Here is a 57,671-nt window from a genome sequence, read left to right on the forward strand (position 1 = left end):
ATGTCAAAGCGATGAGCACCGAGCCGACGCCGATCGCTGACGTCATTCGCGCCAACGCCGATTGGATGATTCATTTTCACGCGAATGACCCCAATTTGCTCGGTCCCGGGATGGGCGATGTCGATTTTCAACCGATCTTCGCGGCACTCGACGACGTTCACTACGATGGTTGGGTCAGTGTGGAAGTATTTGATTACTCCCCCGGCATCGAGCGATTGGTCCTCGAAAGCATGAGCAACATGCTCAACGCTCAAAAACAAGGTTGACTTGGGAGACAAAACAAAACTAACGTCCGGGTGTTAGTTTCCCAACCTTGTATTCGCTCTGCATGACGCAATCGCTTTCACCGGGTCGTGAGTCCGATCGTGAACCCATTTCGATGGGTAACGGCGGTTGTTCTGCGCCATCCACTATTCCAACCGCGTGGGAAAAAGTCTTTCAGAAACCAGTGTTACTCGCTGTTTTTGCTGGCATTTTTGCCATTACGACCTCGGCCGGTTGTACCTCACCTCGCTACTTGTCAAACCGCTCGGTTCGCGAAAACCCACTCAACAGGACGCTGAAATTAGTCGGCGTCAAAGGTCCGCAGGTTAGCCAGCGGACTTGGAATACGCTCACTCGCTTTGGTCTCGACAATCAGTATTCCTCGGATCACCACAAGTGTTTTACCCAAATTCGCCAAACCATCAATTCGAACCCTGATCCAGAACTCGTTTACGCTCTTAGCGAACTTTCTTACGTCGAGGGCAAGAAATCGGAGCGAACGGGGGACCTGCTCAATGCGTTAAGCCATTACGGGGTTGCGCTAACCAATAGCTATGACTATTTGTTTAGCGAAGATCTGAACATGACTCGCAATGCCTTTGATCCGCAATTCCGTGCCGCCTCCGATTTGTACAACGAATCATTGGAAGACACTCTGCGAATCCTTTGCAGCGAACATCACATTGAACCCGGCAGAACCTATACGATCAAAACACCGGATCGTGAATTCATTGTCCGCACGGAAATGCACGGTAAATGGAAACCCGAAGAGTTCGACCGCTATGAATTTGTGAGCGATTACGACATCGAAACCCTGCACAATCGCCACACCACCTACGGCCTCGGTGTACCGCTGATCGCCGTACGAAAGTCCGCATTGAATAAAGACCCTCGCGAGCGGTTTTATCCGGATGGACTTAGCTACGCGGTTTCAGCAATGATGCGATGTGCGCCGAACCATAAACAGGGCCGTGCCGGCGAATCCCCCACGTGTGTGCTGGAATTTTTTGATCCTCTACAAGCCAACCAAGTTGAGATTGCCAATCAGTGGGTACCACTTGAAACCGACTTGACCACGCCATTAGCGTTCTTTCTCGATAGCCCTGAATTCCGTAAACGTAACCAAGCAACCGAAGGGTTGCTCGATCCAGATGAATCGCAACAGCGGCGCGGAATCTACATGCTTGAACCCTATGATCCCGACCGGATACCGGTTTTGATGGTCCACGGTCTTTGGTCAAGCCCGCTAACATGGATGGACATGTTCAACGATTTGCGTAGTTTTCCTGAAATTCGCGAGCGTTATCAGTTTTGGTTCTACCTCTATCCGTCTGGACAGCCGTTCTGGATCAGCGCCGCACAATTACGTAGCGATTTATTGGCAACTCGCAATGCGTTTGATGCGGGACACCGCGATCGCGCAATCGATCAAATGGTTTTAGTCGGCCACAGTATGGGTGGATTGGTCAGCCGATTGCAGACCATGGAAAGCGGTGATGATTTCTGGAAAATCGTCAGCGATAAACCTGCTGAAAAGCTTCGTGGCGCCGACCAAGACCGTGTCAAACTGGTTAGCACTCTGTACTTCAAGCCGAACCAATCCATTCGCCGCGTGATCACAATCGGGACACCTCATCGAGGCAGCGACTTTGCGAATGATTACACGCGTTGGCTAGCACGCAAATTCATCAAACTACCGCAGCTATTCGTTTCAACCGGAAAACGATTAGCCCGCGAAAACCCCAATTTCTTTCGTGATACGAAATTGTTAACGACGGCAAACGCGATCGACTCGCTCGCCCCTAAATCGCCAATTTTTCCCGTGATGCTTCGTGCCAAGCATTCACCGGACATCAAATTTCATAATATCGTCGGGGTCGTGGACAAACGAGGAATCTTTTCGGCCAGCACCCGCCGAGGAGACGGTATCGTCGAATTCGAGAGCGCCCACATGGACGACGTCGAAAGTGAACTAATCGTGGATTCAGAGCATACGACGATGCATATGACAGGAAAAGCAATCTTTGAAGTTCGCCGCGTATTGCTCGAACATCTACAGCAAATCGATTCCGAAGACCGGGTTGCAATTCGCCCAATCCAAATTAGCGACCAGCACTAGCGAAGGAATCCAGCTAGCGGGGCACCAGCCTGCGGCTTCGCTGAATCGTTGACACGGATGCGGGCACTGTACAAGTGAGGCGAAGTGAGATTGTTCAATCGGTTTACTCCTTCAACTACTTTGCTTTTCTTGACCGACCGAGATGGCATCGCCACGGGATGAGCGAACGCTCCTTCACGATCGCTAATCTGGCTAAGCTCTGACTCGGAATCGCGATCGTCTTCTCGGCTCGCTGGATCAAGGCTCGCGGGATCAAGGCTCGCGGGATCAAGGCTCGCGGGATCAATCGCTTCGAGTTCGGCACGTAGAACGCGGATATCGCGTGGTGCATCGATCCCCAATCGCACTTTGCCCCCTTCGACGCGAATCAACGTGATCGTGATGTTGTCGCCGATTTGAATCTTTTCGTTAAGCTTGCGTGACAATACCAACATGGCAGGCTCCTTTGCCTAAAAACGTGTTCTTTGAAGAGTTAGATTAGCGTCAGCGTGAAAGGTTCGTTATTTCTCGCTTGTAAAACGGTGTTAACGCAAAGGGCGTGCCAAAGAAGCCCACCCTCGCAGCGAAAGACGCCGTAAGTCATTCACACTAAAGCACTTGCATTTGCCCAGGACTCTTTTATCGCAGTTCGGATTCACGCGAAAACGGAAACAATTACAAACCGTGTGTAGTTTTGGGAAAGGCTTACGCACTGCTCTGGTAGCGATTTGCGCGACGAATCGTTCTGCAAAATGAGTCGAAAAGCGTGATCGTCGGGGCCTCCTTCGGTCAACACGATTTCGATCTTGAGTCAAATTCGAGGTTTCCCTAAACTTCCCGAGATAAACCATGCTTGTGGAAGCGAAAACGAATGGGATTCGTTATTTTCGCGAGCGAATTGACCCAATGATCGGTTCAAAGGAGTGAACAGGGATGCTTTTCCAACCCAATCGATTCACGCAGTGGATGACCTCGCTGCTTCGTTTTGGCCTTTACGTGTGCGTGATGCTGAGTGTTTGTGTAGCCGAATCGGCTAGACCGCTCACCGCTCAAGACAACGCAAACGATGTGGTAGCGGTCGTCAACGCGGACCCAATCACTCGCAAAACACTCTCCGAGGAATCACTTCGCCGCTACGGCGAGGATGTCTTGGAAAACATGGTCAATCGCCACTTAATTCTCCAAGCCTGTAAGCTTCAGGGCATCGAAGTCACTTCCGCAGAAGTCCGCGAAGAGATCGCTCGCGTGGCCCAAAAATTCGGCCTCACGATGCCCGCCTACCTGCAATTGTTACAAGAAGAACGTGACATTGCACCGGATCAATACAGTCGCGAGATCATTTGGCCGATGCTGGCGCTTCGCCGGCTCGTGGCCGCCAAAGTGTTGGTGTCCGAAAATGAGTTCAACCAAGCCTTCATCGCCCAATTCGGTGAAGCCGTCAAATGCCGCTTGATCATGATGGCAAGCCGTGCGGACGCCGACTCACTGCATCTACAAGCCACTCAGAATCCCGCTAGCTTCGCTCAATTGGCTAAACAGTACAGCGAAGACGAGGCAAGCGCAAGCGTTGGAGGATTGATCCCGCCGATCCGCCGTTACAGTGGCGATTCTCGGATTGAAGAAGCCGCTTTCGCGTTACAAGACAACGAAATATCGCCCGTGATGCAACTTGGCGACCAGTGGATTTTCATGCAGGCCGTTCGCCGTATCGGAGCATCCACGCCCAGCCCACAAGCAATGCCGAGTATCCGCGAGCAAATCACTGACCGTATTCGCGACCAAAAAATGCGTGGTGCGGCAACGGAATTGTTCGCACAATTGCAAACGGAAGCTCAAGTCGTCACCGTCTTGGGCGACGCCGAAAAAATGCAGCAACACCCAGGCGTTGCTGCCATTGTCAATGGACAACAAGTTTCGATCGCATCGGTCTCAGCCGAATGTGTCAAACGTCATGGCGAGGAAGTACTCGAAGGCGAAATCAACCGTAAACTTCTTACCCAAGCACTTCGCAAAGCAAACAAAAAAGTATCCGATCCCGACCTACAAAAGGAAGTTGAACGAGCGGCTATCAGTTTTGGGTATATCCGTAGTGATGGAAAACCTGACGTAAACACTTGGATGGAATCCATTTTGTCCGATGGAAAGACCACCGAAGAGTTATACATTCGTGACGCGGTATGGCCGAGTGTAGCCGTGAAGAAGCTCGTCGAAGAGTCCGTGACCTTAACCGAACAAGACATTCAACAAGGTTACGAATCCGCATTTGGCCCCCGGGTGGAAGTCTTAGCCGTGGTCCTCTCAGACCAACGGACGGCTCAGAAAGTCTGGGAAATGGCTCGAGACAACCCGACCGACCAATTCTTTGGTCAATTGGCTGAACAATACAGTGTTGAACCTGTTTCGGCCAGCAATATGGGCAAAGTGCCACCGATCCGAAAACACAGCGGCCAATTGGCGATCGAGCGTGAAGCGTTCGAGATGAAACCAGGCGACTTGAGCGGCATTGTCGTCACAGGCGACAAGTACATCGTGCTGCGATGCCAAGGCTACACCGAACCGGTTGTAACAGACATAGCCGCGGTAAGAACAGAATTGATTCGAGATTTGACCGAGACGAAAACAAATTTAGCCATGAATGCAAAATTCGAAGAGCTGAAGTCGTCAGCGGAAATTGACAACTTTTTTGTAGCCGCCAAGGAATTGCCACACGTTGCCAGGGCATCCGAACCGCGAGCGAAGTAGTCGCAAAAAAAACAACGTCGCTATCTAAAATATAGGATAAATTTTCACATTGTTTCGGTCGAAACAATGGTATGGTTTTCTTCGACCCTAACACAAACACGGCCCGCCGTTACTTTGTACTTAGGGAAGATACCGATCCACAGCGATCTTTGTGTTCCGATTTTCAAGCACACAAATTTGCTGCCATGATCGGAATAATCCTGAGAACGAGCAGCGAGGTGCGACAGTTCGTACTTTCATACGCAAATTCACATCAAAAACCAAGCGAAATTGGCGAATAGTTTTAGTACTCATTTCGGTGCACGTTGTAGACGTGTGGGCAACATAACACTGCTTCTTCCAGCAGGGATAAAAACATGCTTAACCTCCTTACTTACACCGTCCAATCGGTACACGGTTTACAGGATACTTTCCAGGTAAGTCCGAATGGAACGATTGACACTCATCAACTTTGTGCCGTTACCCCTCAGCACAAAAAAGTAGCTGAGCCGGTTGCAAAACATGACGAGAAAAAGTCAAAGGCGACCCCAAACCAAGTTCGCTAATTCGACCTGCTCGATAGTTTTTCTTGCTCAATAGAACGCCTGAACCAAGCGTTTGAATCTATTTTTCCATGGCCGCGCGGGTTTGCCATGGCCACTCGCTGCTGCGGCCAAATTCTGCGCCCCCCCACTGCGGATCTCTCACCAGCGACCCGTCCTCTGAATGCTCTTTGTGTGCCCCGAGCATTTTCAAATCATCATCAGTCAGGACAATGCCTAGCGATGCCATGCCACGTGCTGGTTAATAAGCCAAGCCGCCCAAGTAGACCGGCGACTTTTTCCATTCTCGCATCGACGCGGCAATGAACGCATTTCACGGTCCAGTTTCCATTGGATTAAGAGAGAAACACAACACGTTCTGGTCGCCGCGAATGAGCATCTTGTCGCCGACCACAATCGGTGCCGCCCAGCAGGGATAGCTTAACGCCACCGTTCCACCATCATCACCGGAAAAATCCCATTCGGAAATGACATTCAACTTCGTTGGGTCTGCTCGGATCACTTGCATGCCGCCCGATTCGTCGAGCACCAATAATGCCTCACCAACTCGCGTTACCGAGCTTCGCGATCGTCGTTCATCAACCCACATCACTTCGCCCGTCGACCACTCGACACACCGAAAATCACTGTCGACTGCATTTCGGCCACTACACCCATACAAATACCCATTCACCAACACCGGCGTCGACCAATGGACTCGCATCGCCTGTTTGCGTCGATTCTTCGCCGGGTCCTTCCAGAGCGCGTCGGCCTTATCCGGCGATGCTTTCAACAGCACACTTCCAACTTGATAGCACTCGCTAACAAACACCTCGTCACCAAACACCACAGGCATCATCGCATTGACGCTCTCCACAATCCCCGCACGGTGATCATATTTCCAAGCAACTTTGCCAACTCTGGCATCGATGCAAACTAATCCACTTCGAGCAAACGCTAAGACAAAGGTCTTACCATCGATCACGACCGTCCGAGGACTGCTGTAACTTGCCAGATCATTCCCCGATTTCCATCGTTCTTCGCCCGTCTTCTTATCAAATGCCACCAATAATGATCCGTTGGGATCCACTCGATCGAGTTGCCCAGGCGGAAGCGTCTGGGATTCCGCTGGGCTGCCGCCAACCATCACGATCACCCAATCGCCAAGCAGCAGCGGTGACGATCCCACCCCAAAGAAATTCTGGATGACACCATATTTTTTCTTGGTATTGACGACCCAACGCGTTTGTAACGTGCGACGATCGCGACAAACCAATTCGCCCGAGACGCCAAGTGTGAAAACGTAATCCTCATCAAGTGTCGGCGTCGCACGGGGGCCAACTTCATAGCCATACATGTCGCGATAGGAAAGCACGCGAGATTCGTCAGCTTTGACCGATCCGGTTTGCAAGTCGATGCACCGCAATCGCGACAAGGTGGCCGAGGCATTTTGGATCGCATCGGCCTGATAGTATTCGTTGCCCCAAACGGCCCCCAATCCATAGCCATCGCCGACTGGCAACGACCACAGCAAGGATGGCTGCTGGGTCCAGTTAAAGTCCCACTCCGTTACGGCAACTCCGTCCGCGTTGTTTCCCAACAAGCGTGTCCAAGAAGCCGGCTCGTCCGCCATCACCGCGACAGACACTATCGTCACGAACGTATAAACGAGCGAGCGTGTTAGAGACCCAAAAACCATTTTGCGATACCAAGCCATAGGGGAACCAAGAGGATACCGGCCATGGATGTCGACAACACAACCCGTAGCGCGGTCGATGTATCTCGCTCGTAAAGCCGAACAATCACAATGGGAAAGACCGCTGCCGGCATAGCGGCCTCTAACATTACGACCAATTTTAAATCAGGGGTCATTAGTGGGCTACACATCCCTAGCAGCGTGGCGACACCAAGCATCAAAACCGGCAGCAGAATTTGGCGAATGCCAATCGCAGCAGCCACCACAAGCCCAGAGTCTTTCCAATGTGTTTCGCGAAGGTAATCGACAATGATCGCGCCGCTGAGCATCAACCCCATCGGTATCGAACAAGCGCCCAACATCGAAATCGCTGAATGAAACGAAGCGGGGATCATTTGGTCGACGCCACACCAACGAATCAGCGAGGTGGTGACGACTGCAATTACCGGTGGAGTCAACACAGCACGCTGCCACGACGTCGCACCACCTATCACTGCAATGCCCACACTCCAAAGTGCCATATCGACGCCAACGTTATGTAGAATCAATTCAACGACGGCGTCGGGATAGAATCGCACCGCCAACGGAAGGGGGATGTAACCGTAGTTGCAAATCCCTGCGCAAAGAGCAAACGTTCGCTGTTTTGCGTCGGTATCCAGTCCCACGTATCGACCAAAACGCTTTGCCAAAGCCCACACGATCAAGAACGACACTGCGGTAAAACTAAATCCGAACACCGGGGGAAACCACAGCGTCGAGAATTGCTGCATTTGCTCACCATGCAAAATCCGGTCAGCGAACAGCGAAGGCAGCAGAACTTTCGCCGTCAGTTTAGCGAGCGAAACGTCGGCTTCGCTGTTAAGCACTCCTAGCTGGCGACACATTGCACCGATCCCAATGACAAGAAATACGCCAAGGACACTTGCAATGATGGGCCAAAGATCGGTGAGCATGGTGAGAAACGGATAGCGAATCGTTTGGAAATGACAATCAACCCTAAGTAGACTGCGAAATCGGCAATTCGACTACCGGTGGGCAAACGATATGCGAAACGACTACATTGACAAAATACCTGTTAGACCGAAAGCCACCTCTGGGCAAAACAATCAACACGCTCCCTGACACATCGACTTTGTCATCCGACGCAGCACCGACGCGATGTTTCCGCTGTTTTCGTCCGGGTGACCAATGTTTTTGCGAATGGATCCCCAAAATAGACAATCGGACTGACGTGTTGATTCTGCAGCACCGACGCGAACGATTTCATCCCTTCAATACCGCCAGAATTGTCAACCAAGCCTTGTCTCGATGCAAGCTAATTTGCGAACACAATATCGACTTGGCGACGCGTCTAGAAAAAATGGCATTCTCTGAACGAGTCGGAATCTTGTACCCCGGCGAGCAGGCGAAGTTAATGACAGAGCTTTCGCCTGAGGAGCACCCCGATCAACTGATCATTCTCGATGGGACTTGGCATCACGCCAAAACCTTAATGCGTGATATTCCACGACTGCAAATGTTGCCACGCTATCGCTTAGCTCCGGCGAAACCAGGCCAGTATCGGATTCGGCGCGAACCCAATGCGCACGCCCTTTCGACGCTCGAAGCGACGGTGGCGGCATTGAAATCGCTCGAAGGCGACACAGAACACCTCGACACATTGTTAGCAGCCTTTGCAAAAATGGTCGATCGACAATTTGCCTATGCGCCGACGAATTGGCGAAGCAACGCACGTCGCCGCGCAGGTGGATCAAATGTGCCACGAGTGCTACGTGACGATGCGACAAGCATCGTGATCGCATACGGCGAACAACAACGTGGCGACAAAGTTCGTGGCCGAGCACGCCGCGCTCAGAAACCATTGCCAGTATTTTGGACCGCAAAGCGACTCGGCACCGCGGATTGGTTTCAAGCGACGATCCAGTCTGAATCGCTCGCCGATAAAGACTTTCGAACTCGCTTGAAGCTGAAAGATGAACATCTTGAACAAACTATTTCACCTGAGTCCTTCCGAGAAGCATGGCAAGCGTTCCTGCGACCGAGTGACTGTGTGGTCGTCTATCATCCTAGCACCGCGAAGTTGCTCCACAACGCCGATGCCGATTTTGCTCCTTGCTTGACATTGAAGTCTGTGAACACTCTCGCGCATCCCAAGGGTGGCTCGCTTGACGCACTCATTGCCGCGAACGAATTGGCAACATTTCCCCGCGATGGCACAAGGGCTTCCCTGCGATTGGCAAACCTAGAAGCGTTCGTCGAGTTCCTGCGATGCATCTAGTCCGGTTGACCAATGCGAATTCCAATCGACCCCATTTATTAGCCGAATGATTGTTTTCACGTAACGCATTTGGATCGAGCGTAGGTTCGCTCAATGCATCGACCACTTACCTTTCAGGCATCAAAATCAATATGTGGTGGTGGCTCTTGTGGCGCACTGAGCGGCACTTTTGGCTCCGCCTCGTTCTCTTGTTTTTCATCGCGTTCTTTCGATTGTTCGAAAGTGTCGTACATCTGCCGACCGTCACCTCCGCGATCACCGGTTTGCTCGCCCGCTTCAACCGCATTTGATTCGGCGGCTTTGCCTGCGGGTTTTTCACCAATCGCTTGTTTGCTAAGTGCGTCAGCTGCCTGCGAATCGGCATCGCCACCTCGCGCCGCAGCACGTGAAATTCCCGCGATCGAAGCTGCCGCGGCACTGGGGTTGATATTCATCGACATTCTCCTTCGGTAGTGTGTCGACCGGTTTGTCTATCAATTAAACCAACTTCGGGGACCTCTTGCTTGGTTTTCTATCGGTGCGGGCTGAGGGGTCATCGTCGGGAAAAGCCTCTCAAGCGTCTCGCCAACCCCTTCGAATGCCCGTCGCTCGATTGCCGGTGAGGTAACCGGGCCTTTAACGTCAATCGTCCATAATGTATAGCGGTCGCCACGAAGCGGTCGGACCACTTGCGTAAAGACATTTTGGGGACTGACACGTGTATTGAAGGTCAAATCTAAATCGCGGCGTCCATCGAGGGTTCCCGTTCCTTGCAGTGCCACCCAGTCACCCCATAAACGCAGATCATTGAAGGTGATCAAATCACCAAACATCGTAAAATCAACCGAAGCGTCCGTAAACGCGACATCTTCACTCGGTTTGATCCGCAATTGATTCAGAACTTGCATGATCAATGGCAATTGATAGACGTTCGCTCCGGTGACTTCCGCATTGCCACTTCCTTTTAGAAAATCCATCGTCCCTAGGCTGCCCGAAAATCGGGCTTTTCCACTGAGTGCACCTGTCAGATCGTTATCCGAGTGCCCAAGGTCCGCAAGAAGGACAGGAACCGACGCATCAAGAACAGTGAAGTCAGCATCAAACGCACCGGTCGAAAGTAACAAATTGCCTCGCATTTCGATCGCTCCATCAAACACGCGACCTTGCATCGAACTTTGCTCGGGCTGCGGAACTTCCCCCGTTTCAGCTGTCAACGTGATTGCTTTTGGGTCCGCTGCCACACCGAAGTTCAGCCGCTCGTCGATGATCGTGAATGGACCTCGTATCTCTGTGATTTGCAAATCATTGACGTGCATCGAATCAATCTCGACATTCCCCGTCGCTCGGATACCCTCTTCATCGCGACTGCCCAATACTTTGATTTCACCTCGCATCGAGTGAACCGGTCCCACATCGGCGATCCGGTTTCCTTCGAGTTGCAGAGCAACATCCCAACGAAAACGGGGTTCGGGATGATACACGTCTGGCAAAGTCAACACCGTCTCGCCACGAAGACTCACCGGACCACGAAGTTGCAGTCGACGCATCGCCTCGCGCATCGAACCGGGAAGCGCCGAAATCAATTCAGCATCGGGATTGAGCCGACTTCCCTCTTTCAAATTCAAAGTCAACTCCCATCTTCCATTGGGCCGTTCAATACAAAAGCCATCGGCGGCTAATCGTGATGCAGCGTGTTGACCTTGAATGGAATCAATTTGAACCGTTTTTCCATCATAGTGAACCGTGCCACCGGCAATGTCGATTCGGTACGGAAGCGAGCAGGGCCGCAGACTGAGGGTCCGGTTGCTGACGCCATTGGAATTGAATTGACGCGCGGTCAAGTCGATTTGAAGCGGATCACCACGATTTTGCTGAGTGAGCGAAACGTCGGCTTCATCAAGAATGCCACCCGGAGCGACGGAGTCCCAAATGTGTTGCGCTGATTGTGGCAGTGACGAACGAAGCGAATCATCCATCGGGATCGTCGATGCTCGAAACCTCAGCGACAATTGGGCTGGCACTTCAATACGGCCACCTGAGCTTGCAATTCGGAAAAGATTTGGCTCGGCGGATGGTTGGGGAATTTGATACGTGCCGCTGCATAGCACCACCCCAGAATTCGCACTCATCCCGCGAAAGTCGACCAATCGAACGGAGTCATCACTGATCTGAATGTTACCTTCGACATTGTAAAGCGGATAGGCAAACTTCTCATAGCGCAAATGGCCGTCGATAATTCGCAAGTCGAGCTCGCGAGTCGTTTGGCCCGCGGCGTTGGTTCCAAACATGGCACTGGCTAAATGCACCGATCCTCGAGGGCGAAGCGTCCGCACAAACGACTCAAGTTTCGATTGAGTCTCGCCACGATGTGTCAGTGCCTTGATCAACGTCGCGTCAATCGCCACGGGACCGTCCGCGGCGACAACAAAAGTCTTTTCGTTGGTAACTCCAGGGCGTATCGGCAAACGAAATCCGCATTGCACTCGGTGTGAATCAATGCGTCCAGTAATCGTATCGCTCGACGCAATGCCATCACGGACGTGAATCACGCCCACGACATCGCGGACCGGATAGGGAAATTTAATATATTCTACATCGACGCCTCGGCACGATACGTCGGCATTGGCATCCCAAACACCATCATGACATTTGACGATTCCGTTGACGTCAATGTGACCGCGAGGGCGTAGCTTGTTAAACGCTTCGCTTAACTTGGGCGTAAGCATCGTCGCAAACGACTCGTCAAGTAGAAACCCTTCCGTAGCAACATTCAGGTTGACTTCCATCGGCAATTGGTCGCCGACTAAAACACCATCGGCGCGAACGATCGATTCACCAAAGTTGGCCTGTGAAGCTTCGACTTTGACCACACCTGGCTCGACGGTTACAACACCCTGCACCTGCGTGACAGGTTTGGAGAGCCGGTGGTGCGAAAACGTTCCTTCATGAATCGTCGATCGTACGCGGTAATTGGGAGTTTGGCCGGGAACAAGCAACATAGACGCCGTTACATCGCAAACACAATCTAATCCGCCTGCTTCAAGCAGTGATTCACGGAAACTGGCCGGCAATGCATCGAGTAGTCCGCGGTGAATATGAAGTCCGCGAATCGTGCTACGAATATCGCTGGCACCATTAACCGATTCAATTTTTGCAGCAAATGAACTTGCAAAATCAGCGACGCCGTTCAGGGAGATCGTGCGATTGGTCGACCCATCAAGCTGGGACAAATTCTCGATTCTAAACTCAGCTAATTCCGCCGCTAGCACTCGGCGTGTTCCCTGAGCATCGAACAAGTTCACTTTTGCTCGGCATGCATCCATTCGAGGACTCTCAGGCCCAAACTTTGGCAGCGGCATCAACTTGGCAAGCGAGGGTGTTCCATCCGCAGCAAGCGTCACGTTGGTCTCGATACCCGATAGCGCGACGCGAGTGGTTGTCAGCGGCACTTCCTTGTCGAGCAACTTCTCTGGATGCACGTTCGCAAAAACAATTATTTGTTCAATGCGAATCATCTCTTGGAGCGTTTTTGTGACCGCACGCCGGTCGGCGATCCGCAGCCCTTCGAATATGATGCCCACCTCTGGGTCAAAGCGACCGCGTCGGATCGAAATATCAAGATCCGTTAAACCTTGGGCGGCATAGTGCGCTTTTAGTTTCGACAAAAAGTGACGACGAGCTTGTTCGCCAATGGTATCGGGCGCCAGCATCCTGAACACCATAATCCCTGCGACCACAATCAGCGCAGCCCAAAACCATCGAGAGAGTGTCCTACTCGTTTTTTCGTGATTCGGCGCAGCAGTTGTCTGGGACAATCGCCAATCCAAGCTACGTACTTGCGGGCATCCATGCTCACTTCGAAAATGGGCTACCGAAGTAGCGAATTCTCGATGCAAAACGACTCTGGGATAGTAGCCGGCAAATCAACCTCCAATCCAGCCCAAAAAGGACCAGAATTGGTAGATCCATGGGGATTGCCACGGAGTATTGAGTGCCGTGGAGACCGAAAACACACTAAACGCTAGCAATGCGATGAATATCCCTCGTCTTCGCCAGGTTTGTGCCATATGGTCCACCACCGGAGCAATCGAGGCGATCCACAACGGCGTGAACCACAAAACCCAACGAAAACAGCAACTAACGCCGCCATAATTGCGGTCGATTGTCGGCCTTGCCAAGTAGAACAGCAAGCAAACGACGCTAGCAATTATCACCGCCATACTGTATCGACGGTAGTCGTGCGGTCCGTGGAAGAGCCCCATGTAGAGCGCCCCTGGGACCAAAAACCACATCGGAGTTAGTGAAAAAATTCCGTAGGATCCGATCAACATGTTGAAAAGGTAGACAAGCCGGGACGGTTCGCCAACATCAACACCCCGCCGTCGCCCCTCTTTCCAGTAGCTTCCGGGGTACTCATACCAATCGTCCCAGTAAGAAAGAGACCATCGACCCGAGTCGTTTCGGATCAAGGCAAACAATTGGTCGTCGGATGATCGCACTAGCCAGCGACTGGGTTCGTCAGATTCTTCGAGCTCCAATTTCGAGCCGCCGGAAATAATCTTGTTGGACATCAACACATCCGCAATCGCTTCGATCGCGGGAAGCTCGGGCATCGTGCCAAGTTCTTCAATTGCCGCCCCGACGCCACGGTGAGCGTAAGCGGGTCGCAAACTTTTGTGCGCGATCCAATTTGTTCCGAAAAAGGCAATCACTACGATCGCCGCACCGCCAATGAACGGCAACACAGACCGTTTATCAATCCACCTGAACAAGAAGAACCAAAAAACACACATTGAGAGGGCAGGTAACTCGTTGGCTGCGGTGAAAGCTGCCGCAAAACCAGCGATCCCGTACCAATGCTTTGGAACAAACACCGAAACATCACCCACATGCTCGTCATTCTTCTCCGATGCGAACATATAAATCCAAACCACCAGCGACGTGAAGGCGGCGGCCACGAGATGATTGTTCAGTGTCATCGCGAACGGAAAAAGCATCGTTCCGAATATCACTCCCAACGACAAACAATGCCGCGACCAATTGCTCCGAGTCAATCGCTCTATGTTGGCGATCGAAGTAGCAAAGAAAAGCGCCAAAATGGGAATATTAAAGAAAAACAGAATCAACCGCGTCGCATAAATCGGCTGCTTCGTCAGCGTCAAGCCAGTACAAAAATAGACCCCTTTGGCAACTCCGGCGACAACGGTTGCCAGTAATGGAGGCTTGCTACTGTAGTAATGTAATTTGCCATCGTTACCACGATGACGCACCATGTCGATCGAGTACCAAGGTCGTCGATTCTCTTTCGCACCCCGGATTTCAATTAGCTCGTCAATTTCATAGCTACCGTCCTCGACAAGGGACGCAACGGTAGCCCATCGACTGCGATCGTTCGCACTCAAAAATGCAGTATCTCCCTCTCGGCTCGTTACGACCGCTATGCGCCCCGCGGCCATGGCAAGGCCAACCAGGATCAGGACGAGATAGCGACCGTACCGCCGATCTCGTGCTTGTTCGTCCCTGTGCATCATTCGCTAATTCTCCACCTGCCCACTTCGGTGCGATGCGTCGGTTGCGAGCGGATCATTCTCATCGCCCGACAAGAGTCCACTTTGAAACCCATTTCCGACACGTTCTGCGATGCTGTAGGGCTGCTCTCGTTCGCGTGACTGCGAAACCATCAATTCGGCTAACAAACCTGTGACCAAAAACTGTGATCCTAGGAGGATTGCCAAAATGCAATAAAAGAAAATCGCCGTTCGATGCAAATGTAAATCTTCCATCGATTCGGATAACCGCGTGATGCCCCACATCACCGACAAATAAAACATACCGATCCCGCCCATTGCGAAACAGACCAAACCTGCGCCGCCAATGAAATGGAGCGGACGACCTGAAAACGCCGTCAGGAAATAAATCGTCATCAGGTCCAAAAAACCTTTGATCAAACGCGATACGCCGTACTTGGATCGACCAAACGCACGAGCATGATGCTCCACTTCGATCTCGCCAACCCGCCATCCTTTGCTCGCAGCCAACACAGGCACAAACCGATGTAACTCGCCATACAACTTGACTTCATCAAAAATGCCACGCCGGTACGCTTTGAACCCACAATTGTGATCATGGAGATTCACGCCAGTCAATTTACTTACCGTCCAATTGAATACACGACTGGGTAATACCTTGTGCCAAGGGTCATGGCGAACCTTCTTCCACCCGCTTACCACGTCAAAACCTGCATCCATTTTTTCTAAAAAGCGGGGGATTTCTTTGGGATCATCCTGCAAATCGGCGTCCATCGTGATCACAATATCGCCTGTGGCCACATCGAAGCCAGCTGATAGAGCCGCGGCTTTGCCAAAGTTCCTTCGCAATTTGACCGCGACGCAGTGGTCCGGATGCTCGCTCGCCAAGTCCCGCATAATCTGCCACGATGAATCCGTCGAACCATCATCAACAAACACAATTTGATGAGAGAGATTTTCGGCGATACAGACCTTCTCGATTTCTTGATATAACCGAGCAAGCGAGTCGCTTTCGTCCATTGCAGGTATGACGAAGGAAACAGCAGGAGGGATTGAGTCAGCCAAGGGAACGACTCCTATGCGTGAATGCGTTGCTACTACAAGGTCGCAAGGACGATTCGCTCGCGAAATTCGGGGAGGCCCTAGGGTAATCGATTTTCTCTTTTTTTCTACACACAGAGCATTTCGCAATCGCAATTGCGTGTCTTTGCCGCTCCAAATTGGCGACACAATCGTCATAACCGTAACTCGTTACCCATCGCCCGACGCGCATCAGCCGCCCGACTCGCATCAGCCGCCCGACTCGCATCAGCCGCCCGACTCGCATCAGCCGCCCGACTCGCATCAGACTGTCGACGCGCATCAGACTGTGCCGGGCCTGCAAAAGATGACGCCCATCACAGGCGTCGCTGCGGGGTTGATTCGCCCAAGGCGACGTTAGCATTACGCGTGAATCTTTACGCGTAAACCGCAGAACGATCCGCAACAAACCGCCGGTTTACATACCACCAAGCCACCGCAGCCATCAGGCACTCGACGACGATAAACACCAACCTTGCCATGATCGCGGACAATAACGCTTGCGTGGGCCCGATGGCGAACCCCAGAATCGTCGCCAACACCAGTTCGCGGACTCCTGCACCACCGGGAATCAGCGATGCAAACCCAATCACCATCGCTAATGAAATCGCAGCGGTCGCGACCGCCCAAAGCATTGTACCAGAGACGGCACTGAAAACACCCAAGCTCGATGATGGAATGGACGCGATAATCATCGCGAAAGAGCTACCGATCAGAAGCCATGACAAAATCGACCACAACCATCCAACCCCACAGGCACGCCATGCATTGTCCGACAAACGTGAATCTCGACCAAGCAGCCGTGTAGTAACTTGACGTAGCACCGGAGGCAAGGTTGGCAGGCTGGCGCCGATTGCACCAAGAATTGCAGCCACCATCATCCATGGGGGAACGGGCAAGAAACAAATGATGACTCCCGCAACCGCAGCACCCACCGCCATCATCATAAAGGTTTCCAAAAAAACGCTGATCGTGGCTGGCACCGCTGGAACCTCAGCACGCGATAGCACGCCGGCTCGGACCACAACAACCATTGCTTTCCCTGGCACATATTTCCCAACATGGCCGAGTGTTTGTGCGGCAATAACCAAAGATTTGTTCGGGACAAACCCAAGCACCTCGAGCCAACCACCTAACACCATCGCACTTGGCAATAAACCAAGCCCATACAACAGGCCTGCAATCGCGATTCGCGTCCACTGAATGTTGGAAAGACGGGGAACACTACCACGAAGCGATTCTCGCTTCGCAATCATCCCTGGCAACTTCGATGGTTCCTTCGCATCTTGGATTTGCAAATCCAAGCGGAGGATTTCCGCACTGATCTTCGCTGTCTCGTCCTGCCAACTTTGGATCGCCGAACGGGTGGCAAGCGAAAGCCCGATGACCACAACGACGGCAATTACCGCTTTGACGAAGGTTTTGCCCAAACGCCCTTTCGACGAGGGCGGTTCATTGACCACAACGGCTTCCTTTGAACCGTTGGCTTGCTCCTGATCCTTCACGCGACCCTTACAGACCTCGTTCTTTCGCAAACGAGTAGTTTCGGTAGTCGATCAAGTCCTCGACTTCCTCGTGAAGTTCGAGCTTTCCATTCTCGTTCGCGGTCAAGATCAAGCCAGGTTCTTTCATCGTGTCGTCGTCCGAAATCCCCATTTGTTGGCCACCGCTAATTCCAATAACGGCCGATTTGCTTTGCACCTTGGCCTCAGGAAGCGATCGGACCTGCAGTTTCATCGGGTCAATCACATCAGCTTTCTCTGCTTTTCCGCTCAGCACCGAACCTTCGGTCACCGAAATCCTTAAAGGCACACGTGCTTGCACTCGAGGGTCAAAAGTCGAAACAACGACCTTCGCCGAAGCGGGTTTCTTTTCGTAAGGAACTTTGCGGTTTTGAAAATTAAAGACGGTTGTCGACGCCCCTTCGACAGGCCCTGCCAACATATCGTTTCCGAGCGGCAGCATGACGACACCACTCGGCGAACTCCAATCGGTCCAACGTTCAAACTGACGAATCTTCGACGGATCAAACTTCTCTTTCTTCGCTCGCTTTTCAATAAATTGTTTTTCCGCGTCCGCAATCAATGCGCTAACCCGTTTGTGAACGTCGCGCGCCATCGAACTGGTTTTCGGTTGCAGCGCCGGGTTGGAGGGGAAGTTTGGATCGTTTACCGAAATGCGAACGCGGTAGACGTATCTGTGCCCTATCTTCGGCGAGTTCGGGTCTCCTTCAAATGCGAAATCGTAGAATCGGACCAACTTGTATTCCACCGGGTTAGCCTCGACGCCAGTAAAACCGTAGGGAGAATAGCCCCCCGACCCCATGCCGCCATAACCCATATCCATGCCACCGGATCCCATGCCACCGGATCCCATGCCACCGGATCCCATGCCACCGGATCCCATGCCACCGCCATATCCCATACCCATGTCCATGCTGTCGGATCCCATGCCACCGCCATACCCCATGTCCATGCTGCCGGGTCCCATACCAGACCCCATGCCCATACCAGACCCCATGCCCATACCGGTTCGGTCACTTGTCTTGAAGTTGAAATCGGGCCCTTCGACTTTCACATCACCAAAACTGTCCCCGCCTCCGGTCAAAATTTTGCTCGGATCGATCATTTCGATATCGATTCCTCGATCCAGCATTGCGAGTTCTTGACGCGACAGCGTCGGGATTCTCGGATGAAGTGAAAAACTCGAGTATTCGTCCATTAGAACGGGCGGAATCCATGTTGTGATTAATTCATCACGATAATCCGCAGGAACCAACTCGGGCGCGGTGCCAGCCCAAATGATTGCAGCCAACTTTGTGTGCCAAGCGCGGTCTTTTCGGGTAACCCAATCTTTTTCGGTCAACTGATCGACCGATTTCTTGGTAACGTCGGCTCGCTGAACCTGGAAATTCCAATACTTCGGAGTATCGCGAACTCCTGGCTGATAGGTCGACGATTCTTCTTCAAGCGCGCTTTGGAAAGATTTATAGATCCGTTTATGTGGCAGTACCGCAGTCCCCGATACAAAACGAGCGATTGTCGGGATTGGTAGCTGAGTTTGTTTGCTACTGAAATCGGTCAAGGTCGGAGGCGCTGTGTAAAGTGACCGGCTTGCTTCCGAAGTGACCGTTCGCACTGGTCCCATCGCAGTTTCGGGACCCATCATACCCGGCATTCCCCCCCCCATCATGTCGTCCATCATGCCTCCTCCGTAGTCCATCATGGAGTCACCCATCATTTCCATCATTTTTTCTTGCTCACGCTGTCGCTTACGTGCCGCAGGAGATCGATCCTCCTCCTTCTCAAGCTTCTCCGCCGCTTCGAGTTCTTGGAGTGCATACTCTCCGTCAACCGAGCGAATTGCGATCGCACGGACCACCCCTTTGACAATCAGATCTTCGGGCGGATACAAGACAGGGTCATTTCGCTTAAACGACAAATTGATCGGCAAACGTTCCCATGGTTCATTGAGGGCGTAAACCTCGGATTCGACCGGTTTGAGCGCCGCGTTGGTCCGCTCCATAATGTCAATCTTATCAGCCTGCCGTATAGGAATAATATCGGCATTGTGGTCGATATCGACATCTTGCTTCACGCGCGTCGCCGACTCGCTCAATTTAACCGGGTCCTTTTCGAACGACGGAATATTGATCGCTTTGTAGACGAGAAACCCCGAACAGGCAACGAACCCGCCCAATGCCATTTTCTCGACATTCTGAATGAACCAGTCTTTAATTTGTTGTGCGTCCATCACGGGTACTCGCAAGCGACAGGAAACGTGAATTGAATTTGGAAAGAGAGAACGATAGAAAAGGTTTACGAAATCGATTCTACCTAAGGCACTGCTGGACTAGGTTGAATTGACTCCCCAATGTCCGCCCCAACGGGGGCAGGCGGTGTGGGAACTGCGGGTTGCGGATCACCTGGATTTGCCGGTGGTACGACCGCCGCTGCAGGAGACGCGGGCGCTGCTGCCCCCGGAACATCAGCTGCCCCCGGAACATCAGTCGCCGTTGGAACATCAGTTGCCGTTGGAACATCAGTTGCCGTTGGAGCCTCGGGGGCAATTGGAGTTTGGTCAGCCGGTACAGGCGTTGCCGGTGTCGGCAAATCACTCGATTCCGGTCTTTCTTTCCCTAAATCAAGTCCTTCGACCGTCGTATCTTCGTTCACCTGCTCAAGCCCCAGGCTCTTTCGACTTGGCGGATTGTAAATGTTGATCAATCCGTAGACTTCAACATCCATATCATAAGGTCGTTCTGCGGGAGGCTTGACCATCGACATGCCACCCATGCCGCCCATCCCCATGCCGTCCATACCATACTCCATGGATGGGTCTCCTCCCATCTCCATGCCCATGTCCATCCCCATGCCACCGGATCCCATGCCGCCGCCGTATCCCCCCATGCCGCCAGATCCCATGCCGCCACCTCTCGATTGTGCGCTGGAGGTACCTTTGGGTAACACGCGGACTTGGCGAACCTCAACCATCAATGCGGCGCTTCCGCAGGCAGCCAACAAATGGGGGATCGATCGTTGATCCATGGTGACAGCGATACAGACCGGTACTTTTTTGGCCACTGCCAAGTTTACATCTGAGGGCAGTTCGCTCGTTAAAGCGGTTCGCAATTCGGCGCCAGTGATCGGTTCATACAACGGACTGACATAGCGACTGTCGGCTGGATCAGGCAACTCCATCATTCCGTCCATGCCCATCCCCATGCCCATGTCCATCCCCATGTCCATCCCCATGTCCATCCCCATGTCCATGCCCATATCCATCCCCATATCCATCCCCATCATGCCGCCCATATTCTGCATCATGACGGTTCCGACGATACCTGCACTGGGATTGACCGACCGGCCAATTTGGACGGTTTTGATTTCCTTGATTTTGGCCTCGAACGGCTCGGTGGCGTCGACATTGACAGTATCAACGATTTGCAACAGCTGTTTCAATATCCACAGGTTCTCTTGCGAGTAATAAACTTCCAGCGTTGACGGACGTCGCCCTCGCCACGGGAACAGATCCGACAACAATTGTTGTTGGCTGGCGCTACTCCATTCCACCAATGGCTTGTCTTCTCGACCGGAAATCACGTTACCCGATATTTCGATCTCCGTTTTCGTTCGTGATGTTGGATCGAACGCGGCAACCCATTCGGCGCGAGCATACTTAGCGATGTCAGGAAGCACGCCGCCGATGTACGTTGCATACCGCGACAATAAATACGGCTCAACCTTTTGTTCATCGAGTTCGGGATAGTCGACGTAACGCTCGATCGGAGTCAAATCTCTAAACTCGCGGTTGAATTCGTCTTTTAAATTCGCAGGCCAAGTAAGCAATCCGCGTTGGCGTTCGTACATTTCGTTCCACGCCTCGAGGACCTCTTGTTCACGTTCTTCGATAATCGCTGCCATCGCATCATGGCTGGTCGGATTCGGGTGCGTTGACAATTCACTCTGTAAAGTCGAAACGGCACTAAACGCGCTGTTGATTTTCTGCTCTTGACTATCACGCTCGCTGGCCAAGGCCGACGTGGCAAACCACCAGACGCCCAACGAGGCAAGAAGGGAGAAGCCGACGCCAATCCAAAATCCATAGCGAAGCACTACGGCGAGCTGTTCTTTAAGTTGATTCATAATCGAGATTCTCGAAAGGCTTCAGAGCAGAAAAGGAGATCAAAAAGAGGTTGGTTGAGGCTAACTTGGTACATTACTCGGCATTCATTGCAACCGAATCACCTGCCATTGCGGCTGCTTGTTCGGCGGCCTCGGCGGCCGCTTTTTCCGCTGCCGCTTTTGCCTCCATCCGTTCGGTAGTCAATTTCGGTCGCCATAACACTTGGTAGGTAAATTCCAGCTTTGACGCTTCAAGGGTCGGAGGCTCATTAATCAATTCCTCCAATTCTTCTTCGGTTTGGCCAACGGGAATTTGGCCCATTTGAATCGCTTGGTTGGCCAACATAATCGCCTCGGGATCGTACTTGGGATTCGGAATCGCAACCGGCAACGGAGTCGCATCTTTGAGAAGAATCGGATAGGACAAACCGAACTCTTGGGGCGTAAAATTGACCAAATTACCTTTGTCATCAGGCAATACAATTGGCTTGAGCAAGAAGTTGGTCGTCAAGGTATTTCGAATATGGTTATTACCTTCTTTACCCATCTCTTCGGGGCTGTTGAAATAGTGATAACCTTGAATTTCAATCACCCAACCCGCTTCCGATGGTCCAACCAAAGCAGCTAATTTTTCGAGCGCAACGTTACCCGTCGGTTCGCCTAATTCGCCGTCGGCGGACGATGAACTCACCGCGCCCTCTGCGGCCGCTTCAAGCCCATCGATATCATCGGGGATCGGACGACCAGTAATCTTGGTCCAGTTCAACATTTCTTCTTTGAAACGGTCAGCGACGGGTTCGGTCCACCACAACGTAAGATCTTCCATGAACTTCGTTTCCACCTTCGTCACATGGATATCGATTCGTTTCTCGTAAGGCAGCTCCTTGGCATCCGGAATCTTGCCATCGGGGAATTCCATTCGCGGAATCGCACCGTTCATCGCCTGCAACAACTCCATCCATTTCAATCGTTTTTCTGCGTTGCCGGAGACCTCTTTGCCAAGTTCGTTTAAGAAGGTCAACTTGGTCATTTGCAGATCGTCTTCGGACTTCTGCGAGCTCGAATAGGACGACATCTGAGTGACGGCGGCTTGCGGACCATCCCAAATGTCGGGATGGGTCACCGCCCAGCTTCGTTCGGTAAAGACATAGTGGCCAATCAATCCGAGCAATAGCACCGCGACCGCTGCCAACGTCCAAGGTTTCTTGGCCCGAATCATCCGCTCGGTCAGAATTTCTTGGGGAACTAGCGACGCGTGAATTGGCGCACGGCCCAAACCCTGCAAACAAAGCCCGTAACAAACACCAAACGTCGGAGCATTGTCACGGAATGTCGGGATCGACAACACGTCATCGCCGCTGAGACGGTTGAAACGATCGAGTGTGCTGACTTCGAAACCAAGATTCTTACCCAAATAGGCAGCCAAGCCAGGCATTTTAACCGTGTTACCCGAGATCAACATTTCAGAGATGTCGGCTTGCTTATCGATACTTCGGAAAAAACCGATCGATCGCTGGACTTCGGTCACCAGATCATTAAAGACCGGACGCATCGTTTGGAAGACCAACTTTGGATCGACCGCCTCGCGTGCGTTTCGCTTTAAGTGCTCCGCCTTGGCGAAAGTCAACTTCAAGTCCTTGGTCAATTGACGCGTGAAGTGATTACCCCCAATCGGCATACTTCGTTGCCAGATTCGAAATCCATTGGTGATAATCAAGTCGCTCGAATCGGTGCCAATCGACAAAAGTACACTTGAGCTAGGTGGATTATCGGGGTCGAACGTCTCACTATCGAGTCGTTCGTGAAGCCGGTCATAGGCGACCATATTATAGAGAGCCAGCGGGGCGAGTTGGATCTCATCCACTTCGATATCTGCATCGACGAACGGCAGCATTTGCCGATAAACCTGCTCGCGTTTCATTGCGAACAAACCGACTTCGCTTTCCAATGCATAACCTTCTTCGATCATGCTGCCCGGCATCATTTGGTGGTCCCAAACGACATCAGCCAAATCAAACGGGATTTGTTGCCTCGCCTCGTAGCGAACAATGTCCGCAATCTTCTTCACTTCCACTGGTGGCGGCTTGAAAAACTTCGCCAAACCGCTCTGCCCTGGAACACTGATGACGACGTGATCATTAAATTGATCGTTTCGCTGCATCAATTGCTCAAGCGCGTCGGCGACCAATTCCTCCGGAACGGCTTCGGGTTGGCTCAATATTTTCGGATATTCAATAAAGTCGAACGCGTCCGCGACGACCTCGCCATCGACGATCGAACAATGCAGCGCTTTGAGCGCCGATTGCCCAATTTCAATTCCCCATACACCTGAAGCTGAAGCCATCTGTTTATTACTCGTCAGTGTGAAAAGACCCTTGACCGCTACTTTAAGGCATTCCAAGCCCCAATCCTACCGGCAGAACTATTGTAAGCCGATTTGCCAAAAATTATATGAGATTCTGGGTTTAGAAAACTGTTTGACCATGGATTCTGCCTGATCAACCGTCAAAACCGCAGATTGAGCCTCCATCTCGGGAACGCTTCGCCTACGACGACGTGAGGAAATGGGCTAGGACAAAAATGAAAAGAACGTTTAGGAATCTGACCGACTGCCAACTCGTTGAGAAAAGAAAAATGCGGTAAAACAAGAGCTAAATCGGGCGTCCCTATTCTAACGTTTGCTCGCACCCTTCGTCAAATTTTTTTCTCACCACCCTCACCTCTCAATTCCCACTATGCCATCCTACGACGAGTGCTGCGTCCTTCTTCCCTGCTCGACTCTCGAAGACTTTCCCTCCGATGCCTCCGAAGAGGATGCGCGCAGTTTATTGGCAGCATGGACTGTCCTTTGGCACCCCAAACTGATCTCCGAGAACGAGCAAATTCCGACTTGGTACCGCGCCGATGGACCTCCGGACACCACGACTGGCAATCGTGTGATTGTCGTTCCCCGATCGAGCGTCTCAATGCTACCGGACGGATTCGAACAAAAATGTCGAGATAATGATTCCATCAAATGGATCGACGGAGCCAATCGAAACGAGATGCTCGGCAAGCTTAGCGACCTTTTGCCACAATCGTTCCAACCCCTACAAGCATCCCATCGCACCGCCTCGGTCGAAGATTTCTTCGCCCTCGGTTATGCCTTTTTACAGGTTCAGGTGATGACGCGGCGACTCCGTTACACCAGCAACCTCGATGAAATCTATTTCGAAAAGTGTGTTGTTTCCGCTGCCAACGGCTTTATCCAAGGGGATCCCGAAGCGACCGTCACGTCGTTGCATGATGCCTTCGATTGCTTGGCCCAGGAACGTGATCACTACTTTACGTCCGATCCGCACCTGATCGACCTGACGCTGCTTTCTGATTCCACGCTGGAAAAATTCTTTGGTTCTCTGCCAAATTCAAATGAGACGGCTCCGAACGGCTCCGACGCCCCGAGTCCCACGAGTGACCGCGAACAAGAGGGTGTGCTTCCAACGCCAACCAATGTGTTGGTCGATCAACCAATCGCAAAGTCGATTCAAAATCTTGGCAGTGAAAAAGTGACTCTGCTCCGCAATCTCATCGAGAACCAATCACTCGGATGGGCTGGCGGCGGTCCCTCGGGCGATGTTTCGTTGTCAACCGAAACCTATACGGGAGCCGAAAACCAAATCACCCAAGCATTCGGCGAAACGAGCGACATCGTCGGCATCCGCCCACCGGTTTACGCCCGTTACTCTGGTTCAACTCCTTCGGACATGACCAAAGTCATCGCGTCATTGGGAGTCGCAGGGATGATCTCTGTTGACTTCGCCAACGGCACTGGATTTAGCGATGAAGCGAAAGTGGTTCAAAAAGGCGGCAGCGTTGAACTGCATACGCTTTCGGCCAAACCCATCGACGCAGCGAGTGAAATTCCCTTTTTGGCGATCGGTGCCAAGCTTGGTGAAGCGATCGATAGTGGCGAGATTGCGGTCGCACTTATGGTTCATTGGCCCTCGCTAGAAGGGGACACCTATCGACTCCTTCGGACCGCTGCATCATGGAGCCTCGTGCTAGGCCGCTGCTGGACAATGGAAGAGTTCTTTCGCACCGGCGAACAACCCTATCACCACAATTCCTCAATCAACACCGCCGGTCGCGCCGACCTGGAATTGACGCAGCGTGTCGAACGAGGAGAACCAGACCCGCTATCCCGTTTAGCCAGACAGACAAAGCAGTCGATCGACCAACAGAACCAAGCTATGTTGGCGGCGATGCTTGAGATTGCAACGGGGAAAAAACTTCCAGCAGGTGAATCCGTCGAGGACGCCGAGCGATTGAGCCAACTCGCGCGAGCGATCGGGCTCGTCCCTTCGTCCGACAAATCGAATATGTGCATTCTGAATCCGAACGCTTGTCCGATTCGAACGCAAATCGAAATTCTTGGTGACCCCCATCGCGACAAACAGGTCTACGCATCGAGCGGCAGCGGAAAACAATCGATCGTCACAGTCGATGTGTCCGCGTTTGGATTTTCAGTCATTCGAAACGAAGCGATTGGCCAATCCACGGGCCGTACGATAGGCCAACGGATTCGCGATGTTGCGTCGGGGACCGGATGGTTCTCAAGCACCAAACCGATCGTCGTTAACGACAGCTTACTCAACGCATTCATGGAAGTAGCCATCGATCCGGAATCCGGTGGCATCAAAGGGGTCTACAGCGGTTCGACTCGCGGCAACCGATTTTCACTGCGTCTTGTTTCCGTCGGAAACGCCGCCAACGTCAGCAAGATGAAAGTGAAGAATAAAGACGGCGAAAAGAAGCCGATCATGAAAGCGGATAAAATAAAAACCGTAACTTCGCGACTGGATATCGGTGTGATCGAATCGACCGGATCGATCGTGGATGGCGATGGTGAAAAAATCGCAAAGTTCGAGTTGACCTACACACTCCGCCGCGGCGAGCGGATGCTTAGCGTTGCTGCAAAGCTAGACACGCGAGCCAGCTTTGGTGACGACCCTTGGCGAAATTATTTTGCACTCCGTTGCGCCGTCGCAACCGATGCGGTAATCCCAAAGCTAATCGTTCGGGACAAGATCCACAAAGCGAACTCGCGTCGATTGGTCGCGCCGCTGGGGATTCTTCTCGATGAATCGGATCGGCAAACCTTGATTGCGTCATCCGGAATGGCCTACCATCGACGAGTCGAAGATCGTTTTTTCGATACGCTGCTATGTGCCAAAGGTGAATCGAAACAAGACTTCACGATCCATTACGGATTCGAAGTGGCCGACCCCGTTTCCACCGCCCGAAGTGTGATGGCGGATCCCCTGACCATGGCAGTCGAACCGGTCGATGTCGACGCCTCGCGAGGATGGCTAATTCACGCCTCACCCAAAGAAGTTTTTGTGGCGGATATGAAAACGGTGACGGATAACCAAGGACAGCTATTGGCGATTGTGCGATTGATCCAAACTCGGTCACGCGGATGCAACGCGGCGCTGCAATTTTGCCGAGGGGTTGCCCAGGCAGCACGATTGACTCGCGGCAGCCATTTGCCGACCGAGGAATTGCTGCGATCGTTTGCGTCCGAAGCAGGATCAAACCAATTGACGATCGAAAAGGATCGCATCAAACTAGCGATGGCAGCGCACGAAGTGGTCGACATTCTTGTCCGGTTCGAAGGAACGCCTTGATGGCATCATCCGACCTCAAAACGACACTCTCCTTCAAAGAAGCAGCCCAACGAAGTGGTTTGGTCAGCTCCCAAAAATGGAACCATGCTGTTCAAACCGCTGGCTCGGAAGACGACGATTTGGTTGCCGAAGCACTGGTGCAAAGTGGCGATATCACCGAATACCAATCGGCTCAACTTCGTGGTGGTCGGACAAAGTTCAACCTTGGACCTTACCTCATCACCGGATGGATCGGCCAAGGGGGAATGGGACAAGTCTTTAAAGCAGTCCACAGTGTCATGGGCCGCGAGTGCGCGGTAAAAACATTGCCGCTGGAAAAGCTTACAAAGCAATCGAGAGCGGCGTTTGTTCGCGAAATCCGTTTACAAGCGGGACTCGATAGCCCCTATGTCGTTCGCGCCTATGACGCGGGACAAGATGGCAGTGTGCACTATCTAGTCACCGAATATGTCCCTGGTACCGACCTGAGGCGATTGGTCCGCAGCGGAGGGCCATTGACGATGAACCATGCAGCGCTGGTCATTTCACAGGCCGCCATGGGACTGCAATACGCCCACGACCTCAGCTTGGTCCACCGGGATGTAAAACCAGGAAACATTTTGGTGACACCCGAAGGACATGCGAAGGTGTCGGACATCGGATTGGCTGGGTATAGCTTTGGTGGCAAGGACGATCCACGAGCGGGCAAAATCGTCGGGACGGCCGACTACTTGTCACCGGAACAAATCCGTCACCCCTCGTCGGTGGATCCGCTCAGCGATATCTATTCGCTTGGCTGCACCCTGTACTACGTCGTCACCGGCAAGGTTCCGTTCCCCGGTGGCGATGCCAAATCGAAATGCAAACGCCACTGTGAACAAACCCCGTGGCATCCTCGGAAATTCATCCCTGAGTTATCTGAAGATTTTGTTGACGTCATCGCCGATATGATGGAAAAAGATCCTTCCAAGCGAATTCAATCGGCAAGCGAAGTCGTTGAACGGTTGGAACCATGGTCAATGACGGCTTTGGAATTTGTTGACCGCCCCATCGACCGTCGGCCATGGATGCCGCCCCCACCACCAAAAGAACCTGCACCGCCACGGGAATACTATCGCGACAGCGGTAGCGACCATTCCGAATCAGCTCACTCAAGTGAACTGAGCCACTCCGATGCAAGGTCTGGTGCAATGGCAATTCCGTCGGTCCCTGGAAGCATGTCAAACTCTTCAAGTGATTTCAAGACGGCTGCTCGCCCGAGCCTACTGGTACCAATAGCGTTGACGTTGGCCCTTGCAGTACCACTCAGCTTGCTCGCTGGAGCGATCATCGGCGTTCTACTTCACGACAAATTTTGAACGATAATACTTAGCGAAGAATTGAAGTTGGTGGCAATCCAATGTGGCTGACCTGCAACGCCCGTTGAGAACCAAACCCGACCAATCAAGGCGGAGTCTCTGCTGTCTACCTCCACAGCGATTCCAAGACGTTTCCGCTGAGCCTCAATACTGCGGCGGATCAACTGGCGCAGCAACCACACACCCCACCGGAGGGAAAACTTCTGTCCAGGCGGCCACATCACAAACGGCTGACGACAGCCGTGCTTACCTATCGGCGGCACAATTCGAAGCGTTTGTGATGAAGACGGAATCGCTCTGGATTAAGACGAAAAAGCTGTGGGCAATCAACGATGGCGGAAGTGCCGCCCCAATCCCCATGATCTCCCCACAACCTTGATCATGATCTTCCCACAACCTTGATCATGATCTCCCCACAACCTTGATCATGTGTGCCGCCATTTGGATTGGATTCTCCGTCACAAAGATCCGTTACAAAGAATTGTCCGATCGACCACGGCACACGCAAAAAAAAAAGCGGCCCCCTTCATTAAAGGTGCCGCTCCTTAAGGATGGTCTAGTCATTCACATTCCAAGAAACACCGATCACAGATGTAACGGTGGCATGGAAATAGTGCGATCCGTCGATCTAGGACTTCATCGCAGCGACGCCACGTTTGCGTGCTTTCACAGCCAATTCGTAGGCCTTTTCATCGCCATATTTCTCGACCGAGAAGCGTTTCGTGCGGCGCACGCCCTTTTCTGGGCTCCACTGGGCAACCCAGTAAAGATAGGTTGGCTGTGATGGCCAACGAGTATCGACTTCTTCGACCAAACGAACGCCAACGACGCCCGATGTGTTGTTAGAACGCATGATTTTCGACAATTCTTTAGCAGAATAGCCCTTCATCTTGGTTTCCAACTCGTCGCGGAAAGCTTTTGCAGCTATCAGCGCCTTTCTCTTACCTCCGTTTTCACTATCCGAAAAGAACTTCGACGTCTTCTTTCCCTTACGCATTACGCGAACAAGGAATCCACCAGAATTGTCTCGGTCGATACGGGTAATGTTTCGATTTGCACTCATGTTTTTTCGTCTAAGTTAGAGTGAAGTTGATTTGCCCCTCAATGGTTAATTGTAGACGGCCTGACGACTTGACCAGAGCTGTACACCAGATTTTTCAAAAAAATGCGAGTAAAAACTTATCAGTCATTTGCACCTGAGCAATAAAAGAGAACACCCTTTCATAATTCGAACCAACGTTTCCGGACTCCTTTCACATGGTTACAACGGAGTGCTCCGACGCACGCGATTGGCCCCTCTTCACCCCTGTTTGCCGCTCTTTCCGCTCGCCAATGATCGCTCACCAAGCGACCGCGAAATACACGAAATGATCGCGAACGGTTCGATTCTCCGTTTTCACGAGTGATGATCGCCCTGCAAATTCCCATCAATATGCTACGACCACCGGTGAAGCGCGACTACAGGCATATTGGCAGATTAAGAAACCATGACAAATAAACGAATCGATTCAACCGATGAATTCGACATCATCGCGCCACGACTTGTCTTGAGCGAGCGACGCTTCTGAAATCGAGCGACGCTAGTGAAAAGAGGAAATAAAGGAACCGTTTAACGCATACAAATTGCTGCAATTCGGCCGCAAGGGGTTCGCGAGCGCGCAGACCGTGTTCGTGCAACTGGTTTTGCACCAAATCGAGCAAAATCGATTTATGCTCGATTGCATTATTGATTCACTTAACCCCAATGGTCGTTTGGCGAATGCAGTGAGGAAACTTTTGCGAGAGTGACGAACTAGTCCCTTAGTCCTTCCGTCCATTCCCCTCCAATCGATCGCTTTTGAGATCCCTGCACCCAAATCGTTTTCCAACGGGCGCAGCGGATACCTCCGCGACGAATCCGGCGCACACATCCCATGACTGCTAAACATCGTCACCGATATTTTTTGTTCGGGCTGCTTCTGATTCTGCTTGGAATTCAGTTCCGAATGGTTGACTCGTTCGTTCTCAACGAATCGAGCACACGTACGCTTGCTCGGTTCAGTGAAACGACGACCGCTTCGAGCGGCTCGATGATGAATTCGGTATTAATGCAGTACTATGCCAATCCTACCAAACGAATTCAGCCCCCACGCTGGATAGGCTTGTCAATGATTGCCCTTGGTGCAGTCTGCTCGTTTCATGCCATCGCAATGCCACGTTACGAAGGTTCGCCCCAGTAACGCGTTACCATTTTCCATCCGGAAAGTTCCCGCCTCAGCATGGATGCCGTCGGTGCGTGGAACCGTTTCATGTATTGAAACTGTTACCCAAAGACGAGTTGTACGATGTTGTTATTGCCGCTTTTGATGTTCTGGGTCCGACAACCAATGCATTTTTCGAGTGCGTTACTGCGTTGCCTGGTTCCCACCGTCGTTGTGTTGGCGGTGTCGGTACCACTAAGCAGTGTGACGAGCAAAAACATGGCAACGGCAGCCGATCGCTATATGAGCCAAACATCGATGAGCGGCGATGAGGGCGAAACGAATCCAAACTCGGGCCGGCCGACCGGCGTCGGCAACGCAACACACGGCGACCTGCATTCTCTCATTCACAACGGCATCCACCTTCGCGAAGGGAGCAAGATCCCTGCGATCACAGGAAGATTTGTGATGCTTGGACGACGATGGGCCTTCGTACCGGAGCGTCCAGAGGCTTCCAAGCCAGCCTTGCGAAGCGATGGGTACTTGGACAATCCTGTGGAAAGCACTGAGACCGATAGCGAAAATTCGGTGGAAGAGGCTTACACGACATTCCGCCTAAGGGACCATTCCGAGGTAGCGAGAAACCAAGTCGACGAAAGCAAAGCGATCGTGGTCGTTGAGAACCTATTGCTGCAACGGATCGTCAATGCGGTGCGAAGCGATATCCACGACGATACGTGGACAATCACTGCCGAAGCGACGGAGTTCTTCGATGAAAACCGGTTTATCGTATTGACTGCACAACGAGCAAATAGCCGCCAGTAGTCCAACGAACGCGAGCATCAGCATTCCGTCGCGTCACTTTGCCGCTTGCTGTTTTGCATGCTAAAAACGCGTGATTTGTCAACCGGGACTACCGTTTTTCCGATCAACGCCTGCTCTTAGTAATTGCTAGCAGACAGGAAATTTGCTACGCTAATGGTCGGCGTCGTTTCTCATCGCATCATGGAACCCAGAGAGAGTATGAGCCCCCTAAACCCTTTAGAAGTTCGAATCGATCAAGGTGAAGCGACCGTTGCAGTCTCGGAACACGAACTCAATGATGCGAAAACGGCAAGCCAATTATCAGCCAACTTGTCGGAACTAATCGAGGCACATCAACATTCACCTTGCGGGGAATCCCAGAGTCATACACCAGATTGCCTAACCCACAATTCCCAGGACAACCGAAATACTTTTAACCTCGACCTTGGCAATGTGGGGTGGGTTAGTAGCGTCGGGCTGAATGAATTGATCGAATTGAACCGCAATGCGAGGAACAAAGGCGTACAACTCGTTTTAACGAATGTTCAATCGGTCGTCCGCGAAGTATTTCTGTTGACTCGGCTAGAGAGAATCTTCGAGATCAGTTGGGACGAAGCTCAAACATTGGCCTAGAGGAAGCCTTTTGTTTCGAAATTCTGCTCTGTTAAAAACTCGAGAAATTTGCCCTCGACGCTCCAAACATAATCGCTTTTTGCATACAATCCTGGAAATCATCACCTCCTCAGGCAGAATTTCATGAGTGCGAAAGAGCGGTCAAGCATGGAAGCTGAGCACGTTCCAAAGTGGACATTGCGTCGTACAATCCCCAGCAATACCGCGATCAGTAGTGAACTGGCAGCAGAATTGATCGACGCGATGATGCAGCGTGATTGGCCCGCATCGGATTTATTCCGCGTTCAACTGGCCTATGAAGAAGCGGTGGTCAACGCAATCCGGCATGGGAATCGACACGATGTGAGCAAAACGGTTCATGTCGAAATGGCGTGTAACGATGACGAAATTTGGATTCGCATTACCGACCAAGGCCCTGGCTTTGACCCCAATTCTATTCCCGATCCCCGGATAGACGAGCTTATCGAAATTCCAGGTGGACGCGGAGTGCTGTTAATCAGCGAGATTATGAGCGAGATTACTTATAACGAACAAGGCAACCAAATCACGATGATCAAGCGAAAAGCAGATGCCTCAGCAGACGGAATCGAACATGAGTGAAAGCCGATTCTCAGCGATGGCTTTCAAGGGAAACAAACTCAAGCCTTGCAGTTTTCCACTGCGTATCTCGGCGGCAAAACGCCAGTAATATAGCCAACCTAGTCATCAGACTCGCGTATTGCCCAGATAGAAACACGTCACAGCCTTTCTCGCTGGGCCAATTTGAGCCAATTAGGTTTGGATCAATAAGGACGATCCGCTTCTTAGCAGCGCTCAGCCAGCATCGGTTTTCAAAACGGATACCTAATAGCGATCTCTCGGACTCGAGCGGATCGCTAGAGCATTTCTTAATTGGATGTGGGCCAGAACTTGCCCTGGCATTTTGGCGCCAGGACCGGCCCTGGCCGACCATGATCCCACGTCACTTATGAAAATTCGAGAAACTGGCATTTTGAATCGAGGTTGGCTAAACTCGCTGCACGGCGATTTGCCTTGGACCTTTGGAACCGTTATGAAAAAACTGCTGCTCTCTCTGTTAGCCATCCTGCCACTCGTCACTTCACTATCCGCAGAGGAAACGATTTGCCGATATTGCGAACAGTGGCACCAAATGCCCTTCAGCACTGACCTAGAAGGCAAATACCATTATGCACCCGACCGGCAGGTCGACGTGCAACATATTCGAATCGATGTAACACCTGACTTCGCGAAGCGAACCGTCAGCGGAACGACATCGATTACGGCTTCGCCGATCGCGAAACCCGTCAGCCTACTTCGACTCGATGCCAAAAACTTGCGAGTGAGTGACGTCCGTTGCGACAAAGTGGAAGTCACTGATTTTGTCTCGACTCGCGAGGAACTGAAAATCTTACTGGCTAAACCGATCTCCCCTGGATCCAAATTCACGGTCCACATTGATCACAGCGCGCAACCAACCGCGGGGCTCTATTTTAGAACACCTGAAATGGGCTACCCTGAATCGGATACACATATTTGGACGCAAGGCGAGACACATGAATCACGCCACTGGTATCCCTGTTTCGACTATCCGAACGAGCGATCTTCGTCGGAAGTCATCTGCCACGTTCCTTTGGATATGACCGTCCTGAGCAATGGCAAACGTATGGGTGAGGCAACCGATGGCAAGCGATTAAAGTCAGTCCATTGGCTCCATGAAAAGCCGCACGCTAACTATCTAATCTGTTTAGTTGCCGGATACTTGGACAAGCAACAGAAACTTCACCGTGACATCCCGCTTGGGTTCTACACGCAACCAACGCTTTCGAAGCAAGCCGCCAATTCTTTTCGCGACACCGCCGACATCATGGCGTTTTACGAAGAAGAGATCGGCGTTTTGTTTCCCTGGCCAAAGTACGATCAAGTCACCATCCTTGATTTCGTTGCTGGCGGTATGGAAAACACGACCTTAACGACACTCACTAGCAATACCATCTTCGATACTGCAACCGAGAATATCCGAAGCACACAAAACCTGGATGCACACGAAATGGCGCATCAATGGTTTGGCGATTATGTCACATGCAAAGATTGGAGTCACCTCTGGCTCAACGAAGGCTTCGCAACCTTCTACACCCATTTGTACCAAGGCCACAAGTTTGGTCGTGACGCGATGCTTTATGGTTTGCACCAAGATGCCACCAACCGCGTACTGACGCAAACAAGCGATAAACGACCGATCGTTTTCAACGGTTACAGTAATCCCGGCGAACAGTTTGACTATCGTTCCTATCCCAAAGGCAGCTGGGTCTTACACATGCTGCGTTGCCAACTCGGCCCCGAATTGTATCGAAAATGTATCACCAGCTATCTAGAAGCACATGCACTGAGCAGCGTCGTGTCGGACGATTTGCGGCAAGTAATCGAACAACACAGCGGCCAACCGATGGATCGATTCTTTGACCAATGGGTTTATCATCCGCGTCACCCCGATTTGAAAGTTTCCTACGAGTGGATGCCCAAAGAAGGCTTGGCAAAAGTCACCGTCAAGCAAACACAATCGACCGAGAACGGTGGACGACTATTCCAATTTCCAACCAAGCTTCGGTTTATCGTCGACCGAATCGTCGTTGATCATGATATTGAAATAAAGGAAACCGAGGAAGACTTCTATGTTGCCCTCGACTCACAACCGTCGATCGTGCGGTTCGACCCTGAGTACACCGTTTTGGCAGATATCACATTCGACAAATCGGACGAATTATTCAAAGCGCAAATCGCAAACCAAGACGACATGATCGGACGATTGCGTGCGTGTGACCACTGGGGGGCTCGCAAAACAAACGAGTCGACAAACTTGCTCGACGTGGCCCTAAACAGCGACGCATTTTATGGTGTCCGAATCGCCGCAGCGAAAGCACTCGATAAGATAGACTCCGACGATGCATACGAAGTACTCCAACAAAGCTGGAAACTCCAAGACGACGCTCGCGTACGATTGGCAGTCATTAAACAAATCACCGACCGGTTTGACGAACAAACCCCAGCGCGAATCGCAGAGATTCTCGACACGGAAAAGAACCCGGCAATCCAAGCGGTAGCGATCCGGGCCCTTGGACGTTATTCCGGTGAATCATCGCGGGAATCCATCACCAAATTTCTCGCAGCAAGTTCATTCCGAAATGAGCTTACGGTGGCCGCGATTTCCGCGATTAGCGACCTGAACGACCCCCTCTACAAAGACTTGCTACTTAACACGCTTCAACAACGCGAAAGCGAATTCACCTCTAGCGGATTCGGCTCAGGCCTGCAAACGTTGGCAAAGATCAGTTCAGCGTTGGATGAGAAGTCCGACATTCGCAAATTTTTGCTTGGCTACGTTAACAATCCCAAAACGACGATTCGCTCGGCGGCAATCAGCGCCCTCGGAACGCTCGACGATCCCCAAGCGGTCTCGGTTCTTGAATCATTTGTAGATTCAGAAAACACGCGAGTTTCCAAAGCAGCCGAGCGAGCAATTGGAAAATTGCGTGAATCAAAACCCGCTGCTCCAAAGGAAGTAATCGAACTTCGAAAAGAAATCGCTGAAATGAAACGCGAGAGCGAGAAAACGCAAAAGGACTTGAAGGAGCTAAGAGACCTTCTTCAAGCAAAGATCGAATCGTAGAGAACGAAATGGTAGACGAGGCGACTTGCTTCACCGCGAAGCCCCTTCACCAACTTGATGACCGCGATGAACAAAGATCTCGCGAAGCTTTCGACTCGGAAGACGACATGACGAAGCCAAGCTCCGCCATGCCATTTCATGTCGCCTTTCGCTAACCGAAAGGCGACTTTGGTGACAACCAACCACTAAGGCGCCGTGTTGGGTAGGCAGCCGGAGTTGGCTAGGTAGCCGGAGTTGGCTCGTACGGAATGTCTTCGATCAAATCCATTGGCAACGGCGCAACGGCTAAACCGGCGTCCTTTGAAATTCCGTCAATCGCTTCTTGAGCCTGTTGTACCGTGCTCTCTCGGGTTTGACCCTTGTAACGCGACGACGAGGCCGTTGGGCAAATGGGGCCGTTGTACTTGTTCGACTCCAAGTGCTCAATCAATTGAACGTGATTGAGCAAACCTTCCTTCGCAGGCAGCACGCGGTCCGTCGTCGTCGCACTGCTCGCTTCTACTTCGCTGGCGACGGCCCCAAGTCGGACGGAGACGATCTTATCAACCGGGATTTCGGTCAACTTGTCCATCGCACCACTGCCAACGACCCAATCAAAAGTATCGATAATGTAGCCCACGTTCTCAGCCGGTATGCTGCTGACCAATGCAACAAAGCCTTCCGCGTCGCGGACAAATGCGAACTCCTTACCTTCTTCGAGTTCCTTGCCTGCGGAAAACGCAACGCCAAGCTTGATTTCCCGTGGTGCCAAAACATCAGCAATTTGGTTCAAACGAGCACGTTGGATTTCGAAGTATTCGTGGTATGGCAAACGATCAGTCGCAGCAGGCAACTTCACGTAAGCACGAGTCGTGCCAAGTTCCTTGGCGATGTCAGCCATCGGGTGCAAGGTAGCCACTTGAGTCGTGAATGCCTCGTCATCGGCATCGAGATTGATCCCCAGATCGAAGCCACCAATCTTGATTTCCGCTGCTCGCAGGTACTTGGTGGCATCCTCGAGGCTGGTCCGTTGGCTACGTCGCAGCATGTCGAACATGTCGACATCCATTCCACGGAAACCGTAGGTGAGAGCCAATTCGATCAGTTCGCTTTGACGCCCGTTGATCCCCAGTAACCAAGGAGAAAAATTCTTGAACATTCAGTCATCCTGAGTTTAATTCGTTGTCGTGTCTGTTACGCCAAACCGCATCAATCGTTCTGCGAACGGTGCCAATGTCAGGGCCGACGGTTTTTCAAGCCCAAGAGTATCGCAGAATCATCCGGTTTGAGCCAAGGGGCTTAATCTGGAAAAGTGGGACGAAACGCAGACGATGGTTCGCGGTCGCCATCCCCAGGCCGAGATTTCCCAGCACGAACCGGCCTGCGATCCAGCTCAACGCGTAGATCACCAGCACACAATTGCCAACAGACCTTCCGCAACAAGCCAGATTGCCGCCATTGAGGCACTAACTTAAAGACCATTAACACCGTGTTTTGGCGAAAATGGTGACTCTGGGTCAAATGAAAAACCGGATGGAACGTGGCATAGTGGGACGGACTTCCGCGGGTGGGGCGTGAACCGACGGCATTCGGGATCCGTCTGTATCCGAGCGAGCAAAAACTTTCCATTCCGATTCGATTCTTCCAATCGACACTGCCAATTTGGCGTGTCATCGGCGGGAAAACGTGTTTCGAAATGCATCTTGGCGATTTTAGCGATGGACCGGAAATCCGTGCGGTCGAACCTAGAACGTGAACTTTCCAGCAGAGGACGTGCGAGGTGTCCATTGCAGCGTGACTAAATCTTAAGTCGCTGCAATTTCCACCATTTCCCCACTCGACAGCCTCCCGATCTGACGCCGATCTGACGCCAGTCGCAACGATGAGCCACGAGTCCGAGAAAGATGTTTGCAACACTTGCGACTTGCTCAAGCGGCCGCGTCATCGGCATTACAACGGCTGAACCACAGAGCCTGCACCGATGAGCACAACTTTTTCTTGCGGGGGGGGGGAATTTATCAGTAAGTGCCCTCCGCAATTCCCTTGTCGATTTCGCCTTTCACGATCTCGTCGATTCGAATATCGTCGAATTGCTGCTGGGGAATCTTCGCACGATCGGCAACAAGGCGGGCACGCTCTACACAATCGGCAACCTTCTCTGTCGTCAAAGGTTGCATCAAGTGACGGCCAAACGGACCATCATCAGCAACATGAACGGGACCAAGCACATCTTCGAAGTCGAACGAGGTTGAATCAGCAAGCTCGGCTGAACGGCGAAGACGCGACAAATGCAACAGGGCGTTCACTTTCTCTTCGCCTGCCCAATGTTTGTTCACAAACGATTCGACCGCCGAAATTTCGCCCCACTGTAAAACGGGCACTCGTTGCAACCGCTGCATCACACCGGCCGCCTGCCAATTCTCATGCTCACCCCGCTCGAGCTCGTTGGCAAAGTCGCCGAGCTCATCGACGAGTGCCTCTTTCTCGTCTGGCAGAATTCGGCTCTGCTCGATGGACGGGATGAAGCTTCCTCGAAGCGTTCGGACCGCCAACTCGCTCCGTTTTTGAAATAAGAACCATGTCGAAACGCCACAGGTGATAAAGCCTGCAATCGCCATCAATAAAGTCGCTGCCAAGATCGCTGGCATCCATCCCGGCCCGGAATCTTGTTCCGAGCCAGACCTGTCCGGAGCCTTCTCTAATTCTTCTGGCTTCTCTGACTCTGGCTTCTCTGACTCTGGCTCATCTGATTCTGGCATCTCTGAGTCTGCGGTGGGGCGATTGGACATCCTAGGGGCTCAGAAAGCGTGAAGGGAAACGTTCAGATATTCAGTTCGATTTTCAAAATTTTGAACTTCATTTTTCCCGCTGGCGCTTCAATCTCGGCCGTTTCTCCGACCTTCTTGCCGATCAAACCTTGACCAAACGGACTCGTCACCAAAATCTTGCCCGAATCGTAGTCCTCGTCTCCAGCACCGACCAACGTGAATTGCTCTTCATCGCCGTATGCCAAATCTTCGACCGTAACGGTGCATCCGAATACCACTTCATCCTTGGGCAATTGCGAAGGATCGATGATCGACGCGCGAGCGATCTTGTCCTTCAGCTCGTTGACCTTCGCCATCGTCATCCCCTGGTTTTCTCGCTGGGCATGGTACTCGGCGTTTTCTTTCAAGTCTCCTTCAGCGCGCGCCTCGGCGATCTTGTCGGTGATCACCGGCAACACTTCTTGTTCGAGTCGTTTGATTTCGGCTTTAATCTTGTTGTATCCCTCCCGTGTCATCGGCACTGATTCAACCATGGTAGGAATTCCCCGTCTTGCGAATGTAGTGAAGCGTTTTCGACTCAATCTATAACAAAAAAGAAAACCTTTCCCGCCATTGGGTGGGAAAGGCTTTCGTTGTGCAATCTTGCTTATATTGTCGCGTCTGACGCGGCGATGTCAATCCTGGATGGTGCTAATCCGTGACGACCGAAGTTCAGTAAACGAAGAGATTTGCATCGGCCGGATTCTGCATCATGCATTTCGCAGCACAGCCCGATGCATTTAGGAGCACAGCCCGATGCATTTAGGAGCACAACTTGGTCATCCGCCAATCTGCCGATCCGCTGAGGCAAACTCGAATTTAGAGCTGACTCGAATTCGGCATTCTGTCAACCACATTGCCCTTCATGGCAAACGATTCGATTGCCGTCTTCGTCTTCTAATTGAAGAAAACCTGGCGAGCGTCCCGATTGCAATCCACGGAACTCAGCTCCGAGGGTTCTCTCTAGAGATCTTGAATGCCGGTACTTTCTCCACCCGTATTTCGGCCACCCGAACTCGCATCGCTGCTGACATCGTCATCCACATCGCGATACTCCACCGGTGTCTCACCAGGTTCACCTTCAAACGGAACACCAATTTCTTCATCAAGCCATCGGCCTAAATCAATCAACTGACAACGATTGGAACAGAATGGCGGCGTCACGGTTTCTTCAAAGCGAAACGCCACCCCGCAAGTTGGACAAACCAACTTGGAAGTTGAAAAAGGATCCGGTCGAGAATTGTCTTTCATTGCGTTATGTGCCACAGAGGATTTTGGCGTCGCGGGGAATTTTGGTGTCACAGGGAATTTGCGAACTCCCGTCAATGTACCACCGACGTTCCGTATACCAAGAGGGAGACTTTGACATTGGCCGCTGCAAATGGAGTGACGCATTGCAAGATCCTCTTTCGCAGTACCGGTTCGCCACCCAAATGCTTGGTATACTGATTGCACATAGCGTTAACATCTCGTCGCAAACTCTTCCGTCGTGGTTCGCCCATGAGTATCGTATCAACGCCGCCTCGTATGATGGTTTCACGTATGATGGTTCCACGTTTGCTATCGATCGCCATCGTTTGCACGACATTGGCTTTCATGTTACTTGGATCCGACATATCAGCGGAGGAACCACAATCAAAAGAAGTCCAATACAGCCCCGAAGTTGTCGCCAAAGCCAATGCGATTCTCGAATCAGCGAACCTCCGCCGCAGTGGCAAGACGATCCAAGCGACCGAGTCTTTGGAAATTTCGAGAAACCTCACAACGCTCTCGCGGACACAACGTGAATTACGTCTGCTTCAAAAATCGCTCCAAGCAGCCGAAGCAAGGTTCATTGCGAACCGTCGTCAATTACAGGTCCTCACCGCCCAAGTCGGCGAATTTAGCATCCAACTTGCTCGCGTTGCGGGCGTCAATCCATCGGCAAACAATCGGCTTGTCGGCCTAATCGAAGCGACGCGAGCGCAGATCGTGGCTAAGAATGCGGATCGAGAACGACTCAAAACACAACTCGATACTGAACGTGCGAAAGTGACAACGGCTGAAACCGCTTATGCCGAGACCGTGTTAGCGATTCGCGAAGATTTCAATAGGTTGGAAAAGAACGTATCGGAGTCTTTACAAGAAAACGAAATGCAGATTGCGATGCGCGTGATGGCAACCAACTTTGAAACTCCAAAGGACATATCGGCACCAACCATTCTAAAATCGCTTGAGAAAAGACTTGAAAAAATCGAGCAGGAAATATTCCGCGAATTGATTCCCTTGGAAGTCTCACCCGGTGGTTCGCTCAGGCTTGACGTGGTCATTGGTAAGAAGCCAGTCAAAATGATTCTTGATAGCGGCGCATCAATGGTCATCCTGCCCGCCGAAACAGCCAACGCACTAGGAGTCGAAGTTCCACCGGATAGTCGAAGGATGAATCTCGTGTTAGCGGACGGACGAACAATTCCAGCCCGATCAGTGATTTTGCCGCGAATGCGTATTGGTGATTTTGAAGCCGAAGAGATTGAAGCCGCCGTGATGGCACCTGTGGCGATCAAGGCCGAACCGCTATTGGGGATGAGTTTCCTGAGCCACTTCAAATTCGAGATCAACGCAAACGAAAAAACACTTTCGCTTCTGCGAGTCACTACCGATTAGCCGAATAATAGCTGAAAAAAATAGCCACCGAGTAGTCGCCGAGTAGTCGCCGCAACGAAGCACGATTCGTTGGCGGCATTCACTTTGCAACGGCGTCCCACCACCACCTCCGGTTCGATGACGGGCTGATCATCAACTGGGGCAAGTCATTTGCCAGTGTCGGATACGATTCCAGGGGACCTCTGACGGTGCCATTGGTCTCCACCCAAACGCCGCCGCTGGCCACCAGAATGTGATGCCGTTTTCGACCGTGTCTAACGTTGTGCAGCACCGCAATGCTATCGACCGACTTCGGCACTGGATCCGATGTCACAAAAAATCCTGCCATGTCAGCGACAGATTGCAGCAGTGCTCGACTCGACGAATCCGCCGCGAATCGCTCGCAAATTTCAGCAATGGCGGCGGTTCGATAAACCGACTCCATCGCTCCATAGATCGGGTATTTGGACCGAATCCGACTGAAGTGAGCATTGAATTCCGCAACGAAATCCACCGTGCGAGGATCATCGGCGACGCGAGCACGTCCTTGGGCGGTTTCAAGTTCATTTTGGCCACTGAGCACAATTGGCCGACCACTCAGACGAAAGACGTTAGATCCCTTATCGGCTTGCACTTTTTGCGGTTGCGGTCGGAACCACAACCGGATCATCACTTCCGAGGGCGGACCTTGTGCAATCCAATTATCAATTTGATCAAGATAGTTGGGAACCCCCTCGGGCATCTCCGCATGCCCAAGGGCTAGACGTTTCATATGCCGATCAGCCTCAATCATGATCATCGCAAGTTGCGTCTGGCTCTCGATTCCAAAAACCTTCACGTCCTGTTTCCCCAGTGCATCGGCAAGTGCCAATGCACCAGCGGTGACCGGCAATCGATCACTTTGGATTTCGATAGCCGTCTTGGCAGCGCGAGCCAATCCGTCCGGGGTCGGATCGATCGTGCATCCAAAGGGCCGAGAAGAAAGGGCCGATTCACATGCTGTCACAAGAAAGTCAAACCGCAGCGGATGCATCCCCGACTTTTGATCCACATACCAACCTTTGGACAAAGCAATTCCGCCAACTTCGCCAGCGATCAAAACATCATCCTTGGTTCGTACCAAATGACTCACCTCGCTTATCCCCGCCATCTGAACCATACTGTCGTCGATCGGTTGCCCCAACATTTGTCGTCGAACGATGTCATCTCGTAATCGCCGTAGTGACACAACTCTCCGCCTTGATGGTCGCCGCCATTGATCAGGCCCAGGCACGGCGTCTTGCGCGAACGGTGTGGTTTCTCCAAAAAGCAAAATTCCCATTTCGCGTTTTGCATCGACCGTCGGCAACACTTCGACTTCACGAACGGTTCCATCGGTATCAACCACAATCCCCTGCGGGTAAGGGGCCATCGTGCTAGCACCGCCGAGGCTTTCCCATGCTTCTGGGGCCACAGTACTTTGAATCAATTCCATCAGTGAAGTGAAGTCGGCCATACTGCCTCCGCCTTGGGCTGTACCGCCGTTTCCAACGGGTTCGTTGCCCGCACCTTGCGATTCATGCGTCACTTTACTCAGTGCAATCCGGCGATATTTGGTCGACTCAATATCGCGAAGAGTCTCGGCCGCCTCGGTCAAGTCTCCATTTTCGATCTGTGAAAGCGTGACCCACGCGAATGCGGCATCACGAACCGATATCGGCAACTGATCGACAGCGTTGATCGCCGCCGGGTAGTCGCCCAAGGCAACGAGTTGTTCAAAGTCTTCGACCGTCTTAGCCGACAACACCACTCCATCGGCCGATGCCGTGGAACATGCCGTCATGACTCCATAGGCCACTGCAATAACGCAAAACCAGCGAATAAATTTCATCGCAATGATCCCCTGAATTGAAGGAAAAACCTATTTTTACCAAACCTAACCACGTCGACTCGCCGCAGGCTACACACTTGCAATGTATACGCGAAGTCACTGTTCGGCTAACTCGCTTAGCCAGAGATCGGAAAAGTAAACCAACGGTGGCTGGGCCCGCACATCCGTTCCGCCCGGCGTTACCAAGCGAATCGCATCCCCTTGCCCAACTTCGTCGATCCTCAGCGTCCCGACCAATTTTTCTTCCAGAAAAACATACCAATCAGCCTTCTGGTATTCGATGTCCACCACGACAAAACGATCGTGCATTGCCTCGGGCGCGGCAAGCTGAACAAACTTGTCGAACGTCCCAAAGTCAGAACGCTTATGGCCCAGCAAAATCTCATTGTCGGTAAACCGCAAACACCCTCGAACGTCATTGGCGTTGACCGAGTCCAATGCGAAATCAATATCGACCACTCCCGAACCTGATTGAGGCCATAAGAACAAACTGATTCGATGAGGCCCCGTCTGCGAAATTCGACGAGTGATCGCGGTTCGCTTGGATGTTGACGCGATCGCATTTGACGAATCGGGCGCTACGACTGTATTCCAAGCCCCAATCATTGTACCGTCGGTCGACCAACCGCCCAAAGTGATACCATCAAAAAGGGGCGTTGATCGCAAAACGCGAGTGTACACCCTCGGTCCTCGCATTGGTTTCGCATTGGAAACAAACGCAAAACCACCCAATAAAATGATCACAGCCAGCGACGCAATTGCGATCCACCCCTTTGAATGGCTACCAGTGGAGTTATCACGAGCACTCGCCACAGACATTTCCGTATGCGGCATCTCCATCGTTTGCGTTAACGCATCACTCGTCGAATCATCCGGGGGAAGGAGATCGGCGGACTTGCCGAGAGCGACCGGTGAATGGCTTGACGCCCCAGAATCAATATCGCTCAGCCGATCGATCTGCTGCAATAGTTCCTCATAACTGCCCGGCCGCTTGTCGCGTTTGGGAGCCATCATACGAAGCAGCAACCGCATTTGATCTTCAGGAATTTGCACCGGCAAGCTCGACCGGTCAACAACCAACGGTTTCGATTTCAAAACGCTAAGTGCAGCCAAACTCTTGGCTCGCAGCGGTGGCGCCCCAAAAAGTAAATGCCACGCGGTGGCGCCGAGGGCATAGACGTCGGACCTGAAATCGACTGCTTCATGACTGAATTGTTCCGGTGACATGTAAGCGGGGCTACCGATAATTTTATCCGCGGTAGTCAACTTCATTTCGTCAGCATGGTCGTTGGCAAAAACCGCTAATCCGAAATCAGCGATTTTCACCACTTCCATATCGCTTGCCATCACCGATCCTTCCGGCGGAGGCAGCAAAATCAAATTCGCAGGCTTGATGTCGCGGTGAATCAAATCGTGGTGACGTGCATGCAACAAACCCGACGCGACTTGCCGAACAATCATCCACACCTTTGCTGGCGCCAGTACCGTTTCGCGTGTTACTGCTTCTTCACATGTGCGTCCCTTGACGAACTCCATCGCAAAAAAATACCGTCCCTCATGTTTGCCAAAATTCAATGCCTGGACAATGTTGGGATGCTGCAATCGGGCCAGCGCCTTGGCTTCTCGCTCAAAGCGGGCCGCGTTGGTTGGGTGAGTCGCGCTGCCAACCAGGATCGTTTTCAAAGCGACGATTCGATCTAAATCAATTTGCCGAGCGACGTAGACAACCCCCATGCCGCCACGTCCGACAACGGACAGAATCTCGTAGCCCGGAACCACATTTTTCGGATGCAGAAGGGATTCAACGATGTCAATGTCTGCTGGTGAAAGCACCCCATGACGGACTGCGGTTTGACCAATCCAACTCCCTTGTTCCGTCGCACTCGATTGCAACATTCCAGCCGTTTTCGTGTCCAACAGTTTCTGCTGAAGACAGATTTCAATGAACTGATTGTCACGATTTTCGACTTGGTCGTCCGATTGGTGCTCCGCTGGCATCGACATTATTGCCCCAGTTGCCCCAGTTGTTCCAACACCGAATCAACCGTCGGGCGATCAGCAATCGATTCACCGACGTACGCAAAACGAACTCGGCCCTCTCGGTCAACAATGTAGGTCGCGGGTTTGGCCAATTGCGAACGAATCCCCAATTGGTCGACTCCGGTCAGGTTGATGTCCAACAGCATCGGGTAGGGAACCGCTTCATTGGAAATTGGTTCTTTCTTGATACTTTTGGCCAAATCATCCAAATGCGTTGCATCCTGTTCGGATTCAACCGGAAAAACGACAACCAACTGAGCATCATATGGAGCCAGCTCGTCAAACCGACGCGCCCACCGTGATGTCTGTGAGGCACAGTAAAAGCAAACGCCATTGTTCCAGCCGCGAGTGATCACCAAGACAAGGTACTTTTGGGTCATCAGGTCGGCGAGCTTGACTTCATCACCGCTTTTATCTGTGAACGTCAACGTCGAAAAATCCTCGATCGTAATCGGCTGAGACTTTGTGACCTCGGTAAACACAACCCCATCATCAGGGAGCCGACTGCATCCAACGCAAGTGCCAAGCAGGCCCAGCCAAGCCGAAGCAGCGAGAAAAGTATTGCACTGAAAACGATTAACCATCACGTGGCGATCTCCTAATGGTTCAAAACCAAATTGTAGCGTAAAGTCCAACAGACGGTTTGTTCACCTCTGATCGGCTGAAAAAAATACTTGCACTGGACTCACTTAAATTGGCTCGACACAGTGCCAACAAACCTAAGTTTCAAATCAACAACGAGGCTTTTTGCGAACCAACTTAAAGGAACGATGGTTGGCATTGACGCCCGAAACAAGCACGATTCCCGACTAAAAAAAAACGGCACTGGCCCGAATGGCACGAACTTCGTGAGCCGACGGCACTAGCTGCGGGGTTTTGTGGGACGTGTTTATCCGAAATCGCGAGACTGGCTGTGATCGGTTCGCACACTCCTTCATCATTTGCCAGAGAAATCGCATCACTTGCCAGAGAAATCGCATCACTTGCCAGAGAAATTTCATCACTTGCCAGAGAAATGGTTGTCTAGCGATCATAAACGAACATCGCATCGCCAAACTCCCTCCCCGATTGTTCGCTCAAACGCACCGCAGTCAACTTCCTTTTCCAAAACGATTCACTTGGCATTTTCACTGGTTCGTAACCGCCATCGTGCAGTCTTAGTCGCCATTGCCCAGTTGACGTGATAAACTAAGTCTGCGTGCCACAACAACACACGTGCTACAACAACATACGCACTCGTCATTTTTACGCGAGAGTTACTTTCAATCGTTGCGTTTCATGCCGAGAAAAACACATAGTGATACTCAACCAATCAAGCAGGCTGCTTGGTTCGAGACGACGCACTGGAGCCTCGTGCTCAAAGCTGGCCACGATTCTTCGCCCGATTCGGACGATGCGTTAGCAAGGCTATGTGAAGTGTACTGGTATCCCCTCTATGCCTACGTCCGAAAACGCGTCGGTACGGTTCATGACGCTCAGGATCTAACGCAGGCCTTCTTCGCTCGCTTGATTGAAAAGGGCTTTTTGCACGATGTGGACAAATCATGTGGCAAGTTTCGCTCGTTCCTATTGGCGTCCATCAAGCACTTCATCGCCAATGAGCACAAACGTGATCGGGCGGAAAAACGAGGTGGTGGGCGACAAAACTTGTCACTCGATTTCGTGCCTCTCGATTTTGAGGACGCGGAACGACGTTATTGTATCGAACCGATCGACACAATGACGCCGGAGCTTTTGTATGAACGTCGATGGGCGCTCACCTTACTTGATCAAGTGATTAGTCGTCTGGAGCAAGAATTTGAAAAAAGTGGCAAGTCCGTATGGTTCGCCGCGCTAAAACCACTGCTCACAGCCGCTCCGGACGCACCTTCGCATCGAGAGGCGGCAAACCAATTGGGCAGCACCGAAGCGGCGGTGAAGGCCGCTGCCCACCGCTTGCGGCGGCGCTGCCGAACCGTCCTCCGCGAAGAGATTGCACAAACAGTGACGGCCCCCGACCAGATTGAGGAAGAAATCCAGGAGCTGTTTCAGTCTGTTAGCAGTGAATTTTTTCCATGATTTTTCGCAACCTAATCCAAAAAAATCGTCTGTAAGGAGTAGAAACCAATCGCACGGCTCCTATCGGATCAACGCTCATGTCTCCATCAACCCAATGCCCAAATTGCGGACGCATGCTTCCGCCCGACGCCCCAGGAGGCATCTGTCCCACCTGTTTATTGGCTGCCATGGCGAGCGATTCTATCGACGACGCTTCCGAGGAACCAAGATTAGCGAATCAAGAACCTGACCTCGATGCCACAACTAGTTATGGCCACTCGGGCGGCAACCAACCCTCAGGCTACTCGGGCGGCAACCAACCCTCAGGCCACTTGGGCGACCTGCAGCCTGGCCAACAATTCGGTGATTATCTGATCGTCCAGAGGCTTGGACGAGGCGGCATGGGTACGGTCTACGAGGCTGAGCACCTTGAGGGCGGTCGTCGAGTTGCCCTCAAAATCCTGAGACACTCGTTTAATTCGCCTGAAACCCGCGAGCGGTTTCTTCGCGAGGGTCGATTGGCAGCATCGATCAATCACCCCAACAGCGTCTATGTTTACGGAACGGAAGAAATCGACGGTACGCCTGCGATTAGCATGGAATTAGTACCAGGTGGAACGCTTGAACAACGAGTCCGCCACCACGGACCGTTACCGATCCCCAAAGCCGTTGACGCGATCCTCGAAGTCATCGCGGGTCTCGAAGCGGCACAAGCAGTGGGCGTTCTACACCGTGACGTCAAACCAGCAAATTGTTTTTTTACACCCGAAGGCACGATCAAGGTCGGTGATTTTGGGTTGTCCATTTCGACGGCACCACGCACGCAAACGAAAATCACTAGCGAGGGAACATTTCTAGGCACCCCCGCTTTCGCTTCGCCGGAACAGCTCCGCGGTGACGAGTTGGACATTCGTTCGGACATCTACTCGGTCGGTGTCACACTGTACTATTTGCTAACCGGTCGCACCCCGTTTGAAAGCCGACATCTCGTTCAATTCCTAGCAACGGTGCTCGAGTCTCCGGCGCCGTCGCCTCGCACGCTCCGTGACGCGATCCCCAAAGAACTTGACCGAATTGTATTGCGTTGCCTGGAAAAGCAGCCCAACGCTCGCTATGCCACTTACGATGACCTGCGAGCGGCCCTACTTCCCTATAGTTCGACCGCTCCGAAAGCCGCCACATTAGGTCTACGAGTCGTCGCCAATTTTGTCGACGGCTCGATTTGGATGATCCTATTCCTTACATGTGCGCTTCTTTGGTTTGGCGATCTTGCCGAGATTCCGATACCTGACCCAGCCGAGGACCGTCACTTCCTGCCATGGTATCTGATCAACAACACACTGATCGCTCTCTATTACGCCATCCCAGAAGGAATCTGGGGGAAGACACTGGGCAAGAAACTGTTCCGATTGCGCGTGGTTGATGCTGGCGGTGACATTCCTGGATTTCCCAAGGCGATTGTTCGCGCCCTGATTTGGGCCATGTTCCCGCAACTTATCTACGTGCTGTACGTTGGCTGTATGCGACTTGGATTTGTCAGTAGCGAACGTCTCTTGCTAACACAACTGATGGGAATGTCGGTCTATTTGATGATCATCATTTTGTTTTCGACAGCTCGTCGATGCAACGGTTTCGCTGGTCTTCATGACTTGGCAACGGGTCTTCGTGTCGTCGCCACATCCTCCTATCAGCCGCGTCCTGTGACTCATCTTCCCGTTAGCGTTCTTCCTAATCCGGAATCGATGCCGCGAATTGGTTCCTACTATGTGCTGGATCTTCTGAGCAAGAACGAGCAGACCGAGTTTTTCGCTGGCTACGACGCGCAGCTTTTGCGACGTGTTTGGATTCGAAAGTCCGGAGCGTCGACTCCGCCGGTAACCAAAGCAGTTCGCAACGCGGGGCGTCCCGGTCGAGTTCGCTGGCTAGGCGGTAAACGTGGGGCCGATGAAAACTGGGATGCTTACGAATTCCTCAGTGGTCAATCCCTCGTGGATCTTGTGAATCAACCTCAGCCGTGGGAACTGGTTCGCTACTGGTTGGTCGATCTGTCGGAAGAGCTGAACGCTGCTCTGCAGGACGCTACTCTTCCGAAGGTCCTCGATTTGGACCGCGTCTGGATTACCGCGGAAAACCAAGCCAAGCTACTAGATTTTGAAGCACCATCAGTCAAACGGCAAAGTCGAGATTCCGATAGCTGCGTCTGCGGCAAAACACCATTTGAAACAGCACGACTATTCCTTCATCAAGTGGCCATCGCGGCCTTGGAAGGGCGTGAGGTCTCGTCCACCGAGGCCGAGGCATCGCGAATATCCGTACCGATTCCGTTGCACGCCCGAAACGTTCTGGACAATTTACTGACTTGCAATGATCCGTCGCTGTGTGCCGATGCGTTCAAGCAATTGCCGCAGAAGCTTCCGACCATCTCACGTCTTCGTCGATGCGGCTTGCTCTTGGGATCGCTTTCGCTACCTATCGTATACTTCTTTTTCGCCCTGATTTTTTTCTCAAGCAGCGCCAAATGGTTGGAGCAGCATCCAGACATCCTCGTGCTGAGGCACTGCCTGTTCCGACTGCAACTCCTCGAGGCAACGAAAAACTTGGATGAAAAACAGCAAGTCGAAAAGCGAGATTTGGGAATCTACGTCGCCGCTAACTTTCGAGATATGCTGCTCGATAAACAGATGATGTCTAGCGCGACGACGCGCGGCATCCTCATTCCTGCTCAAATTACGATTGCCGAAGATACCGTTGCGAACTTTTCTACCGTTGCACCAGAGGAGATCGACGCGTCAAGCAATCGGCTAGGTGAGTTCGTCACGCAAGATCTACACCCAATGTTGAACGTCTTGCCCGAGGGCACTTCGGTCTTTTTCTTTTTGACCTTCATGTGCTATGGCGGTCTCCTCTGGGTGATCATGCCTAGCCTCCTATTCGCCCTGCTGTTCCGCGGCGGGTTCCTTATTCATACGCTTGGAATTGCCTTTGTGACTTCGAAAGGCGTTCGGGCTTCGCGACTGCGGACACTTTGGCGAGCGTGTATTGCGTGGTTGCCTGCCTTTTTGTTTCCCATCGTTGTCATCGGACTAAAACCCGTGGCCGATTCGACTCTACCAGGCGGCGACACCAGTTTAGTGTTGATGATCCTCGCAGTAATCGCGTTCGTGGTGATTTGGTTTGGATTGCGACCTCCACGCAGTCTGCAAGATCGGCTTGCAGGAACATTCATGGTTCCACGGTAAATCAGAGCAAAAGCGTTTGTGACGCAAGGCACAGGCTAGTCAGCCGGCCGTGTCCTTGGTCCGGTCAACACCAAACGATTGCTCTCACGCAATACGGTGACTTGTATCGATTTACGAGCCGCTGCCGACACTTGCATGACCAATTGCTTAGCGATAAAATAGTCCTTTTGGGGCATGCCGACACCCCGCTGCAATCAACCGCTTTTGAAAAGCAACCAAAATGCCAAACATCGCTAAATTCACGACAGCCGTATTTGCCTTGGTTTTGTTGTCACTCACATCCACCCAAGCCATAGCAGATTGGAATTGCGTTTGTGGGACAACCGTCCACGTCAACTATCCGACAACGTGTCCGGTTTGCTCACGCAGTCTCCCCAATCAACCATCACCAACGCCTCCACCCTATACGCCACCCTACACTCCGCCCGGAGCCCCGGACTCAAGTGGTGTGACTCTTGGCGTCAAAATTTATAACGCTGGTCCGCGAGTGATGGTGCAAAGCGTCATGCCAAACACGCCTGCACAGGGCCTTCTGTTCCCCAACGACCAGCTCGTCAAAGGTGCATTTCGTGACGCACAGAGCGGCCAAGTTCAGCGTGTACAAATCTATTCGCCCAGCGACGTAACTCGCTTAAAGACGCTTGCAGGCGCAGGCCAACGTGTTGCATTACAGGTGTTTCGCCCAACCACGGGGACTCGAAACTTCTTCGTCAACTTTGCGGCCCCAGGAGGAGCACCAGTAACACGTACCTACCAAGTCCAAGTCAACGGGCACACGGAGACTCGCACTCGATCGGTAAGTCAATCAGCCGCCGCCGCAACGATCACAGAGGATTCGACGGGAGAGGCAGCGGCCTTACTTGGTGGCGGCGGTCCCGGTGGCAATGCACCGATTCTTGATCACCAAGGACCAAACCAACCGCCTAGCCAGGGCGGCGTTCTACCACCGAGCCAGGGCGGTATTGGAGAAAGCGCGGCCGATTTGCTCAATGGAAACTGACGCGATAACAAGAAACTGCAAAGAACGCATCTTCAGGTGACGAAAGAACACTGGAGAATGCCAAACCAAGTAAAGGCATCCATACCAGAACCGGCGAAACAGCCGTCACAGAGAAGTGCATTTTGTCTATAAGAAAACCGTCGTGCCTAAATTTGGCACGACGGTTTTTTCAGTAGCGGCAGAGGGACTCGAACCCCCGACACGCGGATTATGATTCCGCTGCTCTAACCAACTGAGCTATGCCGCCGAATGGTGAAGTTCTTTCCGGACGATTCGCCGTCAGTGGGATCTTGCAATAACTGCGTTTGGCAGTGACCGAAAGACTCGACAATTCGAGGAATCGACTGGTTCAGGGCGAGAGTTTAGCGAAACGACCCAAGTCCGCCAAGAAGAGGCATAAACAAAAGCACTTGCATGGCAAAATTGTCCCATTTTCCTCGCAATAATCCGTGAAAACGCTTGCCGTAAACTGTGAAAGGGCATGATCTTGATGCCTTGCTCATGCCTACTGCGACAATGCGACCCATTCATTGCCGAAAATCACCCAAAAGCCGATCTTGAATTTTGGCACGTTTTTTGTTTATGGTCCAACTCTTGTCTAAGTCATCCCATTCGTCAATTCACCTGATCCCAGATCCGATGGGTCCCAGATCCGATGGGTCCCAGATCCGATGGGTCCCAGGTCCGATGGCGTTTCCGGATGATTGCCAACACTTTTCATAACGCTCACTTAAGTTGTTTCGATGGCTTGGATGCCCTCGAAACCCTCCAGTCGAGTCGCATAGGTCAATTGTAAATTGTTCCAATCGCATTGGTCATTTTTACAAATCTCCGACGCGTACCCTTGTCTAACACGATCGAAAATTCGTCTTATCTGAAAAAAGGAGAGTTCATGTACGGCACTCTTTTGGTTGCTGCTGGCGCGATCGGCTTGTCCGCCGCCGGTGCAGCCGAGTCTTGGTGGCACGAGCGGAATCTGCGTCGTATTCCAATCCGAATTCATGTCAACGGAACACGAGGCAAATCAAGCGTGACGCGGTTGATCGCCGCAGGGCTTCGTGCGGGTGGCATTCGCACATGCGCCAAAACCACCGGCACCGTTCCTCGCATGATTTTCCCCGACGGCAGCGAAGCGCCGGTGTTTCGCGCCTCGCGAGCCAACATCATGGAACAACGTCGCATCGTACACGCTGCGGCACAGCTCGGTGCCGATGCGTTGGTGATCGAGTGCATGGCTTTGCAACCAAGACTACAATCACTTTGCGAACTGAAGCTGGTTCAATCGACACACGGGGTAATCACCAACGCTCGCGCGGATCATTTGGATGTGATGGGACCGGATGTCGACGGCGTCGCACGGGCCTTGTCCGGCACCGTGCCCGTCAAAGGAATTGTTTACGAAGCAGAACAGCGAGACGGACCGAGATCGGTGATCGCTGCGGCTGCTCGCGATCGAGGCTCCAAGTTGGTTTCGATTCATGACGATGCCGTCGCCGACATCAGCTGGGAAGAACTTGGCCGATTCTCACATATAGAGCATCCCGACAACGTCGCCATCTCGCTCCGGATTTGCGCTGATCTTGGCGTCGACCGCGAAACCGCTTTGCGAGGGATGTGGGCGGCAGTCGCCGATCCCGGAGTGATGCGAATGTTCCACGTCGCCGAAGCGAACCAAGACATAACGTTTGTCAACGCGTTCGCTGCAAACGACCCTGAATCGACCGGACATAGTTGGAACACATTAGTGGCGAGATATGAGTCGGTCGAACGTCGAATCGCCCTATTCAACTGTCGTCAGGACCGCGCCGATCGATCCCTGCAATTGGCGGATGCGTGTGTGCGATGGCGACCAGCGGATCACTACGTACTATCGGGAACGGGCACTGAAATTTTCGCTCGCCGCGCAATGCAAAAGGGGATCTCGCCAGACCGTTTAACACGTGCCGAATCTGAACCCGCAGCAAAGCTGATCGATGTCCTTCGTCATCAATCGGGGCGTTCGTCCATGGTGATGGGGATGGGCAATATTGCTGGCCCAGGAATGGACCTACTGGACTACTTCCAACAAACCCAACTCGTTCAAGACGCACCAGCGAATCGATCGGCTGACCAAAATGACCTCGTTCTTCATGGAGCCGTGTAATGGATACTACACTTGTTGCCATCACCCTCGGATTGATCGTCAGTTTGGTTGTGACGGAAGTCTTAGGTCTAAGCGTCGGTGGAATGATCGTGCCTGGTTACATCGCGATGTCGCTGCATCAGCCAATGGCTGTCGTATTGACCGTGCTTGCTGCGGCAATCACGTGGGGGATCATTCGATGGGTATCGCGATACGCAATCGTATTCGGTCGCCGCCGAGTCGTGCTAACGGTGATAACTGGATTTGCGGTGGGCATGACTTTTCGGCTTCTTGCCAACGAGTTTGTTCTCCATATTGTGGAAACCTCTTCCGTGGCCGCGTCGTCTGTGGCCGCGTCGTCTGTGGCCGCGTCGTCTGTGGCCGGGCAAGTTGCATCCCCGATGGTGATGATTGGATTAATCATCCCGGGGCTGATTGCACTTTGGTTCGAACGCCAAGGGGTCATTGAGACGTTGTCGCCGATGCTTTCCGCAGCGGTACTGGTACGCTTGTCATTGATTTTGATTGGAATGGAGTCCCTCGCATGAGCACAAAACCGCTAACACAGAACAAGCATCAGCGAACACGATTCCAAGTGATGTATTGGCGTCCAAAGCAATTGTCTCGCGGATGGTTGCTCTTCACGATGATGTTTGCGGTTGGAGGACTGATCTTGGTTGAAAAATGCACTCGATCGATGACGCCTGAGAATGTCGAAACGATGACGTCTGCTGCAAGGAAAGCCCGCGAAGCGATGAGTTGGATTGGCCAAGTCCGCGCACAACAGGGACACCGTGTTATCGATAAACTGGATCCGCAAGGTTCGCATTTGATCGGGCCTTCCATGTCGATGGTAACGAGCAAACTTGGAGCGATCGAATCGAAGCAAACCTCGATCAATCCGAATTTTGCAGCCGTGGTCGTCCGGTGGTTGAGCGAGGCGGGAGTCAAACCGGGGGACCAAATCGCGATTGGCGCGAGCGGCTCATGGCCAGGACTGAATATCGCAGTCTACGCTGCGGCAGAAACCATGAAGCTTCGCCCAACGATCGTGTTGTCGGCGGCTTCAAGCCAATATGGGGCCAATTCACCCGAGATGATGTGGTTGGACATGGAACGTCACTTGGCCGAACGCGACATTATACCGTTTCGTGCCGCCGCCGCATCATTCGGTGGCTTGTACGATCATGCTTCGGGAATGACCGACGACACCAAGGCGATGCTCGCCGACGCGATCGATCGCAACGCCATCACTAGGATTCCTGGGCAAACACTACGCGATTCGATTCGCGAACGGATGGTTGTCTATGGCGACAAACCTTACGCTGCCTATATCAATGTCGGCGGGGGTTCGGCGTCGATCGGCGGGACGGCGGGGCAAGCGTGCTTGCCAGCGGGACTGCATCAACAGATTAGCGATTCACAGGCGATGCCTGACTGCGTCGCTGCTCGCATGATTGAACGAGGCATACCTGTAATCAACATGGCCGATGCCAAAGGAATCGCGAGCCAATATGCGATGCCGATTGCACCACCGGAGTTGCCACAAGTGGGCGAAGCAAGCCTCTTTGGCAAACTCACGTACCGCCGCTCACTAGCGGCCATCATGATGGTCGCGATTGGGGGCGTCTTGTCAATCACGGTCGCACCGGGGCGATGTTTGCGTTTTGCAAGAAGACTTCGAATGAAGGAACAAAACGAAACGCCATCGCAAGTCGAATGGATGGTTTGACGCGAGATACTGAAAAGACTCTGACAAACGTTGCTGATTCGAGTAACGTTTGCCACAGCGGTGACTTCACCTATTGACTGCGTCGTCTAGCGAGGGCAACTACCTCATTTGTTCTTGAACCCACGACGCCATTCTCTTTTCCAATAGCGACAAGGGGATCGAACCGGCCGACAGCATGCGGTCATGGAAAGCACGGATGTCGAATCGGTCGCCGAGCTTGCGTTCGGCTTGGCGACGTATTTCGCTGATTTTCAGTTCCCCAATTTTGTAACCCAACGCTTGCCCTGGCCACCCAATGTATCGGTCAACTTCTGCGACGACGTTGTGTTCGCTCAACGCAGTGTTGTCTCTCATATATTTGATCGCTCGCTGGCGAGTCCACCCTTGATAGTGAATCCCTGTGTCGACTACCAAACGACTCGCTCGCCATGCTTCCATGCTGAGGCGGCCAAAGTCTTGGTAGGGATCTTTGTAGAAGCCAATTTCTTTGGCTAGCCTTTCGCTATACAGCGCCCATCCTTCGATGAATGCTGTGAAATTGCTTTGGCGACTGATCGGATGCAAATCGTCAAGCTCGGCCTGTAATGCAAGTTGCAAATGGTGACCGGGAACCGCCTCATGGGCGGAGAGTGATTCAAGTGCATAAAGAGGACGAGCCGCGAGGTTATAGGTATTGATATAATAAAACCCGCCACGTGAACCATCGGTTTTGGGCGGCCAATAATAAGCCGACGTCGTTTGTGGCGCAACGTATTGAGGAACCTCTCTAATGCCGTACGGAATTCTCGGCAAACGCCCGAACAATTCCGGCAACCGGCCATCGGCCCGTTTCAAAATCAATGCGGCCTTTTGTAGTAATTCATCGGCGTTCTTTGCATAGAATTTTGGATCGGTCCGCAAATGTTCCATGAAAGCAGACAAGTCGTCTTCGAAACCGACCTTTTGACGAATCACTTCCATTTCCAATCGAATCCGCGCGTTCTCACGCAATCCTATTTCGTGAACTTCGTCTGGCGAGATGTCCAAGGTGGTGAAACGACGAGTCCGATCGCGATAAAATTCACGGCCATCTGGTAACGCTTCGGCACCGATACTGCCGCGACACGCCGGCACATATTCGTCGCGAAGAAACTCAGCAAATTTCTTATACGAGGGAACGACACTGTCTTGGATCGCTGACTCGATCTGTTGCGAAATCACTTTCCAAATTTCTGGGTCCAATTGGTCGATTGCCTCTTCACTGATTCCAGTGAACAGTAGCGAGTCTTTCGCGTCGTCAACAACGTGCGCCATCGCCTGGTCCACCGAATCCCGCATAATGATCGCCGGTTGAGTTAAACCAAGCTCGATCCCTTTTCGCATCAAGGCGATGTTTTGATCCGTGTAAACCGTAAAGGCTCTCAACCGACTGATGTAGTTGGCAAAATCGGCTTGAGAGCGAAGGCTCATGATCCGAGGCAGCTCAGGAAAACTAATATGAAAACCTTCGCGATTATTGATGGGAACTAAATACGTCTTGAACCGAGCGTCCGCTAACCGGTCCTCAAGCCGAAGACGCACAATTTCGTAGTCGACCCTCCGATTGGGGCTGAGCGATGCAGCATCGATTTGAAGAAGCTCTTTCAAGAAGGATTCCGTTTGCGCTAAGCGCCGTTCAATCGCTTCAAGGCTTTCGTCTGGCAGTAAGTCTTGTCCGCGTGGATCACCAACATCGGTTGCCATCAAAGGGAACGCGTCCAGTTCAAAATCCCAAATACGGTCGAGCAATTGAAGAATCGCGGTGTCGCGGTTTGCATCGTTTTCCTCCGCAGTAGCCGAACCACCAATGAGAGCGGCACCAAGAAGAAAACAGACAACAAGTGGGTATCGAAAGCGCAAGGGTTTGCCTAACATTTAGAGAACAAGACTAAAACAACTCGGAGACCATTAGATGAAACGTTTACGCTTGATTGTAGCCGCCGCTGCCATTTTTTTTGGGGTCAATGCAGGATATTCCCAGGAGACAGTTCTTGCTAGTAATACGGGTACTATCGCCGAACCCGCCACAAAGTCGGCCTTCGCTCGCTGGGAAAATGACATATCGCGTCTAGAAGCGTTGGATAAAACACTAGAACCCAACGAAGACGCGA

The 57,671-nt window shown here is 52.2% G+C and carries 42 protein-coding genes and 1 tRNA gene (2 of these 43 running past the window's edge); 20 read left to right on the top strand and 23 right to left on the bottom strand.

Features of this window, described 5'->3' with window-relative positions; all coding sequences use genetic code 11:
- On the top strand, window positions 1-266 hold the end of the coding sequence (locus CA13_RS31150; RefSeq protein WP_146404034.1) for a sugar phosphate isomerase/epimerase family protein. Its footprint begins 559 nt before the window's first position; 266 of the gene's 825 nt are visible here — the last part of the coding sequence; its start codon lies off the left edge, out of view; its stop codon occupies window positions 264-266.
- 62 nt (window positions 267-328) lie between these two features.
- Window positions 329-2,383 carry an esterase/lipase family protein gene (locus CA13_RS31155; RefSeq protein ID WP_419195204.1) on the top strand — a complete coding sequence of 685 codons (2,055 nt, stop codon included), beginning with the start codon at window positions 329-331 and terminating at the stop codon, window positions 2,381-2,383.
- Here the strand turns inward: CA13_RS31155 and CA13_RS31160 are convergent.
- Window positions 2,380-2,817, bottom strand: a complete 438-nt coding sequence (locus tag CA13_RS31160; protein WP_146404035.1) for a carbon storage regulator — start codon at window positions 2,815-2,817, stop codon at window positions 2,380-2,382. The genes CA13_RS31155 and CA13_RS31160 overlap by 4 nt on opposite strands.
- A gap of 550 nt (window positions 2,818-3,367) precedes the next feature.
- Between CA13_RS31160 and CA13_RS31165 the strand changes: the two genes are divergently transcribed.
- Both CA13_RS31165 and CA13_RS31170 read left to right on the top strand, forming a co-directional pair.
- Window positions 3,368-5,104, top strand: a complete 1,737-nt coding sequence (locus CA13_RS31165; protein ID WP_419195318.1) for a peptidylprolyl isomerase — start codon at window positions 3,368-3,370, stop codon at window positions 5,102-5,104.
- A gap of 356 nt (window positions 5,105-5,460) precedes the next feature.
- On the top strand, window positions 5,461-5,649 hold the full coding sequence (locus tag CA13_RS31170; protein ID WP_146404037.1) for a hypothetical protein: 189 nt from the start codon (window positions 5,461-5,463) through the stop codon (window positions 5,647-5,649).
- Between the two features lie 310 nt (window positions 5,650-5,959).
- Here CA13_RS31170 and CA13_RS31175 read toward each other — a convergent pair whose 3' ends face one another.
- Window positions 5,960-7,282 (bottom strand): outer membrane protein assembly factor BamB family protein, encoded by a 1,323-nt coding sequence (locus CA13_RS31175; RefSeq protein WP_419195205.1) that lies wholly within the window; start codon window positions 7,280-7,282, stop codon window positions 5,960-5,962.
- A 23-nt stretch (window positions 7,283-7,305) separates the two neighbouring features.
- Complete coding sequence (locus CA13_RS31180; RefSeq protein ID WP_146404039.1) at window positions 7,306-8,274, bottom strand: AEC family transporter; 969 nt, start codon at window positions 8,272-8,274, stop codon at window positions 7,306-7,308.
- A 179-nt stretch (window positions 8,275-8,453) separates the two neighbouring features.
- Here CA13_RS31180 and CA13_RS31185 point away from each other — a divergent pair, with 179 nt between their 5' ends.
- Entirely contained in the window at window positions 8,454-9,599 is a 1,146-nt protein-coding gene (locus CA13_RS31185; RefSeq protein WP_419195319.1) for a tRNA-uridine aminocarboxypropyltransferase, read from the top strand.
- A 113-nt stretch (window positions 9,600-9,712) separates the two neighbouring features.
- Here the strand turns inward: CA13_RS31185 and CA13_RS31190 are convergent, their stop codons facing one another.
- The 8 genes from CA13_RS31190 to pilM all read right to left on the bottom strand — a co-directional run bounded on the left by CA13_RS31190 (window position 9,713) and on the right by pilM (window position 24,154).
- Window positions 9,713-10,033, bottom strand: a complete 321-nt coding sequence (locus CA13_RS31190; RefSeq protein ID WP_146404041.1) for a hypothetical protein — start codon at window positions 10,031-10,033, stop codon at window positions 9,713-9,715.
- Between the two features lie 39 nt (window positions 10,034-10,072).
- Window positions 10,073-13,393 (bottom strand): AsmA-like C-terminal region-containing protein, encoded by a 3,321-nt coding sequence (locus CA13_RS31195; RefSeq protein ID WP_146404042.1) that lies wholly within the window; start codon window positions 13,391-13,393, stop codon window positions 10,073-10,075.
- A 108-nt stretch (window positions 13,394-13,501) separates the two neighbouring features.
- Window positions 13,502-15,109 carry a hypothetical protein gene (locus CA13_RS31200; RefSeq protein WP_419195206.1) on the bottom strand — a complete coding sequence of 536 codons (1,608 nt, stop codon included), beginning with the start codon at window positions 15,107-15,109 and terminating at the stop codon, window positions 13,502-13,504.
- A gap of 3 nt (window positions 15,110-15,112) precedes the next feature.
- Window positions 15,113-16,171, bottom strand: a complete 1,059-nt coding sequence (locus CA13_RS31205; protein WP_419195207.1) for a glycosyltransferase family 2 protein — start codon at window positions 16,169-16,171, stop codon at window positions 15,113-15,115.
- A 392-nt stretch (window positions 16,172-16,563) separates the two neighbouring features.
- Window positions 16,564-17,721, bottom strand: coding sequence for a lysylphosphatidylglycerol synthase transmembrane domain-containing protein (locus CA13_RS31210; RefSeq protein ID WP_146404044.1), 1,158 nt, complete (start codon window positions 17,719-17,721; stop codon window positions 16,564-16,566).
- Window positions 17,699-19,939, bottom strand: coding sequence for a hypothetical protein (locus CA13_RS35970; RefSeq protein ID WP_419195208.1), 2,241 nt, complete (start codon window positions 19,937-19,939; stop codon window positions 17,699-17,701). Before CA13_RS35970 ends, CA13_RS31210 begins: the two co-directional genes overlap by 23 nt.
- Before the next feature lie 83 nt (window positions 19,940-20,022).
- Window positions 20,023-21,831, bottom strand: coding sequence for a hypothetical protein (locus tag CA13_RS31220; RefSeq protein ID WP_146404045.1), 1,809 nt, complete (start codon window positions 21,829-21,831; stop codon window positions 20,023-20,025).
- Window positions 21,832-21,904: 73 nt separating this feature from the next.
- A complete protein-coding gene (gene pilM / locus CA13_RS31225; protein ID WP_146404046.1) occupies window positions 21,905-24,154 on the bottom strand; it encodes a type IV pilus assembly protein PilM in 2,250 nt (749 codons plus the stop codon).
- A 391-nt stretch (window positions 24,155-24,545) separates the two neighbouring features.
- On the opposite strand from pilM, the gene CA13_RS31230 reads away from it, so the two are divergent.
- Both CA13_RS31230 and CA13_RS31235 read left to right on the top strand, forming a co-directional pair.
- A complete protein-coding gene (locus CA13_RS31230) occupies window positions 24,546-27,476 on the top strand; it encodes a hypothetical protein (RefSeq protein ID WP_146404047.1) in 2,931 nt (976 codons plus the stop codon).
- Entirely contained in the window at window positions 27,476-28,813 is a 1,338-nt protein-coding gene (locus tag CA13_RS31235; protein WP_146404048.1) for a serine/threonine protein kinase, read from the top strand. Before CA13_RS31230 ends, CA13_RS31235 begins: the two co-directional genes overlap by 1 nt.
- A gap of 628 nt (window positions 28,814-29,441) precedes the next feature.
- Here CA13_RS31235 and CA13_RS31240 read toward each other — a convergent pair.
- Entirely contained in the window at window positions 29,442-29,876 is a 435-nt protein-coding gene (locus CA13_RS31240) for an AP2/ERF family transcription factor (protein ID WP_146404049.1), read from the bottom strand.
- Window positions 29,877-30,726: 850 nt separating this feature from the next.
- On the opposite strand from CA13_RS31240, the gene CA13_RS31245 reads away from it, so the two are divergent.
- The 5 genes from CA13_RS31245 (at window position 30,727) to CA13_RS31265 (ending at window position 36,094) form a co-directional block, all read left to right on the top strand.
- Window positions 30,727-31,032, top strand: a complete 306-nt coding sequence (locus tag CA13_RS31245) for a hypothetical protein (RefSeq protein WP_146404050.1) — start codon at window positions 30,727-30,729, stop codon at window positions 31,030-31,032.
- Between the two features lie 105 nt (window positions 31,033-31,137).
- Window positions 31,138-31,818, top strand: a complete 681-nt coding sequence (locus tag CA13_RS31250; protein ID WP_146404051.1) for a hypothetical protein — start codon at window positions 31,138-31,140, stop codon at window positions 31,816-31,818.
- 198 nt (window positions 31,819-32,016) lie between these two features.
- Window positions 32,017-32,430 (top strand): STAS domain-containing protein, encoded by a 414-nt coding sequence (locus CA13_RS31255; protein WP_419195209.1) that lies wholly within the window; start codon window positions 32,017-32,019, stop codon window positions 32,428-32,430.
- A gap of 123 nt (window positions 32,431-32,553) precedes the next feature.
- Complete coding sequence (locus CA13_RS31260; protein ID WP_146404053.1) at window positions 32,554-33,030, top strand: ATP-binding protein; 477 nt, start codon at window positions 32,554-32,556, stop codon at window positions 33,028-33,030.
- 367 nt (window positions 33,031-33,397) lie between these two features.
- On the top strand, window positions 33,398-36,094 hold the full coding sequence (locus CA13_RS31265) for a M1 family aminopeptidase (RefSeq protein ID WP_419195210.1): 2,697 nt from the start codon (window positions 33,398-33,400) through the stop codon (window positions 36,092-36,094).
- Here the strand turns inward: CA13_RS31265 and CA13_RS31270 are convergent.
- From CA13_RS31270 to yacG, 5 genes are all read right to left on the bottom strand, one after another.
- Complete coding sequence (locus CA13_RS31270; protein WP_146404055.1) at window positions 36,073-36,276, bottom strand: hypothetical protein; 204 nt, start codon at window positions 36,274-36,276, stop codon at window positions 36,073-36,075. The genes CA13_RS31265 and CA13_RS31270 overlap by 22 nt on opposite strands.
- Window positions 36,277-36,314: 38 nt before the next feature.
- On the bottom strand, window positions 36,315-37,232 hold the full coding sequence (locus CA13_RS31275; RefSeq protein ID WP_146404056.1) for a TIM barrel protein: 918 nt from the start codon (window positions 37,230-37,232) through the stop codon (window positions 36,315-36,317).
- An 859-nt stretch (window positions 37,233-38,091) separates the two neighbouring features.
- Complete coding sequence (locus CA13_RS31280; protein ID WP_146404057.1) at window positions 38,092-38,862, bottom strand: hypothetical protein; 771 nt, start codon at window positions 38,860-38,862, stop codon at window positions 38,092-38,094.
- Between the two features lie 32 nt (window positions 38,863-38,894).
- Complete coding sequence (gene greA, locus CA13_RS31285) at window positions 38,895-39,374, bottom strand: transcription elongation factor GreA (protein ID WP_146404058.1); 480 nt, start codon at window positions 39,372-39,374, stop codon at window positions 38,895-38,897.
- Window positions 39,375-39,843: 469 nt separating this feature from the next.
- Window positions 39,844-40,131 carry a DNA gyrase inhibitor YacG gene (gene yacG, locus CA13_RS31290; RefSeq protein WP_146404059.1) on the bottom strand — a complete coding sequence of 96 codons (288 nt, stop codon included), beginning with the start codon at window positions 40,129-40,131 and terminating at the stop codon, window positions 39,844-39,846.
- A 249-nt stretch (window positions 40,132-40,380) separates the two neighbouring features.
- On the opposite strand from yacG, the gene CA13_RS31295 reads away from it, so the two are divergent.
- Entirely contained in the window at window positions 40,381-41,523 is a 1,143-nt protein-coding gene (locus CA13_RS31295; protein ID WP_146404060.1) for a retropepsin-like aspartic protease family protein, read from the top strand.
- 79 nt (window positions 41,524-41,602) lie between these two features.
- Here CA13_RS31295 and CA13_RS31300 read toward each other — a convergent pair whose 3' ends face one another.
- The 3 genes from CA13_RS31300 to CA13_RS31310 all read right to left on the bottom strand — a co-directional run bounded on the left by CA13_RS31300 (window position 41,603) and on the right by CA13_RS31310 (window position 45,996).
- A complete protein-coding gene (locus CA13_RS31300; protein WP_146404061.1) occupies window positions 41,603-43,372 on the bottom strand; it encodes a DUF1598 domain-containing protein in 1,770 nt (589 codons plus the stop codon).
- A gap of 96 nt (window positions 43,373-43,468) precedes the next feature.
- Window positions 43,469-45,370: a serine/threonine-protein kinase gene (locus tag CA13_RS31305; RefSeq protein ID WP_419195211.1), complete on the bottom strand. Its 1,902-nt coding sequence runs from the start codon at window positions 45,368-45,370 to the stop codon at window positions 43,469-43,471.
- 5 nt (window positions 45,371-45,375) lie between these two features.
- On the bottom strand, window positions 45,376-45,996 hold the full coding sequence (locus tag CA13_RS31310; protein ID WP_146404063.1) for a peroxiredoxin family protein: 621 nt from the start codon (window positions 45,994-45,996) through the stop codon (window positions 45,376-45,378).
- A 694-nt stretch (window positions 45,997-46,690) separates the two neighbouring features.
- On the opposite strand from CA13_RS31310, the gene CA13_RS31315 reads away from it, so the two are divergent.
- On the top strand, window positions 46,691-47,470 hold the full coding sequence (locus CA13_RS31315) for an RNA polymerase sigma factor (protein ID WP_146404064.1): 780 nt from the start codon (window positions 46,691-46,693) through the stop codon (window positions 47,468-47,470).
- Window positions 47,471-47,547: 77 nt separating this feature from the next.
- Window positions 47,548-50,688 (top strand): protein kinase domain-containing protein, encoded by a 3,141-nt coding sequence (locus CA13_RS31320; protein WP_146404065.1) that lies wholly within the window; start codon window positions 47,548-47,550, stop codon window positions 50,686-50,688.
- Between the two features lie 35 nt (window positions 50,689-50,723).
- Here CA13_RS31320 and CA13_RS35975 read toward each other — a convergent pair whose 3' ends face one another.
- On the bottom strand, window positions 50,724-50,864 hold the full coding sequence (locus tag CA13_RS35975) for a hypothetical protein (RefSeq protein ID WP_419195212.1): 141 nt from the start codon (window positions 50,862-50,864) through the stop codon (window positions 50,724-50,726).
- Window positions 50,865-50,908: 44 nt separating this feature from the next.
- Between CA13_RS35975 and CA13_RS31325 the strand changes: the two genes are divergently transcribed.
- Window positions 50,909-51,688, top strand: coding sequence for a hypothetical protein (locus CA13_RS31325; RefSeq protein ID WP_146404066.1), 780 nt, complete (start codon window positions 50,909-50,911; stop codon window positions 51,686-51,688).
- A gap of 173 nt (window positions 51,689-51,861) precedes the next feature.
- Here CA13_RS31325 and CA13_RS31330 read toward each other — a convergent pair.
- Window positions 51,862-51,935 (bottom strand) — tRNA-Met (locus CA13_RS31330).
- Window positions 51,936-52,580: 645 nt separating this feature from the next.
- Between CA13_RS31330 and pgsB the strand changes: the two genes are divergently transcribed.
- Genes pgsB through pgsW form a run of 3 tightly spaced genes read left to right on the top strand, consistent with a single transcriptional unit; the run spans window position 52,581 to window position 55,542 of the window.
- Complete coding sequence (pgsB, locus tag CA13_RS31335) at window positions 52,581-53,831, top strand: poly-gamma-glutamate synthase PgsB (protein WP_146404067.1); 1,251 nt, start codon at window positions 52,581-52,583, stop codon at window positions 53,829-53,831.
- Window positions 53,831-54,358, top strand: coding sequence for a poly-gamma-glutamate biosynthesis protein PgsC (pgsC, locus tag CA13_RS31340; protein ID WP_146404068.1), 528 nt, complete (start codon window positions 53,831-53,833; stop codon window positions 54,356-54,358). The genes pgsB and pgsC overlap by 1 nt, the downstream gene beginning before the upstream one ends.
- Window positions 54,355-55,542: a poly-gamma-glutamate system protein gene (gene pgsW / locus CA13_RS31345; protein ID WP_146404069.1), complete on the top strand. Its 1,188-nt coding sequence runs from the start codon at window positions 54,355-54,357 to the stop codon at window positions 55,540-55,542. Before pgsC ends, pgsW begins: the two co-directional genes overlap by 4 nt.
- A gap of 99 nt (window positions 55,543-55,641) precedes the next feature.
- Here pgsW and CA13_RS31350 read toward each other — a convergent pair whose 3' ends face one another.
- Window positions 55,642-57,420 (bottom strand): DUF885 domain-containing protein, encoded by a 1,779-nt coding sequence (locus tag CA13_RS31350; protein WP_419195213.1) that lies wholly within the window; start codon window positions 57,418-57,420, stop codon window positions 55,642-55,644.
- A gap of 52 nt (window positions 57,421-57,472) precedes the next feature.
- Between CA13_RS31350 and CA13_RS31355 the strand changes: the two genes are divergently transcribed.
- Window positions 57,473-57,671 carry the beginning of a GDSL-type esterase/lipase family protein gene (locus CA13_RS31355; RefSeq protein WP_146404071.1) on the top strand. It continues 542 nt past the right edge of the window, so only the first 199 of its 741 coding nucleotides appear in the window; its start codon is at window positions 57,473-57,475; its stop codon lies off the right edge, out of view.

The organism is Novipirellula herctigrandis (genome assembly GCA_007859835.1).
In the GTDB taxonomy this organism is placed as follows: Bacteria; Planctomycetota; Planctomycetia; order Pirellulales; family Pirellulaceae; genus Novipirellula_A; species Novipirellula_A herctigrandis.

What these genes read in the sequence shown, in the direction of transcription:
- CA13_RS31180 (WP_146404039.1), bottom strand. Translation starts at nt 8,274, where the DNA reads ATGCTCACCGATCTTTGGCCCATCATTGCAAGTGTCCTTGGCGTATTT.
- CA13_RS31280 (WP_146404057.1), bottom strand. Translation starts at nt 38,862, where the DNA reads ATGTCCAATCGCCCCACCGCAGACTCAGAGATGCCAGAATCAGATGAG.
- CA13_RS31165 (WP_419195318.1), top strand. Translation starts at nt 3,368, where the DNA reads ATGCTGAGTGTTTGTGTAGCCGAATCGGCTAGACCGCTCACCGCTCAA.
- CA13_RS31230 (WP_146404047.1), top strand. Translation starts at nt 24,546, where the DNA reads ATGCCATCCTACGACGAGTGCTGCGTCCTTCTTCCCTGCTCGACTCTC.
- pilM (WP_146404046.1), bottom strand. Translation starts at nt 24,154, where the DNA reads ATGGCTTCAGCTTCAGGTGTATGGGGAATTGAAATTGGGCAATCGGCG.
- CA13_RS31260 (WP_146404053.1), top strand. Translation starts at nt 32,554, where the DNA reads ATGAGTGCGAAAGAGCGGTCAAGCATGGAAGCTGAGCACGTTCCAAAG.
- CA13_RS31245 (WP_146404050.1), top strand. Translation starts at nt 30,727, where the DNA reads ATGACTGCTAAACATCGTCACCGATATTTTTTGTTCGGGCTGCTTCTG.
- pgsC (WP_146404068.1), top strand. Translation starts at nt 53,831, where the DNA reads ATGGATACTACACTTGTTGCCATCACCCTCGGATTGATCGTCAGTTTG.
- CA13_RS31250 (WP_146404051.1), top strand. Translation starts at nt 31,138, where the DNA reads ATGTTGTTATTGCCGCTTTTGATGTTCTGGGTCCGACAACCAATGCAT.
- greA (WP_146404058.1), bottom strand. Translation starts at nt 39,374, where the DNA reads ATGGTTGAATCAGTGCCGATGACACGGGAGGGATACAACAAGATTAAA.
- pgsW (WP_146404069.1), top strand. Translation starts at nt 54,355, where the DNA reads ATGAGCACAAAACCGCTAACACAGAACAAGCATCAGCGAACACGATTC.
- CA13_RS31155 (WP_419195204.1), top strand. Translation starts at nt 329, where the DNA reads ATGACGCAATCGCTTTCACCGGGTCGTGAGTCCGATCGTGAACCCATT.
- CA13_RS31320 (WP_146404065.1), top strand. Translation starts at nt 47,548, where the DNA reads ATGTCTCCATCAACCCAATGCCCAAATTGCGGACGCATGCTTCCGCCC.
- CA13_RS31275 (WP_146404056.1), bottom strand. Translation starts at nt 37,232, where the DNA reads ATGTTCAAGAATTTTTCTCCTTGGTTACTGGGGATCAACGGGCGTCAA.
- CA13_RS31160 (WP_146404035.1), bottom strand. Translation starts at nt 2,817, where the DNA reads ATGTTGGTATTGTCACGCAAGCTTAACGAAAAGATTCAAATCGGCGAC.
- CA13_RS31200 (WP_419195206.1), bottom strand. Translation starts at nt 15,109, where the DNA reads ATGATGCACAGGGACGAACAAGCACGAGATCGGCGGTACGGTCGCTAT.
- CA13_RS31190 (WP_146404041.1), bottom strand. Translation starts at nt 10,033, where the DNA reads ATGAATATCAACCCCAGTGCCGCGGCAGCTTCGATCGCGGGAATTTCA.
- CA13_RS31310 (WP_146404063.1), bottom strand. Translation starts at nt 45,996, where the DNA reads ATGGTTAATCGTTTTCAGTGCAATACTTTTCTCGCTGCTTCGGCTTGG.
- CA13_RS31305 (WP_419195211.1), bottom strand. Translation starts at nt 45,370, where the DNA reads ATGCCAGCGGAGCACCAATCGGACGACCAAGTCGAAAATCGTGACAAT.
- pgsB (WP_146404067.1), top strand. Translation starts at nt 52,581, where the DNA reads ATGTACGGCACTCTTTTGGTTGCTGCTGGCGCGATCGGCTTGTCCGCC.
- CA13_RS31325 (WP_146404066.1), top strand. Translation starts at nt 50,909, where the DNA reads ATGCCAAACATCGCTAAATTCACGACAGCCGTATTTGCCTTGGTTTTG.
- CA13_RS31295 (WP_146404060.1), top strand. Translation starts at nt 40,381, where the DNA reads ATGAGTATCGTATCAACGCCGCCTCGTATGATGGTTTCACGTATGATG.
- CA13_RS31240 (WP_146404049.1), bottom strand. Translation starts at nt 29,876, where the DNA reads ATGAGTGCAAATCGAAACATTACCCGTATCGACCGAGACAATTCTGGT.
- CA13_RS35970 (WP_419195208.1), bottom strand. Translation starts at nt 19,939, where the DNA reads ATGGACGCACAACAAATTAAAGACTGGTTCATTCAGAATGTCGAGAAA.
- CA13_RS31170 (WP_146404037.1), top strand. Translation starts at nt 5,461, where the DNA reads ATGCTTAACCTCCTTACTTACACCGTCCAATCGGTACACGGTTTACAG.
- CA13_RS31315 (WP_146404064.1), top strand. Translation starts at nt 46,691, where the DNA reads ATGCCGAGAAAAACACATAGTGATACTCAACCAATCAAGCAGGCTGCT.
- yacG (WP_146404059.1), bottom strand. Translation starts at nt 40,131, where the DNA reads ATGAAAGACAATTCTCGACCGGATCCTTTTTCAACTTCCAAGTTGGTT.
- CA13_RS35975 (WP_419195212.1), bottom strand. Translation starts at nt 50,864, where the DNA reads ATGCCCCAAAAGGACTATTTTATCGCTAAGCAATTGGTCATGCAAGTG.
- CA13_RS31220 (WP_146404045.1), bottom strand. Translation starts at nt 21,831, where the DNA reads ATGAATCAACTTAAAGAACAGCTCGCCGTAGTGCTTCGCTATGGATTT.
- CA13_RS31255 (WP_419195209.1), top strand. Translation starts at nt 32,017, where the DNA reads ATGAGCCCCCTAAACCCTTTAGAAGTTCGAATCGATCAAGGTGAAGCG.
- CA13_RS31235 (WP_146404048.1), top strand. Translation starts at nt 27,476, where the DNA reads ATGGCATCATCCGACCTCAAAACGACACTCTCCTTCAAAGAAGCAGCC.
- CA13_RS31265 (WP_419195210.1), top strand. Translation starts at nt 33,398, where the DNA reads ATGAAAATTCGAGAAACTGGCATTTTGAATCGAGGTTGGCTAAACTCG.
- CA13_RS31300 (WP_146404061.1), bottom strand. Translation starts at nt 43,372, where the DNA reads ATGAAATTTATTCGCTGGTTTTGCGTTATTGCAGTGGCCTATGGAGTC.